At 64.7% G+C, this 53,401-nt stretch carries 63 protein-coding genes and 1 tRNA gene; 11 read left to right on the top strand and 53 right to left on the bottom strand.

Annotation, left to right across the window (positions count from 1 at the left end; translation table 11 throughout):
• Positions 1 to 89: 89 nt before the first annotated feature.
• Positions 90 to 1,574: an oxygen-independent coproporphyrinogen III oxidase gene (hemN, locus tag AC3WRI_RS16285; protein ID WP_492293586.1), complete on the top strand. Its 1,485-nt coding sequence runs from the start codon at positions 90 to 92 to the stop codon at positions 1,572 to 1,574.
• A gap of 73 nt (positions 1,575 to 1,647) precedes the next feature.
• Here the strand turns inward: hemN and AC3WRI_RS16280 are convergent, their stop codons facing one another.
• The gene (locus tag AC3WRI_RS16280; protein WP_010812162.1) at positions 1,648 to 2,538 is read right to left on the bottom strand and encodes a c-type cytochrome; all 891 of its coding nucleotides are present in this window, start codon (positions 2,536 to 2,538) and stop codon (positions 1,648 to 1,650) included.
• 461 nt (positions 2,539 to 2,999) lie between these two features.
• On the opposite strand from AC3WRI_RS16280, the gene AC3WRI_RS16275 reads away from it, so the two are divergent.
• Positions 3,000 to 3,075, top strand: a tRNA-Arg gene (locus AC3WRI_RS16275).
• Positions 3,076 to 3,129: 54 nt separating this feature from the next.
• On the opposite strand, the gene AC3WRI_RS16270 is transcribed toward AC3WRI_RS16275, so the two are convergent.
• From AC3WRI_RS16270 to AC3WRI_RS16200, 15 genes are all read right to left on the bottom strand, one after another.
• A complete protein-coding gene (locus AC3WRI_RS16270; RefSeq protein WP_492293595.1) occupies positions 3,130 to 4,161 on the bottom strand; it encodes a tyrosine-type recombinase/integrase in 1,032 nt (343 codons plus the stop codon).
• A complete protein-coding gene (locus AC3WRI_RS16265; protein ID WP_492293584.1) occupies positions 4,074 to 4,442 on the bottom strand; it encodes a helix-turn-helix domain-containing protein in 369 nt (122 codons plus the stop codon). The genes AC3WRI_RS16270 and AC3WRI_RS16265 overlap by 88 nt, the downstream gene beginning before the upstream one ends.
• Positions 4,439 to 5,449, bottom strand: coding sequence for a hypothetical protein (locus AC3WRI_RS16260; protein WP_492293582.1), 1,011 nt, complete (start codon positions 5,447 to 5,449; stop codon positions 4,439 to 4,441). Before AC3WRI_RS16260 ends, AC3WRI_RS16265 begins: the two co-directional genes overlap by 4 nt.
• Positions 5,446 to 5,763 (bottom strand): hypothetical protein, encoded by a 318-nt coding sequence (locus tag AC3WRI_RS16255; protein ID WP_492293580.1) that lies wholly within the window; start codon positions 5,761 to 5,763, stop codon positions 5,446 to 5,448. The genes AC3WRI_RS16260 and AC3WRI_RS16255 overlap by 4 nt, the downstream gene beginning before the upstream one ends.
• Positions 5,760 to 6,167, bottom strand: coding sequence for a hypothetical protein (locus AC3WRI_RS16250; protein WP_492293578.1), 408 nt, complete (start codon positions 6,165 to 6,167; stop codon positions 5,760 to 5,762). Before AC3WRI_RS16250 ends, AC3WRI_RS16255 begins: the two co-directional genes overlap by 4 nt.
• Positions 6,164 to 6,616: a hypothetical protein gene (locus AC3WRI_RS16245; protein WP_492293577.1), complete on the bottom strand. Its 453-nt coding sequence runs from the start codon at positions 6,614 to 6,616 to the stop codon at positions 6,164 to 6,166. The genes AC3WRI_RS16250 and AC3WRI_RS16245 overlap by 4 nt, the downstream gene beginning before the upstream one ends.
• 47 nt (positions 6,617 to 6,663) lie before the next feature.
• Positions 6,664 to 6,867: a hypothetical protein gene (locus AC3WRI_RS16240; protein WP_492293575.1), complete on the bottom strand. Its 204-nt coding sequence runs from the start codon at positions 6,865 to 6,867 to the stop codon at positions 6,664 to 6,666.
• Positions 6,860 to 7,102: a hypothetical protein gene (locus AC3WRI_RS16235; RefSeq protein ID WP_492293573.1), complete on the bottom strand. Its 243-nt coding sequence runs from the start codon at positions 7,100 to 7,102 to the stop codon at positions 6,860 to 6,862. Before AC3WRI_RS16235 ends, AC3WRI_RS16240 begins: the two co-directional genes overlap by 8 nt.
• On the bottom strand, positions 7,102 to 7,260 hold the full coding sequence (locus AC3WRI_RS16230; protein ID WP_492293571.1) for a hypothetical protein: 159 nt from the start codon (positions 7,258 to 7,260) through the stop codon (positions 7,102 to 7,104). Before AC3WRI_RS16230 ends, AC3WRI_RS16235 begins: the two co-directional genes overlap by 1 nt.
• Positions 7,257 to 7,502 carry a hypothetical protein gene (locus AC3WRI_RS16225; RefSeq protein WP_492293569.1) on the bottom strand — a complete coding sequence of 82 codons (246 nt, stop codon included), beginning with the start codon at positions 7,500 to 7,502 and terminating at the stop codon, positions 7,257 to 7,259. Before AC3WRI_RS16225 ends, AC3WRI_RS16230 begins: the two co-directional genes overlap by 4 nt.
• A 2-nt stretch (positions 7,503 to 7,504) precedes the next feature.
• The gene (locus tag AC3WRI_RS16220; RefSeq protein WP_492293567.1) at positions 7,505 to 10,234 is read right to left on the bottom strand and encodes a toprim domain-containing protein; all 2,730 of its coding nucleotides are present in this window, start codon (positions 10,232 to 10,234) and stop codon (positions 7,505 to 7,507) included.
• 86 nt (positions 10,235 to 10,320) lie between these two features.
• Complete coding sequence (locus tag AC3WRI_RS16215; protein WP_492293565.1) at positions 10,321 to 10,569, bottom strand: Ogr/Delta-like zinc finger protein; 249 nt, start codon at positions 10,567 to 10,569, stop codon at positions 10,321 to 10,323.
• Positions 10,566 to 10,760: a hypothetical protein gene (locus tag AC3WRI_RS16210; RefSeq protein WP_150981366.1), complete on the bottom strand. Its 195-nt coding sequence runs from the start codon at positions 10,758 to 10,760 to the stop codon at positions 10,566 to 10,568. The genes AC3WRI_RS16215 and AC3WRI_RS16210 overlap by 4 nt, the downstream gene beginning before the upstream one ends.
• A gap of 28 nt (positions 10,761 to 10,788) precedes the next feature.
• Positions 10,789 to 10,980 carry a hypothetical protein gene (locus AC3WRI_RS16205; protein ID WP_150981365.1) on the bottom strand — a complete coding sequence of 64 codons (192 nt, stop codon included), beginning with the start codon at positions 10,978 to 10,980 and terminating at the stop codon, positions 10,789 to 10,791.
• A gap of 35 nt (positions 10,981 to 11,015) precedes the next feature.
• Positions 11,016 to 11,210, bottom strand: coding sequence for a hypothetical protein (locus tag AC3WRI_RS16200; RefSeq protein WP_492293564.1), 195 nt, complete (start codon positions 11,208 to 11,210; stop codon positions 11,016 to 11,018).
• 76 nt (positions 11,211 to 11,286) lie between these two features.
• Between AC3WRI_RS16200 and AC3WRI_RS16195 the strand changes: the two genes are divergently transcribed.
• Together AC3WRI_RS16195 and AC3WRI_RS16190 are read left to right on the top strand one after the other, a co-directional pair.
• Positions 11,287 to 11,742, top strand: coding sequence for a helix-turn-helix domain-containing protein (locus tag AC3WRI_RS16195; RefSeq protein WP_492293562.1), 456 nt, complete (start codon positions 11,287 to 11,289; stop codon positions 11,740 to 11,742).
• Positions 11,743 to 11,891: 149 nt separating this feature from the next.
• A complete protein-coding gene (locus tag AC3WRI_RS16190) occupies positions 11,892 to 12,419 on the top strand; it encodes a hypothetical protein (protein WP_492293560.1) in 528 nt (175 codons plus the stop codon).
• Between the two features lie 152 nt (positions 12,420 to 12,571).
• On the opposite strand, the gene AC3WRI_RS16185 is transcribed toward AC3WRI_RS16190, so the two are convergent.
• The 30 genes from AC3WRI_RS16185 to AC3WRI_RS16040 all read right to left on the bottom strand — a co-directional run bounded on the left by AC3WRI_RS16185 (position 12,572) and on the right by AC3WRI_RS16040 (position 35,770).
• Complete coding sequence (locus AC3WRI_RS16185) at positions 12,572 to 13,423, bottom strand: DNA adenine methylase (RefSeq protein WP_477136910.1); 852 nt, start codon at positions 13,421 to 13,423, stop codon at positions 12,572 to 12,574.
• A 51-nt stretch (positions 13,424 to 13,474) separates the two neighbouring features.
• Positions 13,475 to 14,839 carry a hypothetical protein gene (locus tag AC3WRI_RS16180; protein ID WP_492293558.1) on the bottom strand — a complete coding sequence of 455 codons (1,365 nt, stop codon included), beginning with the start codon at positions 14,837 to 14,839 and terminating at the stop codon, positions 13,475 to 13,477.
• A 566-nt stretch (positions 14,840 to 15,405) separates the two neighbouring features.
• Positions 15,406 to 16,161, bottom strand: a complete 756-nt coding sequence (locus tag AC3WRI_RS16175) for a DNA-methyltransferase (protein WP_492293556.1) — start codon at positions 16,159 to 16,161, stop codon at positions 15,406 to 15,408.
• A complete protein-coding gene (locus AC3WRI_RS16170) occupies positions 16,079 to 16,279 on the bottom strand; it encodes a Com family DNA-binding transcriptional regulator (protein ID WP_477136940.1) in 201 nt (66 codons plus the stop codon). Before AC3WRI_RS16170 ends, AC3WRI_RS16175 begins: the two co-directional genes overlap by 83 nt.
• 363 nt (positions 16,280 to 16,642) lie before the next feature.
• Positions 16,643 to 17,278 carry a hypothetical protein gene (locus AC3WRI_RS16165; protein WP_492293554.1) on the bottom strand — a complete coding sequence of 212 codons (636 nt, stop codon included), beginning with the start codon at positions 17,276 to 17,278 and terminating at the stop codon, positions 16,643 to 16,645.
• A gap of 226 nt (positions 17,279 to 17,504) precedes the next feature.
• Entirely contained in the window at positions 17,505 to 18,641 is a 1,137-nt protein-coding gene (locus AC3WRI_RS16160) for a phage late control D family protein (protein WP_492293552.1), read from the bottom strand.
• Between the two features lie 5 nt (positions 18,642 to 18,646).
• Positions 18,647 to 19,090 carry a phage tail protein gene (locus tag AC3WRI_RS16155; RefSeq protein ID WP_492293551.1) on the bottom strand — a complete coding sequence of 148 codons (444 nt, stop codon included), beginning with the start codon at positions 19,088 to 19,090 and terminating at the stop codon, positions 18,647 to 18,649.
• 3 nt (positions 19,091 to 19,093) lie between these two features.
• Positions 19,094 to 21,694, bottom strand: coding sequence for a phage tail tape measure protein (locus tag AC3WRI_RS16150; protein ID WP_492293549.1), 2,601 nt, complete (start codon positions 21,692 to 21,694; stop codon positions 19,094 to 19,096).
• On the bottom strand, positions 21,691 to 21,756 hold the full coding sequence (locus AC3WRI_RS16145) for a GpE family phage tail protein (RefSeq protein WP_455154977.1): 66 nt from the start codon (positions 21,754 to 21,756) through the stop codon (positions 21,691 to 21,693). The genes AC3WRI_RS16150 and AC3WRI_RS16145 overlap by 4 nt, the downstream gene beginning before the upstream one ends.
• A 32-nt stretch (positions 21,757 to 21,788) precedes the next feature.
• Positions 21,789 to 22,118, bottom strand: coding sequence for a phage tail assembly protein (locus AC3WRI_RS16140; RefSeq protein WP_492293547.1), 330 nt, complete (start codon positions 22,116 to 22,118; stop codon positions 21,789 to 21,791).
• Positions 22,119 to 22,187: 69 nt separating this feature from the next.
• On the bottom strand, positions 22,188 to 22,697 hold the full coding sequence (locus tag AC3WRI_RS16135; RefSeq protein WP_477136902.1) for a phage major tail tube protein: 510 nt from the start codon (positions 22,695 to 22,697) through the stop codon (positions 22,188 to 22,190).
• 35 nt (positions 22,698 to 22,732) lie between these two features.
• Entirely contained in the window at positions 22,733 to 23,905 is a 1,173-nt protein-coding gene (locus tag AC3WRI_RS16130; protein ID WP_477136901.1) for a phage tail sheath protein, read from the bottom strand.
• A 107-nt stretch (positions 23,906 to 24,012) separates the two neighbouring features.
• The gene (locus AC3WRI_RS16125; RefSeq protein WP_492293545.1) at positions 24,013 to 24,474 is read right to left on the bottom strand and encodes a YiiX/YebB-like N1pC/P60 family cysteine hydrolase; all 462 of its coding nucleotides are present in this window, start codon (positions 24,472 to 24,474) and stop codon (positions 24,013 to 24,015) included.
• Between the two features lie 2 nt (positions 24,475 to 24,476).
• Positions 24,477 to 25,058, bottom strand: a complete 582-nt coding sequence (locus AC3WRI_RS16120) for a hypothetical protein (RefSeq protein WP_492293544.1) — start codon at positions 25,056 to 25,058, stop codon at positions 24,477 to 24,479.
• 15 nt (positions 25,059 to 25,073) lie between these two features.
• On the bottom strand, positions 25,074 to 26,831 hold the full coding sequence (locus AC3WRI_RS16115; RefSeq protein ID WP_492293543.1) for a phage tail protein: 1,758 nt from the start codon (positions 26,829 to 26,831) through the stop codon (positions 25,074 to 25,076).
• 3 nt (positions 26,832 to 26,834) lie between these two features.
• Entirely contained in the window at positions 26,835 to 27,449 is a 615-nt protein-coding gene (locus AC3WRI_RS16110) for a phage tail protein I (RefSeq protein ID WP_492293542.1), read from the bottom strand.
• Positions 27,442 to 28,356 (bottom strand): baseplate J/gp47 family protein, encoded by a 915-nt coding sequence (locus tag AC3WRI_RS16105; RefSeq protein WP_492293541.1) that lies wholly within the window; start codon positions 28,354 to 28,356, stop codon positions 27,442 to 27,444. Before AC3WRI_RS16105 ends, AC3WRI_RS16110 begins: the two co-directional genes overlap by 8 nt.
• Positions 28,353 to 28,715, bottom strand: coding sequence for a GPW/gp25 family protein (locus tag AC3WRI_RS16100; protein WP_492293540.1), 363 nt, complete (start codon positions 28,713 to 28,715; stop codon positions 28,353 to 28,355). Before AC3WRI_RS16100 ends, AC3WRI_RS16105 begins: the two co-directional genes overlap by 4 nt.
• Positions 28,712 to 29,365 (bottom strand): phage baseplate assembly protein V, encoded by a 654-nt coding sequence (locus tag AC3WRI_RS16095; RefSeq protein ID WP_492293539.1) that lies wholly within the window; start codon positions 29,363 to 29,365, stop codon positions 28,712 to 28,714. The genes AC3WRI_RS16100 and AC3WRI_RS16095 overlap by 4 nt, the downstream gene beginning before the upstream one ends.
• 61 nt (positions 29,366 to 29,426) lie before the next feature.
• Positions 29,427 to 29,873 (bottom strand): phage virion morphogenesis protein, encoded by a 447-nt coding sequence (locus AC3WRI_RS16090; protein WP_492293538.1) that lies wholly within the window; start codon positions 29,871 to 29,873, stop codon positions 29,427 to 29,429.
• Complete coding sequence (locus tag AC3WRI_RS16085) at positions 29,870 to 30,310, bottom strand: phage tail protein (RefSeq protein ID WP_492293537.1); 441 nt, start codon at positions 30,308 to 30,310, stop codon at positions 29,870 to 29,872. Before AC3WRI_RS16085 ends, AC3WRI_RS16090 begins: the two co-directional genes overlap by 4 nt.
• On the bottom strand, positions 30,307 to 30,816 hold the full coding sequence (locus tag AC3WRI_RS16080) for a hypothetical protein (RefSeq protein WP_492293536.1): 510 nt from the start codon (positions 30,814 to 30,816) through the stop codon (positions 30,307 to 30,309). The genes AC3WRI_RS16085 and AC3WRI_RS16080 overlap by 4 nt, the downstream gene beginning before the upstream one ends.
• Positions 30,813 to 31,619 carry an N-acetylmuramidase domain-containing protein gene (locus AC3WRI_RS16075; protein WP_492293535.1) on the bottom strand — a complete coding sequence of 269 codons (807 nt, stop codon included), beginning with the start codon at positions 31,617 to 31,619 and terminating at the stop codon, positions 30,813 to 30,815. Before AC3WRI_RS16075 ends, AC3WRI_RS16080 begins: the two co-directional genes overlap by 4 nt.
• Positions 31,597 to 31,944 (bottom strand): phage holin family protein, encoded by a 348-nt coding sequence (locus AC3WRI_RS16070; protein ID WP_492293534.1) that lies wholly within the window; start codon positions 31,942 to 31,944, stop codon positions 31,597 to 31,599. Before AC3WRI_RS16070 ends, AC3WRI_RS16075 begins: the two co-directional genes overlap by 23 nt.
• On the bottom strand, positions 31,941 to 32,330 hold the full coding sequence (locus AC3WRI_RS16065; RefSeq protein ID WP_492293533.1) for a putative holin: 390 nt from the start codon (positions 32,328 to 32,330) through the stop codon (positions 31,941 to 31,943). The genes AC3WRI_RS16070 and AC3WRI_RS16065 overlap by 4 nt, the downstream gene beginning before the upstream one ends.
• Positions 32,331 to 32,346: 16 nt before the next feature.
• Positions 32,347 to 32,550, bottom strand: coding sequence for a tail protein X (locus AC3WRI_RS16060; protein WP_492293532.1), 204 nt, complete (start codon positions 32,548 to 32,550; stop codon positions 32,347 to 32,349).
• On the bottom strand, positions 32,550 to 33,017 hold the full coding sequence (locus tag AC3WRI_RS16055; protein WP_492293531.1) for a head completion/stabilization protein: 468 nt from the start codon (positions 33,015 to 33,017) through the stop codon (positions 32,550 to 32,552). The genes AC3WRI_RS16060 and AC3WRI_RS16055 overlap by 1 nt, the downstream gene beginning before the upstream one ends.
• Before the next feature lie 111 nt (positions 33,018 to 33,128).
• On the bottom strand, positions 33,129 to 33,851 hold the full coding sequence (locus tag AC3WRI_RS16050) for a phage terminase small subunit (RefSeq protein WP_492293530.1): 723 nt from the start codon (positions 33,849 to 33,851) through the stop codon (positions 33,129 to 33,131).
• Positions 33,848 to 34,870 (bottom strand): phage major capsid protein, P2 family, encoded by a 1,023-nt coding sequence (locus tag AC3WRI_RS16045; RefSeq protein ID WP_492293529.1) that lies wholly within the window; start codon positions 34,868 to 34,870, stop codon positions 33,848 to 33,850. Before AC3WRI_RS16045 ends, AC3WRI_RS16050 begins: the two co-directional genes overlap by 4 nt.
• A gap of 48 nt (positions 34,871 to 34,918) precedes the next feature.
• Entirely contained in the window at positions 34,919 to 35,770 is an 852-nt protein-coding gene (locus AC3WRI_RS16040; protein WP_492293528.1) for a GPO family capsid scaffolding protein, read from the bottom strand.
• Positions 35,771 to 35,920: 150 nt separating this feature from the next.
• Between AC3WRI_RS16040 and AC3WRI_RS16035 the strand changes: the two genes are divergently transcribed.
• A complete protein-coding gene (locus AC3WRI_RS16035; RefSeq protein WP_492293527.1) occupies positions 35,921 to 37,702 on the top strand; it encodes a terminase ATPase subunit family protein in 1,782 nt (593 codons plus the stop codon).
• Complete coding sequence (locus tag AC3WRI_RS16030) at positions 37,699 to 38,766, top strand: phage portal protein (RefSeq protein ID WP_492293526.1); 1,068 nt, start codon at positions 37,699 to 37,701, stop codon at positions 38,764 to 38,766. The genes AC3WRI_RS16035 and AC3WRI_RS16030 overlap by 4 nt, the downstream gene beginning before the upstream one ends.
• Before the next feature lie 1,450 nt (positions 38,767 to 40,216).
• Here the strand turns inward: AC3WRI_RS16030 and AC3WRI_RS16025 are convergent.
• A complete protein-coding gene (locus AC3WRI_RS16025; RefSeq protein WP_492293525.1) occupies positions 40,217 to 41,770 on the bottom strand; it encodes an ATP-dependent nuclease in 1,554 nt (517 codons plus the stop codon).
• Positions 41,771 to 41,888: 118 nt separating this feature from the next.
• The gene (locus AC3WRI_RS16020; RefSeq protein WP_492293524.1) at positions 41,889 to 42,476 is read right to left on the bottom strand and encodes a diguanylate cyclase domain-containing protein; all 588 of its coding nucleotides are present in this window, start codon (positions 42,474 to 42,476) and stop codon (positions 41,889 to 41,891) included.
• 207 nt (positions 42,477 to 42,683) lie between these two features.
• Between AC3WRI_RS16020 and AC3WRI_RS16015 the strand changes: the two genes are divergently transcribed.
• Both AC3WRI_RS16015 and arfB read left to right on the top strand, forming a co-directional pair.
• Positions 42,684 to 43,541, top strand: coding sequence for a MipA/OmpV family protein (locus AC3WRI_RS16015; protein WP_011616215.1), 858 nt, complete (start codon positions 42,684 to 42,686; stop codon positions 43,539 to 43,541).
• Positions 43,538 to 43,942 (top strand): alternative ribosome rescue aminoacyl-tRNA hydrolase ArfB, encoded by a 405-nt coding sequence (arfB, locus tag AC3WRI_RS16010; RefSeq protein WP_010812161.1) that lies wholly within the window; start codon positions 43,538 to 43,540, stop codon positions 43,940 to 43,942. Before AC3WRI_RS16015 ends, arfB begins: the two co-directional genes overlap by 4 nt.
• An 18-nt stretch (positions 43,943 to 43,960) precedes the next feature.
• On the opposite strand, the gene AC3WRI_RS16005 is transcribed toward arfB, so the two are convergent.
• The 3 genes from AC3WRI_RS16005 to AC3WRI_RS15995 form a co-directional block, all read right to left on the bottom strand.
• The gene (locus AC3WRI_RS16005; RefSeq protein WP_231881366.1) at positions 43,961 to 45,046 is read right to left on the bottom strand and encodes a GNAT family N-acetyltransferase; all 1,086 of its coding nucleotides are present in this window, start codon (positions 45,044 to 45,046) and stop codon (positions 43,961 to 43,963) included.
• An 86-nt stretch (positions 45,047 to 45,132) separates the two neighbouring features.
• Positions 45,133 to 46,011, bottom strand: a complete 879-nt coding sequence (gene htpX / locus AC3WRI_RS16000) for a protease HtpX (RefSeq protein ID WP_010812159.1) — start codon at positions 46,009 to 46,011, stop codon at positions 45,133 to 45,135.
• Positions 46,012 to 46,134: 123 nt separating this feature from the next.
• Positions 46,135 to 46,458: a hypothetical protein gene (locus AC3WRI_RS15995; RefSeq protein WP_011616213.1), complete on the bottom strand. Its 324-nt coding sequence runs from the start codon at positions 46,456 to 46,458 to the stop codon at positions 46,135 to 46,137.
• Between the two features lie 234 nt (positions 46,459 to 46,692).
• Between AC3WRI_RS15995 and AC3WRI_RS15990 the strand changes: the two genes are divergently transcribed.
• The 3 genes from AC3WRI_RS15990 to AC3WRI_RS15980 all read left to right on the top strand — a co-directional run bounded on the left by AC3WRI_RS15990 (position 46,693) and on the right by AC3WRI_RS15980 (position 48,800).
• The gene (locus tag AC3WRI_RS15990) at positions 46,693 to 47,148 is read left to right on the top strand and encodes a Cd(II)/Pb(II)-responsive transcriptional regulator (protein ID WP_010812157.1); all 456 of its coding nucleotides are present in this window, start codon (positions 46,693 to 46,695) and stop codon (positions 47,146 to 47,148) included.
• A 537-nt stretch (positions 47,149 to 47,685) separates the two neighbouring features.
• Positions 47,686 to 48,105, top strand: coding sequence for a nucleoside diphosphate kinase regulator (gene rnk, locus AC3WRI_RS15985; RefSeq protein WP_011616212.1), 420 nt, complete (start codon positions 47,686 to 47,688; stop codon positions 48,103 to 48,105).
• A gap of 281 nt (positions 48,106 to 48,386) precedes the next feature.
• On the top strand, positions 48,387 to 48,800 hold the full coding sequence (locus tag AC3WRI_RS15980; protein WP_010812154.1) for a hypothetical protein: 414 nt from the start codon (positions 48,387 to 48,389) through the stop codon (positions 48,798 to 48,800).
• A 158-nt stretch (positions 48,801 to 48,958) separates the two neighbouring features.
• On the opposite strand, the gene AC3WRI_RS15975 is transcribed toward AC3WRI_RS15980, so the two are convergent.
• Together AC3WRI_RS15975 and ypfJ are read right to left on the bottom strand one after the other, a co-directional pair.
• Positions 48,959 to 52,102 carry a multidrug efflux RND transporter permease subunit gene (locus tag AC3WRI_RS15975; RefSeq protein ID WP_492293523.1) on the bottom strand — a complete coding sequence of 1,048 codons (3,144 nt, stop codon included), beginning with the start codon at positions 52,100 to 52,102 and terminating at the stop codon, positions 48,959 to 48,961.
• A 412-nt stretch (positions 52,103 to 52,514) separates the two neighbouring features.
• Positions 52,515 to 53,384 carry a KPN_02809 family neutral zinc metallopeptidase gene (gene ypfJ / locus AC3WRI_RS15970; RefSeq protein ID WP_010812152.1) on the bottom strand — a complete coding sequence of 290 codons (870 nt, stop codon included), beginning with the start codon at positions 53,382 to 53,384 and terminating at the stop codon, positions 52,515 to 52,517.
• Positions 53,385 to 53,401: the final 17 nt, after the last annotated feature.

Below are 53,401 nucleotides of genomic sequence, written 5' to 3'. Positions count from 1 at the left end.
GTCCAATGCCCGCGCTTGACGGCGGTCAACGCGCCGGCGGCGGTGCGGCCCTACGATGGGCCGTCATACACCCATACCCCCGCGCCCCCATGATCCCGTCTGCCATAACTTCCCCTGCGCCCGACCGCCGCGCGCTGTCCGACTTCCGTGCGCTGGCCGGCCGCATCGACGGCAACGGCCCGCGCTATACCTCGTACCCGACGGCCGACCGCTTCCGCAACGGCCCCGACCTGTCGCTGTACCACGACGCACTGGCCGCCTGCCGCGCCGACGCGCCGGCGCCGCTGTCGCTGTACCTGCATATCCCGTTCTGCGAGAACATCTGCTACTACTGCGGCTGCAACAAGATCATCACGCGCGACCATGGCCGCAGCGCCCGCTACGTCAACTACCTGGGCCGCGAAATGGCGCTGGTGGCAGACCGGCTCGGGCCGCGCCGCCAGGTGCTGCAGTCGCACTGGGGCGGGGGCACGCCGACCTTCCTCGACCCCGGCGAGATGCGCCGCGTGATGGCGCTGCTGCATGAGCATTTCGAGCTGGCGGCCGAGGGCGAGCATTCGATCGAGATCGATCCGCGCCGCGTCGACCACGCCCGCATGGCGCTGCTGGCCGAACTGGGCTTCAACCGCGTCAGCCTGGGCGTGCAGGATTTCGATCCCGAGGTCCAGCAGGCCATCCATCGCATCCAGCCCTTCGAAGAGACCCGCGCCGTGGTGGATGCCGCACGCACGCTGGGTTTCCGCTCGGTCAGCCTGGACCTGATCTACGGCCTGCCGCACCAGACCGCGGCGCGCTTTGGCCGCACCATCGATCAGGTGCTGGCGCTGCGCCCCGACCGGCTCTCGGTCTATAGCTACGCGCACCTGCCGCATGTGTTCAAGCCGCAACGCCGCATCGATGAAAACGCCTTGCCGCCCGCCGGCGAGAAGCTCGACATCCTGGTCTCCACCATCGAGCGGCTGAGCGCCGAGGGCTACGTCTACATAGGTATGGACCATTTCGCGCTGCCCGACGACGACCTCGCCGTGGCCCAGCGCGAAGGGCGGCTGCAGCGCAACTTCCAGGGTTACTCAACGCATGCCGGCTACGACCAGGTCGGGCTCGGCATTTCCGCGATCGGCGCGATCGCGGGGCGCTACGTGCAGAATGCGCGCACGCTGGACGAGTACTACGGCGCGCTCGACCACGGCCGCCTGCCGCTGGCGCGCGGCGTGGCGATGAGCGCCGACGACCACCTGCGGCGCGAGATCATCGGCGCCCTGATGTGCAATGGAGTGCTCGATATCCCGGCGCTGGAAGCGCGCCACGGCATCCGCTTCGGCACGGCCTTTGCGCCGGAACTGGCCGACCTCGCCGCGCTGGGCGCGGACGGACTGGTGCAATGCGCGCCGGACCGCATCACCGTGACGCCGCTGGGCCGGCTGCTGGTGCGGCGCGTGGCGATGGTGTTCGACCGCTACCTGCGCGAAGACGCCGCGCGGCCAGCGTCCACGGGTGCCCAGGCCGTTGCCGCCAACGATGGCGCGCAGCCGGTGCGCTTCGTGCCGCGGGCGCGGTACTCGCGCGTGGTGTAGCGGCCGCGCAAGCGGTACGGACGAAAAAAAGCCCGCGCAATGTGCGCGGGCTTTTTGTTTGCAGCAGGCGGACTTACTTGGCGGCGTTGGCCATGTAGTCCGAGGCGGCGATCACGTCGGCGTCCGGGCCGGCGTAGCCACCCTTGGGCGGCATCACGCCCTTGCCCTTGAGCGCAAAGTTGTGGACCGCGTCCATGCCTTCCTTCAGGCGCGGCGCCCAGGCGGCCTTGTCGCCGAACTTGGGCGCACCGGCCACGCCGGCGGCGTGGCAGGCGGCGCAGACCTGCTCGTAGACCTTCTTGCCCACGTCGGCCGAGGCGGCCGGCGCAGCAGCGGGTGCGGCGGCAGCAGCTGCCGGGGCCGCTGCCGAGGGAGCCGCCGGTGCAGGCGCGGCACCGGCGGCCGGAGCGGCGGCTTCAGGGGCTGCGGCAGTCGCCGGCGCGGCGGCAGCCGGGGCAGCCGGTTCCGGGAACTTGGCACCGCCGGCGTCGGCCATGTAGACCACGGCACGGGCCAGTTCGTAGTCGGCGTAGTCGTCCGGCGTGGTGCCGGCACGCGCGGCCATCGCGCCCTTGCCGTTTATCACCGACTTCATCAGGCCGTCAAAGCCCTGGCCGATGCGCGCGGTCCAGTCGCCGGCGTTGGCGTACTTGGGTGCGCCCGCTGCGCCGGTGGCGTGGCACGCGGCGCAGATTTCCTTGTAGACCTGCTCGCCCGTCTTGAAGACGCGCGGCGCGTTGGGATCCTTGATTTCGAGCGAGGCAACCGGCTTGATGCGGTCGTTGACGGCTTCCGCCGTGGTGGCGGCGCCGGCGCTTTCAGTCGAGCCGTGTCCGACAAAGTTGACCAGCAGAATGATCACGATGATCGGCACCAGGAAAGCCGCGATCACAACTGCGATCAGTTGCTTCGGGGTCTTGATGGGAGACTCGTGTTCGTCGTGTTCGTTGTGGACGTCGCTCATACAGAACTCTCAGTTTTGCAGGAAACCTTCTGGCCGCTTACGCTCGGCTTGCTTATTCTGGCCCGGTCTTGGTCACTCGCTGACCGCTGTCCGGCCCCATGCGGACCGCCCGTGCTGGCTGCGGCCCTTGCCTGACTTGGGTCTGTTGCTATTTGCGCGCTGCGGACTGTCTCCCGGACCGGACCTGATTGTCGCCGACAACAAGCCGCGCGGCCTTGACCCCGGTCGACTCATTGCATCGGCGGTGTGGCGGGCACGATTTGACGCAAATAGCTGGCGATTATAGCGCCAAAGGCCCCCCGCCAGTGCCAAAAAGCGGCGGTTGCGAGACGTTCCCTCAAGCCCCTGGCGGGCCCGCATGGACGGCACGGGGCAAACGCGGTATCCTATGCGACTTTCCTGCGGCGGCACTCGCCCGCCGCAACCGCTGTACCCACAAACCGGTTGCAAAACCGTCCTGTGCGCCCGTAGCTCAATGGATAGAGTACTGCCCTCCGAAGGCAGGGGTTGCTGGTTCGATCCCAGCCGGGCGCACCAATCCCCACAAGGGTTTCCAGCCGTTTTCCCCGTCCTGCCCCGCACCGACTGTAGCTAAACTGCAGCCAGCTTCGGCGCCGGCACCGTCGTCAGCGGCGCCACCCACTGCGCCAGGTGATCCGCCGACAGGTGCGCATACCGCTGCACCATCTCCATCGTCTCCCAGCCGCCCAACTCCTTGAGCACCTGCAACGGCGTGCCGCGCTGCACGTGCCAGCTCGCCCAGGTATGTCGCAGATCGTGCCAGCGGAAGTCGCGGATCCGCGCACGGCCCAGCGCCTTGCCCCACGCGGCCGTGCTCGTCTGGTACACCGGCTTGCCCCGGTAGACGAACACTGCCGCGACGTGCTCGGCCTCGCGCTTCTTCGGCAACTGCCGTCGCAGCACGGCCACCGCCGTGTCCGACAGCGGCACGGTGATGGCCTTGCGGGCCTTTGCCTGGTCGGGATGGATCCACGCCACCCGCCGCGCCAGATCCACCTGCGACCACTGCAGCCCGGTCACGTTGGCCCGCCGCAGCCCCGTTTCGAGGCTGAAGCGGGCCATGTCCGCCAGATGCTCGGGCAGCTCGGCGAGCAGGCGCTCCGCCTCGGCGGCGGTCAGCCAGCGGATCCGCTTGCTGGCCACCTTCGCGCGCTTGCGCTTGGGGGCGCTGTCGAGCCACCCCCATTCCACCGCAGCATTGAGTACCGCCGACAGCACGCCGATCACGCGGCGCACCGTGCCGGCGCTCACCGTGGCGTCCAGCTCCTTGACCCCCTGCCGCGTCCGCACCGTGCGGCGCTCCGCCCGCTTTGCTCGAGCAATCGCATCCACGCGGTCCCGGTCGATCTGGCCCAGCTCCACGCCCCCAAGGTGCGCATCGAGCCAGCGCAGGTGCGTCTTGCTGGTGTCCAGACTGGCCAGGCCAGCCCGGTCCTCAACGTAACGCACCACGGCATCGTTCCACGTGTAGCGGGGCCGCGCCCCCAGTTTGGCCTGATTCCACAGATCCACCTTCAGGCGGTCGTGGAGTTCCTGCGCCCGCTTCTGGTCGCCGGTGCCAGTGCTTCCTTGTACCGGCGGCCCCCCGCCCGGGGGGTACAGCTTGTAATACCAATTGTTGCTACCTTTGCGTTTGAAGAGCGACATGGCTCACCTTCCTTTGCCTGGTCGCCTTGCACAACTCGCGGGGTCCATTGTCCGGCGAGGTAACGTTCCAGAGCAATCGTTGAGAACATCCAGCGTTTGCCGACCTTGCGACCGGGCAACTCCCCGGCCTTGGCCTTGAGCCGCACCGTCTCCGGGTGCGCCCCGAGCAGCGCGGCCGCGTCCACCAGGCCGACCGAGCTGGGGGCCGCGACCGATGTGGCGGAATGCACCGTCATGCGGCACCTCCCGGCGCGTCCGGCGCGATCCCCGTCGCCAATAAGCGACGGCGGATAGTCATGGCGCGGGCCTGCGAGCACCCGACAAACTGGCGGATGGCCGCGACGGTCGGCTTGAGTTCGCCGCGCCGTACCGCCGCCGCCACCTGATCGTCGTCCGCAGGACTGGCGTCGCTACTGGCTTCGTTACTCGTCTCGCGCCGCGTAGTCACGGCCCCCGCCCGCAGCGGGCTGGCGGGTAACGCTGGCGCGCAGGTAGTGGCACGCAGTGACGCGACGCGCAGCCACAGCACGCACCCCACCAGTTCCAGGCAGATCACCGCGACCAGCTGGGTGACCAGCAGCACCGTTTCAGCGTGCGCACCGGTAGCGGCGGCAAACAGGCGCGCGGCCGGATCGAGTCGGGCCTGGTCGACGCGCGCCGCATGGCGCAGCGCAGCGGCACGGACGCTCTCGTCCTGCCGGATGGCCCGGCGCGCTTCCAGTTCCTCCACGTCGAGCGCCTCGGCCCGTTGCTGCAGCGCGGTGATCCGGGCCGCCCCGAGCGGGCAACTGCGGCAGTTGGCGGCCGCGGCCTGCAGCCGCGCGATATCGCCGCGCACCGTGGCCCGTTCGGCACTGACCACGGCGAGCGGCCGCGCTACCGCCCGCGCCTCCATCGGCATCGACGCGGCGGCCTCGATCTGGCGTTGTGCGCGGGCATCGCCGGCGTGGCCATTGGCCGCCGCGAAGAAGGCCAGATGGCCCCACACCACGGAGGCCAGGCATGCGCACCAGAGCGCCCAGCCGGCGACCGGCATGCGCCTGCCAGTGGCCAGCGCAGCGGGCAGCTGGTGCACCGCCAGCGTCAACAGGACGGCCACCGCAGCGGTCAGCGCCCGCTCGCTCAACGTGCCACCCCGATTCCAGGCGCCGGCCGCCGACAGCCACGCGGCAACCAGAGAACACGCTGCCGCCAATGCCGTCGTGCAGCCAAGCGCCACCCGCTGTTCGCGTTGTCCCATCATGCGCCCTCCGTGGTCGGTGTTCGCGGGGTCGGGATGCAGCCCAGCTCGCGCGGACCAGCGAGGCGGGCAGTGAATCGCGCACCTCGGGGCGGGCGGCTGATCAGATTGCGCTGCACGCACGCAATCGCTGTCTCTCCAGAGCGCGCGCGGGCATACCACGTCGCGCAGTAGGTCAGCTTCTTGATTGGGCCGGCCGTAATGTCCACGGCCCACGTCTTCCACTCCTTGTCGCGCCAGAAGGCCGCAGCCGCCGCTGCATCGCCGAGGGGGATATGCGGCGCCGTCACGCGGCCGTTGTACTCGCGCTGGGTCATGCCATCACCTTGCTGGGGTCGGCCCATTGCAGCGCATAGATCAGCATCGACAGCCGCGCGCGCCATGGCTTTTCGAGATGCGCGGCCTGGTGCGCCTCGACTTCGATAGGCGCGCCCGTCGACGTATCCAGCGGCTGGCCCACGAGTAGTTGCGCTGGCGCCAAATCGTCCAACACGGGCGAACTGGAGACCCACCAGGCGTATTCCAGCGCGGGGTGTTCCACACGCGGCCCTTCCACAAGAATGGCCTCGGCAATCGTGAGCAGGTTCTGACGCGTTGTGGCTGGGAAATCGGCAAGGATCGTTCCCTTGGCGGCTTCCTCCGGGTAGAGGCCGTTGCAGATGATCTGCGCCACGCGCTCGGCGTACGACGAAACGGGAAGAGAAACGGTGCTCGTGGTCATGCTTTTTGCTCGATATAGGCGATATCGCCGGTTTGAACCGGGCCGGCGGCGGTGGCGGTGTCATGCACCTGCAACGTGGCGACCAGCAGCTGGCGCCGCGTGCAGGCTTTCTGCATGTCGTCGGTCAGGTTGAGGCCCTGGCCGATGACACGGAATTCGTCGCCGGTCACGCCCATGCGGCCGCGAGCGCGGAAGCGTTTTCCTACGTCCGCGACGGCAATGACTGCGGCATCCATCGCGTCGCGCAGCTCACCGTTATCCGCGAAGTAGAGGGTGGCGACGGCCTGGCCGACGTTGATGCGGAACGCGAGGGTATGCCAGGCGGATTCCGTGGCCGTGCCGTCGAGGATCTTGCTCAGCTCGCTGTGGGGCAGGAGCTGGAGATCCGTCTCGGCCTTGCGGCTGAAGCGGAAGCAGGACGGCAGGCACTTCTCGCGCGGCTGATGCACGCGGCGATTCTTGCGATGTTTGCTTGCGGGCATGGTTGCACCGTATGTCATTCTTCGAAGTCGCCGGCGGCCCGGCGCTTCAGGTCAATCGAAGGGGTATGCGAGCGACACTGCTCGCGGGCCGCCATGGCGCGGGCTGCTGCCGCAACGGCGGTGCGCAACATGTCCGACATGGCCTCAAAGGGGGTGGCGATACGCAGGGCACGGTGCGTGTGCCGCAGCTGCGCATCCGTGACGATGGGCTTAGCCATGGCGTTTGCTCCGGCGAAAGAAGCCGTCCCACACGCCACGGCCATAGCACAGCGTGAAGAACACGCTCACCACAAACATGCCGGGTTCGCTGGTGGCCGTCGTCAGGTACAGCCACGCCGGCTGGCCCGACAGCCCGATCAGCGCGGCCCAGCGCGCACGGTGCGTGCCAGCATTGAACAGGTAGACCGACACCACGGCGGTAGCGATCATCCAGAGGTTGAGCAGGGCGTACATCAACCGGCCATCCCGATGGCGCGGGCGCAGCAGTAGCGCGGCGATTCGGCCAGGTGATCCAGTGCGTCGAGCTGGGCATCGAGCCGTGTGCGCGCCTGCGCCGTGTATTCAGAACGCACGCCGTCGTGCGAAACGATGCGTACAAGGAAAGTCATCATGACTTGCTCCCTTCCAGTTCTTCAGGGCTGGGCAGGCACACCACATCGCCTTCGGCAAGGCGCTTGCTGCCTTCTTCGAGATAGAGGCAAAGCTCGTACGTGACGCCGTTGTCTGCTTTCACGACAAGCCGCTGCACGGCCCACGTATATGAAGGACCATCGCCAGGCGTACTAAGCCGATAGCGCAGGGGCTTCACCTCAACCGAAACTGCCTTATGGATAAAGGTTTCGATGCTGGACATGCTCACGCTCCTTGGTTTCCCGAGCGATCCTCGAAGACCCAGCACTTAACGGTGTCGGGGCGCTTCGGGGCATGGGTGTGCTCGGTGTTGAATCGCGCATTGATGGCGCTGTTGACGACCCGGAGATCGAGGAACTTGCGTGCCCGCGAGGTTTTGAGCACGCGCTTCAGTTCGGTCAGCGGGGGAAGGTTCAGGCGGCGGTCATTGGCCACCTGTTCGAAATGGCGCAGGCTGATGGCGATGACGCCATCCGAGCGTGCGTGGTTGAGCACCGCGTGATCGTCTTCGGCGGACTCGATGTGGTCGTACAGCTCCCAGAATTCCTGCACGAGCGGGTGATCGGCGCCGATGGCCTGCTGGCGCTCCGCCGCCATGCGCACGAGCTGCGCTTGCGCGGCGTCGCGGTACGCGATGGGCAGCGGCATCACGCTGGGCAGGCAGTCGACCAGCGCCATGATCTGCGCGTGGTTCTTCACCAGGCGCTGGTGCTTCACCTCCGGGTGGGCGGCCAGCTTCTCCTGGTAGAGCGGCATACGCTCCGCGAACAGCCGCAGAATGTCCTTTTCCTTGAGAATCGCGGACAGTAGGAAGCCGGACACGTCTTCGACGGCCATCTGTTCCAGCGCCCTCGCAGCGGCAAAGGTGTCAGGACTCTGGCCAGAGCGGTCGAAGTACAGGTGGACGATCCGCTGCAGCACGGCCTCGCTTGCATTGACTTCGGCGTTCTGGCTGATAACCACGCTCCCACGGAAGGGCGGCTCGTACGTTTCATTGCCGGCGTTCTTGACGCCACGTGCCCGCGTGCTGCGGCCGTTGTAGGCCGTCTTCAGCTCGTTCCAGTCGAAGCCCTTCACCTTGGCGCCGTCTTCTCCACGGTCCCCCTCGATCAGGACCACGGGCAGGTTCGACACCTGGGCGAAGTTCCGCGCACGGGCCGCGAGCGACGACTTGGAGGGATCGAAGCCTTCATAGTCGCGACGGCCGCACAGCTTCCACAGGAACTCGATCAGCGTGGATTTGCCGGCGCCGGGCTCGCCCACCACTTCGAGAAAGGGGAAGCTCTTCTGCTTGATGCCTTCCCCTTCGCGGATCTGTTCGGCAAACAGGCTGCCCAGCCAGAACGCCAGTGCCACGATGGCCTTGGCGCCGAACGCACGCCACAGCAGCTCCAGCCAGTCGTGGTTCAGACTCTTCAGGTCCGTGTTGATGGACAGGCCGGCCGACCCGCCGATGGTCTTGATGGACAGGCGACCGACGTCGAAAAAGTCTTCATCGTTGAGCGAATAGAGCTTGCCGTCCTTGACCGCGACATCGGCATAGACGTAGCACCCGTGTTCCTTCGAGTAGCCCACGTAGTCGATGGTCTGCACGCTCTTGATGCGGTGCATCTGTTCCTTCAGATACGCATCGAGCTGGCCATTAGAGCCGGTGTAGAACGCACCAGGCGCGACCGCGAGCAGGCGCTTCTTGAACTCGCCGGCCGAGGCGATCTGCGAGCTGGTGAAGGTGTTCTTCGCAGGCTCGGAATCGTGGGGGAATGCCACGCGGAAGTAGTACCAGGCTTCGTCGGTGGCAGCGTTCGCCTGGTAGTACAGGACGCTGGGCAGGCACGTGGCAATGTTGGTGATGGTGCCCGCCTTGAGCATGGCTTCATCGCGGATGGCGCCTTCGTCCATGTCCGGGTGCGCATGCCGCACCGCGTCCATTTCCTTCGTCAGCGCGTCCAGATCCACCTTGAACCAGTACAGCTTGCTGTCGAAGTCGAAAGCGAACTGGCTCATGCTGGTGCGGCCATAGATCAGGCGCGCTTTCTCTGCGGGCGTCGGCGCCGCGATCAGGTCGCCGAGGTAGCGGTATTCGCCGAGGTCGTGGTCGGTCAGCTTGCCGAGCTGGTGCAGGTCGTTCCAGTCACGTTTCTTCGCGCCTACCTGCTTTGGCACCGCAAGCGATGCTTCCCAGCCTTCCTCGCGGCTACGCTTGAGCCATTGCTTGCCGTAGCGGATGCCGGCCTTGTCGCCATCGAGCGCCCACACCAGCTTCGGCCGCTCCTTGCCGTTGGCCATGCATTGCTCCGCGAGTCCGCGCAGCGCGCGGCCCGGATAGTTGTTGCAGGACATGGCCGACACTGCAGCGATGCCGTGGTGGTGGAGGGCGATGCTGTCGAAGATGCCTTCGACAACCCACAGCTCCGTGACATCGGTGAAGGTGCTGCCGGGCGGCTGCCACCACATGCCGCCATAGCTACCGTGGAAGGTGGCCTTGCGGTCGCCGAAGCGGTGCGCCTGGTCGATGATGCGCTCCCAATAGACGCCAGGCGCGAGCTGGAAGCGCACGGTGGCGCTGCCGATCTTCAGCTCGTGGCTGTAATAGCTCTCTTGCGTGTACCAGTCGCGCACCTTGGCGAGGTCGAAGCCTCGGGCGTCGCGCATGTACGCGTTCACGGACGCCTTCGGGTCTTCCGCTGTCGGCTGGAAGCGGTCTGACCAGCTTTCGAAGAGATCCGGATACAGATCCTTGATGTGCAGCTCGGCGCCGCAGTGGTTCAGACGGTTGCAGCGCACCACCCACGGTGCTTCGCCGTAGGCCCACAGCGTTTTCTTGCCGCAGGACGGGCATACGCCGTTCTCCAGCTTCTCGCCGCCACGCTTCGACTTGAAGCTGTAGTCACGGAGCAAGCGGGTGGCAGCCTCGCGCAGGATGGCATCCGTGTTGTCGCTACGGGTTGGGTTCATGAATCTTCAGGCAAAAGGAATCCCGCACGCCCCGCAAACGGGGCGCGTCGGTATGAATCAGCAGGGGTAAGGGGGAGAGACCTAGATCAGGCCTTCAGCAGGTCTAGCTGCCTGTCATCGACAGCAGCCGCACGCTGGCGGGCGACCGGCAGATATGCCTGCGGGTTCGGCTTCATGCTCGGCGCGATGGTGGTGATGACAGAAGTGATGGCCTTGCAGGTGTAGGCGCAGTCAACGCTGGGGCATTGCCAGTAGCTCTCCTTCGAGAGCAGCGACACCACGCGGCTGGTGCGGATCTTCATGCGCGATTCGCAATGTGGACAGGTCAGTTTCACAGCGATTTCCCCGGAGGTACAACCAATTTAAAAGCACGGCGTTTGCCCGTCATGCGCTCAGCGGCGCGCCGGATTCGAGCCTTGGCCAGCCATTCGGCGGCCTGTTCTATCGTTGCCAGGCCTTGCTGCTGGCGCACTTCTTCCAGCACTGCCTCTATTTGCTCGGTCAGTTGGATTTCGATGTCCGGCATCTTCTCGGCAGCTCAAAAGTGACTTTGTTCAGGCGCTACGCGTCTCTACATTCGAACCCAGCGCCAGAAGCTCTTCGGCTTCACGGAAGATCATCTGGCGCAGCAGAGTGGCGGGCTGCTCGCCCTGGTAGTTGGCCAGAGCGGTGATGAGGTCGAACTCGTAGTCGTTGAAGCGCAGCACCATGCGGTTGTCGCGCACTCGTTTCGGATCGGGATACATGCGGTCCTCGATTGAAATGTGAATGGTGACGACGCTCAGGACGAGCGGCTCTCGTAGACGGCAAGGCCCTCAAGCAACACCAGACGGGCCAGGCTCGACACGGAACGGTTCTCCTTGACGGCGAGCTGTTCCAGCTTCTTCCGCTCTGCTGGGAGCAAGCGGACGCATACCGGCTTGTCGCTGAGCACGCCGCGAGGGGAACGGGTCCGGGGCGTTTTGGCTTGTGTCATGGCGGATATACTTGTGTGAGTTAGCGTTGCACAAGTGAATTATCTGCACAAACGTGCAATTGGTCAAGGAATTTGCATGAATGTGGCTATTTTGGGAGTGGCAGGCCGCCTCGAAGAAGAGCGAGTGCGGCTGGGCCTGAAGAAAGGGGAAATGGCGCAGGCCGGGAACGTGTCCGCATCTGCCTACGGCAACTACCTGCGGGGCGAACGCATTCCGGACCTTGCAGCGCTTGCCGCGTGGGCAAGTGCCGGCGTTGACCCGCTCTATGTCGCCATCGGCAAGCGCATGCCGGCGCTGCTTTCCCCCGACGAGGAAATGATCCTCGGTGGCTATCGGCAGCTCGACGCACGCGGACGGGCCGGAGTCTTGGCGCTGATCGGTGGCATGCAGCCAGCGGCGGAGACGAAGCACCGCACGGAAATGGTCTTCAAAGGCGGGGTCGGTAGCGTCAACCAGGGCGACTATCACCAGAACGAAGCCCTCACGATCAAAGTCAGCGGCAAGGCGAAGCGCAAGGCCAAGGCGGACTGACCCGCGAAGCGGCTGCGCAATACCCCTCAGGTGGCACTTACAAGCGGCGCTCCCCTGCCGTTGAATACCGCTTCTACCGCAATAACCAGAAGGTGACGGTGGCGTAGAGGCACGCACAACCGATCCCGCGCGACCGTCTCACAACGAGAATGGACACGCGTTTTAAGTTCGACGGGGAAGTGGGTCAGGTCATCGGTGGGAGCGCCACCTTCACGGCGCCACAAACGTTTCACCAGGTCAACAACGTGACACTGAACACGCAAGTAGCGGAGCAGCAGCTGTCGATGCGCGAGCGCGCCTGCTTTGCCCGTCGGGTGGAAGACGTGGCCGCGGCCGAAGGCATTAAACCCGATGCCGTCTACCGCATCCTGTTGGAGGACTACGGCGGCGCAGGGACCGGCGGTATCCGAAAATGGCTCGCCGTCCCACGCCGATGGCTAATTCCCGCCTGTGCGGCCGTAGCGAGCCTTGTCATTGCGCTGGGCGCCGCCGCCATTCTGAATCAAGCGCCTCCTTTGCATTGCAGATGGGAAGGGAAGGACTTTTCAGTCGGCGCGGTAGCCACCATGGGAACGCAAAGCGTGTACGAGTGCATCCATGATCTGAATACACATGCGCATCCATATTGGGCTCCGGCGCGCGATCTTGGAGGGCAGGGCGACAGTCGGGAGAGTTAGCGTCGCGGTTGAAAGCGTGGAAGCATCAAGGACGCTCTCGTTGGCAGAGCGCTCGATCCGCTCTGCAACCGGTCATTATCACGGGCGCTTTTGCAAAGCAACGCCAGCCACAGTGGCGGGCTGGCGTGCGTCAGATTACTGCTTCGGACTCGTCAAACGTCGCATGCCACGAGGCCGGCAGGCGCGACGAGTTTTTTGGACAGGACCAATAGTTCGGAGGCTTTGCGCTTTACCTGTGCGTAATACGTCAAGCCTTTCCGATAGATGGGCATGCCGTTGTACAGCGCTTCGATTTCGGGCACATCGTCGTAGGTCAGCATCCATGGACACTTCAAGCCGCGCACAAGCTTCGCGAGCCTGGCATGATCCGTTGGCTCATAGAAGCTCAAGTACAGATCCTTCCCTTGCGCAAAGTACGGAGGATCAATGTTGAGCAGCGCTCGCTTAGGCAGGCGTTTGCTCCAATCTCTGAGGCATCGTTCCGCGTCGAACTGACTAAGGTGGATGACCTCTTTGTACGCATGAATGCGCTGAATCTTCTGGATCAATTCGGCCCTGTTAAATCGGCAGTCCAGCGCATAATTCCCCGTTTGACTCTTGCCACCGATCACGCCGCCTTTCAGTATTCCGGAGCGATTTGTTCGATTCAAAAACAGCGTGGCGAACGCGAGCGCCTGAACGTCGGCTGAGGAGTCGAAAAGGATGGCTCGCTGCTTATGCCATTCCGGGATTGTGATCGCAGTCTTGAGAATTTTCTCGCACAGCGTATCTGGCTCGTGTACGACGACATGCCAGAACGCAGAAATGGCAGGATCGATATCATTTAGCCAGACTTCTGTCATATCGCCATTGAGCAAGAGCCGCCATGCAATGCCGGCCCCACCGGCGAACGGTTCCGCATAGACGCCTCGCAAGACATCGTTGGCTTTTGCTAAATCAAGCACGAACGGGGCAAGCTGTGTCTTGCCCCCGGGATAGCGCAAAGGAGAGTCTGTTGTAGGCATAGTTCGACACCATATCAATTTTGTCAGCGGCTGGCCAGCGCCGTAGGCGGACTACATGGCATCGAGCATGTATGCGAGAGCCGGCTCCCAAGTATCGAAGGCTGCCACCAAGTGGCGACGTACTGGTATCGTTCCAAGGTGCACTGCAGTGCCCAGCGTGTGCACGCTATGAGGGATAGGCGGCTTCTTCGTGGCGTTCTGGTTTAGTACTTGCAGGACCTTGCGCGGCGCACCCTCTGCTTTAGCGTCAGCTGCACAGGCTTGAGCCATTTCAAAGTCGGTTAAGTCGGGACGCTTGGGATCATTCCGCCGGTAATAGAGAACCAATACCCGTTCCACGAATGCACGAAGCAGATAGTTCGCCGCAAACTCATGCTCTTCGATCGGCAAGCGCAACATCTCACTACGCAGGCGCAACAGCGTCTTGTCTTTCGACTTCACCGTGAAGCTCGATTGCATCAGCTTGTTGCGGTTTGCCGGATTGGCCGAGCTTCGCGATTTAGACGCGGATGCCTTCGGACCCGCAACGGGCGAAGGAGCGACAGCAGGTGTCGCCGGCTGTGCCAATGGGGTAGTGGGGACTCTCCCGCTGGCCGCTAAGCGCTGTACGTACGCGTCTCTTTCGGCGGCATCCGAACGCGAGTGCACAGGAGCTTGTTTTCTATCTGGCGCCGGAAGGCTATCAAGCACCATTTGAAGCAAGGCTTGATCCACCTCGGAAGAGGCGTGGGTGTAAATCAGGCGACCCTCTTCATCGACACCTTTAACGCCCAATATCGCCCGACGACTGGTGTTGTTGAGATAGCGTGAAAGCGTCGTAATGCTGACCATCGCGCGCTGCTCTGCATCCAGCAACCCGACGTCAACAAGGCGGTCCCGGACAGCAAGAGCCAGAACATCCGCCTTTGCTGTCGTTTTAGCAGCCGTACGCTTGGCGGCGCGGGCCTTGGAGTCGGAGTCCCATTCACGCGTGCCGACTCCCCCCTGTGCGCCGAGATGGCGTCGATCAATCCAGGGTTGCGCGGTCGCGCGGTCCGGAAACACAAAGATGCGCAGCTCGCGCGGAATGTTTCCTTCCTTGGCTAATCGTCGGAAGGTCTCCCGATACTCCGATGGTGCACGGCTCGGATCCGAGAGCAGCACAATCGCGCATGTGCGACGGTTGCCCTCAAGAGCGACATAGTGACCTGGCAGTCCCTCGGACTTGATGACACCAAGTATCTCCAACGGACTGAGGGAGCCGATCTTGGCGATGTCCGTCGCCAAGGCGACCAACTGGGAATCGCACAACTTCGCAATGATGTCGGGTTCGCGCTCGAGCGGATCGTGCCGTGGATTGTCCCCATCCAGATGCACAAACTTCGAGGAAACTGTGATGTAGTCCTCGTTAGAGGATGCCGCCTTCTTAGTTACCATGGCGACGTCCTCCCGCTGAACATTCAGCGAACGAAAAACTGCGAATTGATTGACGCGGAGACATTGAAGAGCATCTGTATTGGCCAATGGCACGCCACGTGGTCGGCAGTACTTTCGTTTTCCATGCACTCATGCTTCAACCCCTCAAGAAAGTCCCAGTAGGTCCTTCTTTTCATTTGGTTTTTTTGAATTGATGGCGGGTCACCGTGAACTCTGGCAGCCGTCTTTTCAGAAAGCGCGCCATCAGTTGGCTAGTTTTGCTTAGCAAGGCGAGATCCTACCTTGAATACGCTGTATTTTCCCCTAGGCAACGTCACGTTTTGAGTCGGCCATCACCCCCCATTCGGGTGGGATTCGACAAAAATGGGGTCAAACGGCTGGTATGACGATATTGATCGGCACACTATGAGTGGCAGTCCGATCCGCATCAGCGGAGAGCACGAAGGCTGAACGCAGCGAATTACTACTAATACATCGGCACGTTGCTTGCGAGCGCACCATCCCGACGGGATGCGGTTCGGACTGGGGGGGCGGATAGCTGGCGGTAGCCGATCAAATCCGCGCAACTAAGTCAGGCCGCCAAGGGGCGAGGCTGCTAGCAGGCGATTATTCGCGGTCTGGTGGTAACTCGGCTCCAGTTCGCAGCCAACCCACCGATGGCCGGCCTCTTTAGCTGCGACAAGGAAAGTGCCCGATCCGGCGAACGGGTCGCACACAACGCTTCCCGGCGGCACCAATCGGGCCACCTCGCGCGCCAGCCCCATCGGCTTCTCCGTCATATGGCGCTTCGGGCGCGGCAACCGTTCGGAGAACACGCCGGGCAGATGCACCTTGTGATCGGTCGGCACGGCCCCCTTCGTTGCCCACACCATGAATTCCGCCTGCTGGGAGAATCCACCCATACGAGGCCGCGCGCCGCCGGACATCTTGTCCCACACGGCAATGCTGCGCCAGATGAAACCCGCGCCCTGAATGGCATCGGTCAGGCTCGGGAGCTGGCGCCAGTCCACAAAGCAGACGAGCTGGCCGCTATCCTTCGCGGCCCGGAACGCTTCGCCCAGCCAGCTCATGCACCAGAACGTCCATGACCGCTGATCCTTGTTGTCGTGGTGGAACTCGGGATAGACGGTCTTCACGTCGCCACCGATGTATTTGCTGCCGGGCGACTGCGCGCGAGTACTCGCATGCAGACCGCCCGACGAGTAGGGCGGATCCGTGAAGAACAGGTCGACGGACTTGTCAGGCAGGCCGCGCAGCATGTCCAGTGCGTTGCTGCGATACAGGCAGTCGAGTTGAGCCGGCGCGTTGGCGGTCGGGTTCATGGATGGCATCTCCAGTACACGAAGCTCGCGGGCTTTCTGGTGCGGGGCGCTCGGCCCTCAGTTGATTCATCGTGCCGCATCGCGGGCACTTGATGGCCAGGCGAACGTACTCGCCCATGCCCAGCTTACGGTTGCAGCTACCGCAGCGAATTTCCTGCATTTCTTTGCTCTTCCAGCGATGTGCTAGGATGCCGGCGCCTCGCGAGGTGGCGCGGCCCTGGCCGAACTGGCAGGCTGCATCTGCTGGAACGGGGCGGGGCCGGTGCTCCAACACCGACCACGTCGCCGCGTCTTTTTCCCGGCGCCGGCTCTTATGCCGACGCACCTCTTGCGAGGCCCCTGTTCCCGCTTGCGCCAAGGAGCGCGTCACGAGTTGCAGAGCAGAGCAATGATGCGGCGCGCGCGCGATAGATGCACTTCAACGGTGTTGTGCAGACTGCACTTACAACACTTCGATTCGCGGCTGAGGTTTCGGCATTTCTCACGTTCCCTGCGTAGCAGCTTCAAATAGTGGCAGGTCGGCCGCACTCAATTTGGATAGCTCTTGGCTGGAGCGATCGAGGTCGTGCTGCAGCTCATCGCGTTCCGCCCCGGCAGGCATCGTCAACACATAAAGCCTGACGGCAAACATCCCAATTTCAGCGACGAACTTGGCTGTAGCCACGAGAACGGGACCCCAGCCATGGAGATAGTTCATCCCTATTCGCATGCCGCCATCATCGAACCGTTCCATTGCCATGTTGCCAAACACGCCTTGCTGGTTCGGGTGTGCTCCGCTGTCTATCGCTAATTGATATAAGTGACGCGCCCAGACCGGTGCTCCTTGGTCTTGTTGCTCCAACTGCTTGCAAATACCGCTTACCGAGAATTCGTTGTTCCAATCTCTGAGGGCCGCCCTGTCCTTACGATCTGGCTTGCTTTCCCACCTCTGGGCCGCCGAGGGATCTTGCAGGAAGTGCCAGCCGTAGCATGCTGCTTCGAGTGACGAACGTCCGCTCGGGTACGCTGCCAGGCAATGACCACTTATCGCTGATAGTGCTGCAGCGCGATACAGGCTATGCGCCTGATGAAAGAGAAGCCTCCCAACCGGCTCGGATGCATGAAGGATTCCGCCCATGGCTTTTCCGGTGCAAGCGCTCAGGGTGGCATCGATTGAACTCAGCAGGGCGTACCACCGCGAAGCGTGTACGAACGTAGCGAACTGGTTCTGGAAAGCCGCGGTGGAGTAGGCGGAGAGAGCATCTTTCCCCCAATGCGGGGGTGGAAAAATAGGAGGCATGACGGATCGGTGAGCCGGAAGGAAATCACATTGTGTCACGCTGTCCTCAGAGACATCGCCTTACCTAGTCCCGACTCTCGTCCAGCACCGTTGGTTTGATCTCAAGCTCCAACGTTGTCGTGTAACCATGGTCTGACAGGTTGTGCGTGACCCTGGTGATGATCCAGCGCGTGCTGTCGATCTGCGGCTTCCACCCGCGCACCACGGCGGGCAGCTCGGGAAACAACTCCGCCCGGCCGCGTGCGAGCGTCATGCGGAACGATGCCACACCGCGCTGGATGCGTTGCCACTCCGCGCGCGCCGCGCGCTCGGCGTTGGTCTTCGACGCGTAGGTGTGGCGCAACACCTTCACATTGTCCGGGTTGGGGTTGGCCATCACATCGGCCACCGTCTTCTTCGGCCCCTTCTTGCGCTTCTTCGTCGGCGCCGGCTTGGTGACCACCTTCACCGCGTTGGACGCATCGATCACCACCTCGCCCTTCACCGCGCGCCGCGCGTCCTGGTAGTACGCCTTCACGCCGTTGTAGTTCTCCCGGTCGGCGATCAGGAAGCTGTGGGTATCGCCACTGGCGCGCGTGATTTCCACCGTGGGCAGCTTGATCCCCGTGGCGCTCTGCGCACCGCCTGTCTTGATGAACAGCAGCCTCCCGGCCTTCACCGTAGCGATGGCATCGTGGTCCTTGGCCAGGCGAGTCAGGAAGTTGGCATCGGATTCGCCTGTCTGGTCGATGTGGTCGATCACCAGCCCCAGCAGCGAGGGGGACACCACATGAGTCAGCGCATTCTTGGCCGCAATGCCGCCCACGATGGCGCCGACGGTCTGGCCACGAAACGAGCGCTCCTTACGGGTGGACATGCCGCTGGCCAGGTCAACGCTGCGCGCACGGATGGTCAGCCGGTCGGGTGGCCCTGAATGCTCCAGCTCGTCCACCTTGTACTGGCCCTTGTCGACCACGCCCGTGTCCTGCCAGCCGATCCCAAGCGATAGCGTGGTGCCCTTGTCAGGTAGCGCAAGCATGCCGTCTGCATCATCCAGCTCGATATCAAGCTGGTCGGCCTCGAAGCCGCGGTTGTCGGTGAGCGTCAGCGAAATGAGGCGGCCTGCGAAGCGGTTGGTGATGTCCTTCGGGCCTTGCCGCAGCCGATACACGGGCACCGCGGCCTTGCTGACGATGGACTCCAATACGGTGGATAGTTCCATGGCGTTTAGAGGAGACTGGAAGCGACGCTGGAGGCCAGGTTCATGACCGCTTCGCCAATGATCTCTTCGAGCTTGCTGTCCACGCGCGTCAGCTTCAGCGAGAACTCGATCCGGCGCGCCTTTCCGTCCTTGAAGAAAAGGGTACGGGTCACCGCCAGAGAGTCGATTTCGAACATGCCGTAATAATGCCCTGAGCCCTCGATCAGCACGTAGGACAGACCGAGGTCGCCCATTACCCGCAGCACCTCGATGGTGTTGTCGCCGCCGCTGATTTCGGGCAGCAGCACGCCCGACAGCGTCACGGTCTCGTCGTCAGGGCCGGTGAACTGCCGCGAGGGCCGGCGGCCCACCCGGTTGTTCGACGGGTGCCGCCAGCCGATCTGCTGCTGGAATTCCTGATAGGGCGCCGTCTCCAGTGCGAAGACGAAGAGCCCGAGAGCCATCATCATGGGTCAATCCTTGTCGGTAAGCCGCGACCGGGAGCGAGCGCTCTTCTGTGCCTCCAGCCGCTCGATGCGCTCGGCCACCAGGCGGGCGATCAGCTGCTCGTCTGCCCCGGCGGGCGGGTGAATGTGGATGACGACAGGTGTTGTGGGCGCTGCAACTGGGGCGCCGCCGGTGCGGGAGGCTGCCGAGATCGGCGGCCGGCTGTCGATGCTGATGCCGGCGGCCGCCGAGCCAGTACCGATGGCAATGCCGGCGCCGATCCCGGCCATGGACGTGGCCACCTTCGAGACCACGTCAAGCGGGCCGCGCTGATTCTGCGCGAGGCCCTGCTCCAGCCCGCTCATGGTGTAGCCGCCCAGATCCGCAAAGACGCGGCTGGGAGAGTGGATACCAAGCTTCTCCTTGAACCAGCCCACCACGCTGTCGCCTACCGACACGATGGCCTCGCGCACGGCGCCCACGCGGTTCGTGATGCCGTTGACCAGCCCCTGCAGCAGGTTGGCCCCGAACTCGCTGAATTTCTCCGGCAGGTCGAAGCCGAACCAGCGGAGCACCGGCGCCACCACGTTGTATAGCGCGCCCATCAGCGACCAGTTGGCGATCAGGGAAACGATGCCGCCCAGCCCGCCTTGAAACGCCGTCGTCACCTGCGCCCACAAGCCGGTGAAGAAGTTGCGGATGGGATCCCAATACTTGATGAGTAGGAACGCGGCCACGCCGATGGCCGTCACGGCCAGCCCAATGGGATTCAGGAGGAACACCCGCCCCACGAAGCTGAAGACCGTCATCAGGAAGTTGAAGGCGCCAGCCAGCCGCGCGACGATGCCCACGCCGCCACCGAGCTGGATGCCGAGCATCGCCATGCCGTAGCGGGCAATCACCATCGGGCCGAGGACGGCCGCGAGCGCCAGCGTCAGGCCGCCCATCACCGTCAGCAGCACGCCCACCGCAGCAGCGCCCTTGATGAGCCAGCCGACAAGCTGCGGATGCGTCTCCGCGAACGCATTGAAGCGGTCCGTCAGGCGGCCCACGGTGTCCATCAGGCTGACAAGCGTTGACCGCAGGACTTCGCCGCCTGCGCTACTGGTGTTGAACATCTGGTTCTGCAGGCGCTGCCAGCGCGCCGAGATGGTCTCCTGACGCGCGGAAAACTCCCGCGACATCGAGCCTTCGGCCTTCGAGCCGTTGGCCAGCTTCAACTGGCGGTCGAACTCTTCGGGCTTGTCGACCAGCTTGGCCAGCGTGTCCGAGTGCTCCATGCCCACCAGCTCGACCATGACGCCAATGCGCTTGTCTGCCGGCAGTTTGCGCACCGCATCGATCACCTTGAACAGCGTGCCCGTGGCGTTCGTCGCCATGCCCTTCTGGATCTCGGTAGTGGTCAGCCCGATTTCGGACACCGCAGCGTGGAACTTCTTCGTGCCCTTCTCGGCAGCGGCGAACTTCTGGACGATGGCGTTGATGGCGGTACCGGCCGTCTCCGTGCGCTCGCCCAGCGTCAGCAGCGTGGAGGCCAGGGCGGCGGCATCCTTCGCCGGCATGGCCACACCCGACACGACGCCGGAGATGCGGTTCAGGACGTTGATGATGTCGTTGCCCTTGCTGATCGCGTTGTCGTCCAGATAGTTGATCGTGTCGGCCAGCCCCATGATGGCGTTGGTCGGGATCCGGAAGTTCTTGGCGACCTTGCCCATGCTCTCCGCGATCTCGTCCGGCACCGCGTCGAAAGCGGTGGCCATCATCGCCACTGTGCGGGTGTACTCGATCAGCTCGTTACGAGGCACCTCCATGCGGGCACCTGCCGTCACCATCTCGGCGATCTGTGCTGTGGGGATCGGCAGCTCCTTGCCGAGCTGTCGGATCTGTCGCGCCATGTCGTAGTAGATGTCGGTCAGCTTCCCGCTGGGATCCCGCGCGCCTTCGACCTGCCGTGCAATGCCGAGCATCGCATCTTCGAATGTGACGTAGTCCTTGACGGCCTTCGCGATGGGAGTCAGCACAATGCCGCCGGCCGCCGCAGTGGACGCGCCGGCGTTGAGCATGGCATTTCTGGCGGCCATGCCCTTCTGGTACTGGGACTGGGCGGCGGCCAATGCGCGGTGACGCTCTCCCACCGCCCTGAGCTGGGCCTGCTGCTGCGCCAGCGCCTGCGTGGTGGTGTCGATGCGGCCCCGCAGGTCGCGCTGCGCCTGGCCAAGGTTCGTCGTGCTGATGCCGGCGGCATCGAGCCGGCCCCGCACGGCAGCAAGGTTCTGCTGCAGCTCGCCACCGCGCTGCTTGAGCGCCTGTGCCTCCCGTACCGCCGCCTGGAAGGCCCGCGATATGGCCGCTGTGGGCTTGTCCGCCGCCGCGATCTCCTGCGCCAGTGCCTTCACGCGCGCCTGCGTGGCGCCCAACTGGTTCTCGGTGATCGCGGCGTCCTTGGACAGCTTGCGGAAACTGTCGATGTTCGCCTGTGCCCGATTCAGATCCTTGAGCTGGTCGCGTGTGGCCTTGACCGCCTTGGCCAGGTCAGAGCTGCTGCCCATGATGGCGCGGAATGGACGCGTCATGCGGTCGACGGCCTGCAGCACGACTTCCAGCCTGAGGTTACGGGGTGTGCTCATTCGTCAGATCCGCTTCGTTCGTAGGCGCGCTCGCGCCATTCCATCAGCTCTGCGACCCCCATGGCGTACATCACCTCTGGGGGCCAGTGAAAAATTACTGCAACGTCTGCGATGGCGTGTTCGACTCGGTCTGGAAGTTTTCCTCGCGGGCCGACTTCGGCAGCAAAAAACTGGTCACCGCCGTTCCCAGCTGGGTCAGGTCCGCCGGATCCAGCTTGCTCACGTCGTGCTGGGTGAGCGTCGGGGTAGTGATGCGCGGTAACACGGTGTGCAGAGCGGTCACATCCATACGCATCAGGTCGACCAGGCTGCAGCCGCGCAGCTCGCCCGAGCCGGGCTTGCGCACAGTGATGGCCGTAATGGTCTGCTCGCCGCGCTTGATCGGTTGGTCGAGGGTGATATCGGTAGTGGTCGGTTGGGTCATGGCGTCGGAATGGAAGAAGAGAGGTATGCAGGAATGGACCAGCCCGAAGGTCGGCCCACGTGTGGCCCGTTACAGGCCCATGGCGCGGCGCTGCCCGGCCAGGCGATCCACACCGAAGATCACTTCGATGAAGTTCTCGTGGTCGATCTCACACCAGACCTCGCCGTTGACGCTGAGCTTGTAGTAGCTGATCGAAGTCTTGACCTTGAACTGGCTGTTATCGCCAGCCTTGGCGTTGCCCATATCCAGTTCGGTGTGACGGCCACGAACGATGACCTCGACGGAGTCGGTGTCGCTATCGTCGTCACGCTGGAATGCGCCAGCGAAGCGCAACAGCACGCCCGAGATAGACGTGATGCCCCATTCCTTGAAGACCGCACGCATGAGGCCGCCGTAGGTGGCTTCCAGCTCCATCTTCTCGGCGCCCAGATCGATATCGACCGGACCGTTCATGCCGCCCGCCCGATACTCTTCGAGCTTGCGGGTCAGCTTCGGCAGCGTGATCTCTTCGCTTTCTCCCACAAAGCTCTCGCCGTTGTGGAAGACATTGAAGTTCTTGAGTTTGCGTGGCATTGCCATGGCAGTTCCTTTTCAGGTGTTGGCAGCTCGCACGCTTACGCGTTGACGGCTTCCGCGAATTGCATGAGATATCGGTCGGTGATGCGCTGGCGCAACGTCAGGTTTTCCAGCGGCGGTACCGGCGTGTAGTCGTAGTCGATGCCGAGCTGGCCATCCTTGAGCGAGTCCTTGGGGTTGAACTCCGGGTCGTACCAGGCCGACCCGCCGAGCAGGTATCCGTTGCGCGTCAGCGAGCGCATCTTCCCGTTGATACCCTCCACGATGTCGCGCACGAGCGACGGCGTCATCGGCAGATCCATGGCCCATGCGTGCGCCTCTGCCATCGTGTCGGCCAGTACCTGCGCCGTGCGCGTGTAGTTCTCGAACTGGAAGAGCGGATCGGAGCTGCAGGTGCGCGAGCCCCAGAAGCGGAAGCCCTGAAAATTGATCAGGGTGGTGACGTCGTTCTGGTTCAGGTAGCCCGCATCGGTGGCCGGATCCTGCAGATCCCAGAACACGTCCTTGGACAGGCCCGTCACCCCGTTGATGGCCACATTCGACAGCGTCTTGTGCCAGCCCACTTCGTTGTCGAGCTTCGCACGCAGGCCCAGAGCGCGCGCCGTGGCAAAGAGCGTGGTCTCGGCGTTGGAAACCGTGTCCCAGCCGATGAAGTCGGGCCAGATGGTCATCAGCTCGCGCTGGCCGAAGTTGTCGCGGTAGGCGACGGCTTCTTCCTTGGTCTCGCACCCGAACGCCGACACATAGGCGAAGGCGCGCAGCTTCTGCGCGATGCTGGCCAGCTCCGTGGCCACTGGCAGGCTGTCCATGCCCGGAATGCCGAGAATGCGCGGCGTGACGCCCAGGCTGTTCTTGGCCGACAGCAGCGCCTTCATGCCGGTGAAGCGGCCGTTGGCATCGGTGCCACCGATCAGGTTGCTGGTGGTCTCGGCGTCGGTCGCGCCCTTGGCCACGCGCACGACCACGGTCATCGGGTTCGCCTGGTCGGTGATGGCGTCGAGCGTCTTGGCAAGCGTGCCCGTGTCACCGGCTTTGCCGAGCGACGACATGGGGCTGGTCAGCAGTACCGGCCTGTTGAGGGGAAAGACCGTCGCGTCCGCGTCTTCAGCAGTACAGACGATGCCGGGCACGGCGGTCGCGATGGTACGAATGGGGCGGGTGCCTTCGTTGATTTCAACGACACGTACGCCGTGGTGGTAGTCAGATGGCATGCAGTCCTCCGGGAGTGATCCTGACGATGGTGGGATCGTCCCGGTAGGATGCTGCGCACGCGCGAGGCTGTCTCTCGAATGATGTTGTACGCCTGCGGCGCACAACATCAGGCGCGCAATGACATGGGCAACGATTCTGCGGGTGGCAGCATCCAGAGATGCTGGGGATAGACGCGGCGGCGGACCTCTGGCCGAACGAGCGGCTGGCCAGCCGAATCAAACGCCCACGCCACCAGTTCGGAACAGAACCACGCATCGTCGGACTGCCAGTCCCGACGCAGTGCGAGTCCTGCCAATGCCGAATAGTCGTAGGGCTTGCCGAGCTGGGACGCCGCAGCGTCGATCACGGCCCGTGGATCGCGCGCCGGAAGATCTGCTATCGCGAAGTCTGCACTCCGGGAAAGCGCATCGACCAGCGGCGCACGGCGCACGCCGTGAAGCGCCACGGCTTCAATCACACTGTCACCATCGACAACGGCCACATGCGACCAGCGCGACCACGTGAAGGCACGAATGGCCACCGACAAGGGCAGCCGGGTGGTGGAGAACAGGACACGCACGCTCGGCATGGTCAGTTCGCAGCGTTGCCGAGGTTCGCGACCTTGGCGTTGATGCCGTCGATTGCCGCGTTGGCAATTGCGGCGGCGGCATCGGCCGTCAGCGCATTGCGCACGCCTTCCTTCGCCTTTAGCCGCGCATCGCGGATTGCGTAGAGAGCGGAATTCCATGCAGCGGCCTCGGCGATGATGTTATCGGCCGCTTGCTTCGCGGTCCAGTTCTTCGCCTCGGCCCAACTTTTGACGCTAGGCGGACATTCGCCAGCGTAGCCGTCGGCCTGGTAGGCCTTCGCCTCGGCCTCGGCGATCTGGTATTCGGCCGCGCGCAGCGGATCGCCGGCGACAGCCACGCGGGCCGCGTCTGCTGCGGCGTCAATGGCCGCGCACAGCGCAAGGCGGATTTGGCCGAGAGAGGGCGGGGCGGGGTCTACTGCAATCGGCCGGCCGTTATGGTCCGACTCAATCGCGGCTCCGCGCGACCGCTGGGCCTGCATAAGCAGTTTGTGCTCGTCGTCGGACACCTCTACGGCATCGCTCGGAATCCCATCTCCGAAAATGTCGGGATGAAAGAATCGGGGGTGTTTGTAGAACCACATGTGGCGGATCTCTCCTTAGTAACCGAGCGCGCGCCAGTTGACCGTCATGCCAACGGGCGAACCATTCGAGTAGGAATAAACAGGGAAGCCCCACGGTTGCCATAGCCCCGTGCTGACAGTCGAGTCGCTTGCGGCGGCATTGGCCGTAACAAGCACGTCGAGAACCCCGTTGGGGAAGGACGTCGGGAACGTGACGGTGGCGCCGCCGGCGGCCGTCGAGACCGTTCCCCATTGCTCCACAACCCCGCTCGGCCGCTTCTCCCAGCCATTTCCAGCGAGGGACGCAGCGAACGTACTGGAATACCTGAGCGCCTCACGTCCGCCGACGATGTACCAATTCGCGCCATTGCTGACGAGTACCAGGTCGTTGAGGTAGGTCAGCGGAATCGAGGTCACCCCGCTTGCGGGCGTGCCATAGATCAGGTTTGTGCCGGAGCGAGACAGGGTTGCAGTCAGCGAGGTAACGCTCAGGAATTCGAGGCGCGTACCGGCCGGAACGGCGGCCGCATCGGGAAGGGTGAGCGCGACGGCCGACGACGCGGCGACAACAATAGTGCTACCGCAATACGCCAGCGGGATAGCGCCAGACGCCGCAACGACATTCCACGCGGAAGATTGCAGGCCGGCACGCTTCACGGCTTCCATCGTCGCGATCTTCTTCGTGACGTCAAACTGAGACGGCGTCGTTGAAGTGGGCGTGCCGGTGAAATCTGGCGATGCCAGCGGGGCCTTGAGCGCAAGGGCGGCTGTTACGGTTGCGGCGAAGTTCGCGTCGTTGCCGAGGGCGGCGGCGAGTTCGTTGAGGGTGTCGAGCTGGGCCGGCGACGCATTGACCAAGGCGGCAAGCGCGGCGGCGACGAACGCCGTGCTTGCGGCCTGGCGCGTAGCCGTTCCGAGGGGGGCGGTGTCGACCTTGGGAATGCCGGAAAAGTCCGGGGATTCGAGCGGCGCGAAGTACCCGGCCCCCACGCGTTTGAATGCGAGCGGCGTCGCGCCGACGATAATTGCGCCATCGGTGGTGAGCTGCCAGACGGAGTCACCATTCACGACGCCTTGTTCGATCGGCACGAGCATGCCGGCGGTCGCGTCCAGGCCGCTGTCCGCATCAGTCGCGCGCGACCAGGCGCCTGCGGCGGCGACATAGACCCCGTTGTCCTTCGCAGCGGCCTGGTCTTTGACCAGGACGCGAGCACCGGCGGTCAATACGATCGCGTCGATGGTTTGCAGGCCAGAGAGAGCGGCGAGAGGGCCTGTGGTGGCGACAAGCGCAGATTGCTTCGCGTCGCGCTTGTCCAGCTCGCTCGCGATCTGCGTGTCAACGTACGACCGGGTGGCAAGAACGATGGACGGATCCACCTTCAGCTCGACGGTCGCGCCGCTGGTGTTGAGGCAGACCAGGCGAATGACTTGGGTGCGCGCCGAGCCTTCGGCCAGCACGGGCTTGTAGGTCTCTGGGATGTTTGCGTAGTAGCACAGGGTGCCGTCTTCGGAATGGATGCCGGCCTCGCGAATCCACCAGCCGCCCTCAGTCTCGGGGATGACCTGCTCGGCGATGAATTGGCTCTGGTTCGCTGCGTCTTGCGTGATCGAGTTGATCGCGGCGCGACGGCGCTCATTGATGAGCGTCTTGCGGTCACGGGTGGGGATAGGCAGCGCGCCGTTGCCATCGCCAACGGACATCGCCGTGAATTTCAGGGCGACGCCGAGCGCCTGAGCATTGGCGAGCTTGGCCTCGCCTTCAGCGGTAGGGAGTAGGAAGTAGGTTTGCGCCATGGCTTACAGAGGGTTGACGGTAATCGTGTCGATAAGGTGCGCAGCGCCGGCATAGAACGACGCACCCGCGACCTCGACGGGTTCCGGGGAATAGGGGTAGACGGTAATGACGTCGCCGAGAAGCGGCGCGCCGGCGTAGCGCACGGCACCGCGCGTCTCGACGCTGATGGCTAAACCGGTCAGGTGTCGGGAAAGCGGCTTGGCGTCGTCAATCAGGCGCTCCAGTTCCGCATACATTTCTTCGGTGATGCCGGTATCCATCACGCCGACGTCGAGATGGAAGGTGCCGCGCGCCCCCTCTGGCGTCATGTCGTACCAGGGCACCACGCGGATCAGGTAACCAAGAGGCTCAATGGCACGGCGAATCGCCCCGACAGTGCCTTTGCGCTGATGCACGAAGAACGAAGCGTCGATCACCGCCCGCTTCGTCCCTTCTGGCCAGTTCGGATCCCAGCGATCCACCGAGCGCTCCCAGGCAAGGAAGGGGAGGACACTAGCCGGACACTTCGTGGCGTCGCCCAGATCCCGAATGGGCACCGGGATGCGCTCGATAGCTGCGCCGGCCGTGGCGATGTTCCGCTCCACTGGCGTGGCGTTGGGAGGCAGGAGCTTAGTCACGGGCGCCCCCATCTATGACGTTCACCCCTGTGCAATAGGCCGCCTGCGTCTCGTCCAGCACTACATCTTCTGCAGGCAGCCGAATCTCGACGCGCGAGACGCCCTCGGCGAACAGCGCGCTGTTGATGGCCGAGCGGTCGATGTCGCGTCCCAGCCGGCGGCTGTCCTTCCGGTAGGTGTCCAGCCGCTTCGCGGCCTCGGCCAATACAGGCTCCCGCTCCGGGCCGTTGGTCTTTGTGAAGACGGTGGCGTCGATCTGGTAGTGCGTGATCTGGGCAGACTGGATCGTCAGGCGGTCCGCCAAGGGCCTGACGTCTTCATCGGATAGCGCAACCGCGACGTTGTCGAGCACGTCCTGCCCAACGCTGCCGTCGCCATCGATACCGAGCACCGTAATGACCACTTCGCACGGCGCCGGACTGATTGCACTGACGTCGGCGATACGTCCGTCCGCGCTGCGCGCATGAAATTTGTAGCCTTCGCGCGGCCCAGCCGTGGACAGCCCTTCAAATGCGAGCTGCGTGCGTTCGGTCAGCGAATCGTCCTCTTCCATCACCGCCGCAGTGGGCGGCTCGGTGGCGTCGTCTTCGGGCGTCACCACCAGGCGTTCCACGTTGTAGTTGGCGGCAACGTGTTCGAGATCACTGCCCTTCGCATAGGCTAGCATGCGGGCGCGCGATGCGTCATTGACGCGCTGGCGCAGAACGGTCTCGCGGTAGGCGTTCTCTTCAATCAGCTTCACCACCGGCTCGGATTCGAGTTCCAGCGTCTTGGCAACGTCGGCTTGCTGGTCGGCAGGGTAGAGGCTGATGTAGTACGCCTTGCGTTCCGCAACGATGGTCTCGTAGTCGATGTTCTCGACCACGTCCGGCACCGGCAGGCGTGAGAGGTCGATGGGCGTTGTCATGGCTTGGCCTCGCGCAAGGGAATGGAAAGCGTGCCGAGCGGTGTGCCACGGGCGCCGTCGACGCGATCAGCATCCAGATCCACTGTCATGGCGCCTTCTCCGTCGATCACGAACGATGCGGAGTTGACTTGCACCCGAGGTTCCCATTTCACAATGGCTGCAACCGCAGCAGACATGACGCGCAGCCGCGTGACATCGTTCAGGGGCTGGTCGATCAGCATCGGCACTTGGGAGCCGTAGGTGCGCCGCATGACACGGGTGCCTTCCTGCGTGGTCAGAATGTCGCGGATGGACTGCCAGATATGCGCCAGATCGCTGATGGCGCGGCCGGTTGCACTGTTCAGGCCGAGGTAGGTCATCGCGTGCCCTCAGTCCAGGCGCCACCGGGCTGCACGTTGCCGTGGTCGTGGTCATCGAGCACCACGCCGTTCGACGACAGCTTGCCATCCTGGTGGTTGAAGTCCCCCGTGATGACGTTGCCGTTCGCGCCGCCCGTGCCCGCAATGCCGTTCTGGTAGGAGAGGAGGCCCTTCACCGTGAGATTGCCGTCGATGATGTTGTCGGGGCAGCGCTGAATGATCTGGGTGCTGGCTTCCACCAGAACCGTTGTGACACCCTTCACGCGCAACATGCCGGCGGCATGGTCGTAGATAACGGTGGCGCCGTCCGGATATTCGGTGACCGTCTCGGTCGGGCTGTGGCTCGGGGTGTCGTTAGCGTCGGAGGGGATGCCGCACAGCACGATGCCGTTGCGCGGCTCGCCGCTGGGGCAGAAGAGCAGTACCTGCTCGCCGACGGTCGGTGGACTCCACGTGCGCGTGCCGCCCGCGCGGCGCTCAACCCAGGGTAGCCAGTCGGTGTCGAGGCCGCCTGATTTGATGCGAACGCGCGGCGGCTTGCCATGCTGGATCTCGGCAACGGTGCCGGTGCGCAGCAGGTTCTCGATCAGTCGGAGGATTTCAGCGGTGTCCATACCCGCCAGCGTGCCGTGCGCGCGCGTGGCGGTCACTCGAATGGTGTTGTGCGAGGGGGCGCGACAACAAGCGGCACGCGTGCCGCCTGCAATGACCTCAGGACGCCACGTGGGCTAGCACCATGTCGGCCAGGCGGTCCACATCGTTCTCTTCGAAACCGAGCAGCTCGCGCTTAGCGTACTGGACTTCGAGGCCGCCCTTGTTCACACGGTCGCGCAGGCCGAACTGGTGGACTGCTGCGATACGCTCGGCACGGCCAATGAAGCTCACTACGGCGCTATTTGGGTCGGACTGCGCCTTCATGAAGCGCGAGGTACGCAGGCGCATGAACATCGCGCGGCGGACGCGGCCGGCGCGTTGCCTGAGGCGGGGCTTGCGCGGCTCGTAGGCTGAACCATCGGGATCGCGCTGCTCCGCAATCCGAACCGTCTGCCGGCGCCGCAGCTCATTGGCCACGGCACGCAGGAGGGTGCGGCGCTCGCCGGCATCGAGCTTGTGCAGCAGGGCGCCCGCCCAGGCGGTCAGGTCTTCGAGGCTGTTCACGGTACAGGCAGCCTCCAGCCGGACGGGTCGTCGTACTCGTTCACGGGTTCCGGGGCATGCGTCACTTCGTAGCGCCCATCGACCACCTTGACGATCACCCGTTCGGTCAGCGGGATCCGCATGAGCAGGTCGACGCAGTCATGATTCAGGATGTCGGTCTCGAACTTGAAGCCATCGGGCCGCCTGTCCGGGTTCGTGAACAGTTCCGGCTGGTGCTCGCGCAGCCAGGCCATCACCGGCACCGTGATCTTGTCCGCGCTCTCGGCAAAATCCGTCACAAGCAGCGTCAGCGTGTACTGATATTCGAACGAGATCGTCTTCGCGCCAGTGGCCACCACGCGGCCTTCCTCCACGAACAGGTGCAGCTTGTGGGGGTTGCGCTTCAGATCCGCCACGGCGGCGGTGATCGCCGCGCGCAGCTCTACGGGCTTTCTCATTGAGCTGGCTCCCCAATGATCGTCACGCCTTGAACGCGCAGGGTGTCCTGCAGCGCTGTCAGCCGAGCGGCGTTGACGTGGCCGGTGGTGTAGTTGTCGGCGATGGTGCCGGCGACGGCAGAGAGTGGAACCCCTGAGGGGGCCGCATCAGCAGCTCCGGGATCCGAATCGAGCACGCTACCGGTGGCGGCGGCGTCGTGCAGGCGGACAAAGCCACCAGGCACAGTACAAGCGGCATCAGCTTCGACGGTGACATAACGGGGAATCTCCTTGACGATGGTGTCGCCCTTCACGCGGATGGTCTGCACACGGTCGACGTACTTGGTAACTTCGACAACAGCGGCATCGGTGCTGTCGAGCTGGGCGCGCAGTGACGCCACCAAGGTTTCCGATGCCTTGGCACGGCGCACGGCTTCCCAGTACCGGTCGGTGAACCAGGCACCGGCACCGGCCGCCGCTAGCAGTGTGACGACGGTGCCCAGGGCGATAGCAAGAGGCCGGTTCATGCGGGCACCTGTTCCTCGGCCTCGTAGCGCGTGAAGGCGCGAGCCAGTTTCACGTCATAGAGGTTGTCCTTGTACGCCGGGCCATTGAACAGGCTGGCAAAGGTCGCCCACTTCAGACCCTTCAGCGCCTTATGCAGGGACGGGTCGGTTTGGATGAAGCGCACGAACGCATCGAGCTGCTCGGCCTCGCCACGCCGCATGCTGTCTGTGAAGTCCTGCGCGCTGGGATAGCCAAGGCGCTCCCAGTGGTAGCCCATGATCTGGAACAGACCCCAGCTCGCCGAGGCGAGCGCGCATGCCTGGTCAAGCCCGGCCGCCTGCGCCAGCCGCATATGTTCCGCGGCCTTGCCCATGTATCCGCCGCGTGCCGGGTTGACGATGTTCGGATACTGGCGGGCAAGTTGGTCCGCGTCGTGGCCTGCAGCGCGCAGTTGCCGGTACATGATGTGGCGCTCGAAGAGAATCACCGGCCGGCCGTCAGGCAGGAATCCCGATCCTTGGCTCTCCACCTCATTGACCGCACGTACGGCGGCCAGCTTCACGTCCAGCGTTGCCGCCGCCCGGCGCAGATCCTCGGCACCGAGGTGGCCGGGGCTGCGCCCGTCGAGCTGCAGGGCCAGCAGCGTCTTGTTGCCGACAATCCCATCTACGACAAGGCCGTAGCGAGCCTGGGCCACCACGACGGCCGCCGCAGTCGCGTCATCGAATGCACCGGTCAGTTCGATGCGGGCGCCACGCACGCGCAGCAGGCGCTGCAGCTCGCGCACCTCGGCGCCTACGTCACCGCGTCGCAGTAGCGTCATGGCTGGATCTCCGAAGCAGGCGCAACAGCAGGGACTCGCCATCACCATCCGGATCGAGGCCGGTAATGCGGAACAGCTCGACCACATTGCCGCGCACGGCATAGATGGCAATGCAGAGGACGGCGGTGATGCCGATGAGCGCCAGCAGCGCCCATTCATAGCGTTCGAACGTGACGCCGATGACGACGGCGCCGGCCATCACGATCAGGGCGTAGGCCAGCCGCGCGGCCCACGGTCGATGGGCGGCGCCATTGCGACGGAAGAACAGCAGCCGGATGGCGATCAGGGCGCACAGCAGCGCCTGAAACACGTAGAGCGTCTTCACTTGGCACCTCCATCGCTGTTGCCCCTGAAGAGCGCCACCAGGCGGTCGCTGTTGTCGGCAAGCCGGATCAGCGCCAGCAGCAGCTTCACGAGCACGGCCGATGCGACCAGCGCGCCCACGCCGTGGCTGACTTCGGTGTCGGCCGGCAGGATCCGGGCGATCAGCGATGCGGCCAGTGGTGCGGCAAGCCAGCCCATCACGATGGACAGCATGAGGAAGGCAATCTTCTTGCCAGTGGTCAGTTCGTCCGAATTCAGGGCGAAGACTGCGGCGCCCGCGAACGCGCCCAGCACTGTGGCAGCGTCGACGCCTGGCACCAGCGTGATCGCGCCGATGCCCGTCACGGCGAGGGCGGCGGTCGAGCTGGCGGAGATGGGTTCAGCCATGATTCATTCCTTGGGGTCAGTCCCAGAGCTGGACTCGCTGCACGTCAGCCTGCTGGGGTAGGTCGGGCAGGTCTACGACCGTGCCGTGGGGAAGAACCGGGCCGAGATCGGCCAGGCCCCTGTTTGCTTCGAGAACCGCCTCGGTGATGCCGGCGGTCTGGCCATAGATGCGATGACAGATCTCGTCCACGGTGTCGCCCTGCATGGTCATCACGCGCATCAGATCAGCTCCACCGTGCTGCGCGGCCGGCCCACGATGTCGCTTGTGGCCCAGCGCGCGTCGCGCCGCAGATCCTCGACCGCCTGCATCAGCGCCTCCGCCTTGCGGTCGCCGGCCGCCGTGGCGTCGTAGTCCCGGTACCGCTCGATCAGACCCGCGCGTGCCTCGCAGTACACCGCCCGCAGGTAGCGATGCAGGTGCGCGGACTTGCCGTCGATCCGCGCCGCTGGCACCGCCTCGAGCGTCGCGTAGCCGGCCGCCTGCTGCACGGCCCGCCACATGGCCAGATCCGCGTTCACGGACAGCGCCGCTTCGACCAGGGCGCCCCGCAGGCGCTCGGCCGTCACCGTGCCGTCCTGCCGCATGGCCTCGGTAGCCGTGTCGACATCTATGTCGGGGAAAAACCCATCGTTGGCAATCTGGTTCTGACCGGATTCGGCCGGCGCGGAAGCAAAGAATGAGGACATGGGTACGCAGTCGCTATGTGGAGGCGGTGGACGGGGTGACCGTTCGGGTTGGCCTTGCGGCGCGCCCATGGGGCACCCCGTGCCGCCTGATGCGCGGGGTCACGCTCGGTGTCAGCCCGTGCCTTCCTCCTGAGAGGCGGCGGGGCCGGCATTCTTGATGTCACGCTCCAGGCGCTCGATATCCTTTTTCACGCCCACCTTGTCGTGGAGCTGTAGGGCACGTTGCAGCTGGTCGAGTGCGAAGCGCCGGCACGACTGCTGCTGCGCCGCCGACTGCAGGCCGTCGACCTGAGCCAGCGCCACATAGCCCCGCGCCTTGTGGAGCTTGGCGCGCACTTCGTCAGGCATGTCTTGGCCTTCCACGAGCTGCGTCACCTCGGCCAGCGCTTCGGCGTCGACCGGCTGGCCGGCCTCGGCCGCCTTGATGGCCATCGCGGCGTATTCCTCCGCGATCAGGCACGCCGTAGTGCGCTGGTACTGGTCGGGCATGACCATGCCGTGGCGGATGCCGTAGCGCGCGAGGGGCAGGGCGCCGGCAAAATCGCCGACATCGATGTGCCAGACCATGATGGTCATGAACACTTCATCCTGCAAGCCCGTATCCGCGTCCAGCGTGCCCTGCACCCAATCGGAGTACTCGGGCAGCATCTTGCGCTTCGCATCGGCCTTGCGTTCGATGGACTGGATCTGTTTCAGGGCGCGCTTGTGCTCGGCGAGCTGCGCGAGCATCAGCTCGTGGCCCGTGGCATGACGCAGCGGATTGGCTGCGGCCGAAGCCGCCGCCACCGAGGCCGCCGTCGCGCGCAGGAAATGCTTGCGGGCGGGGCTCGTCATTCCTGCACCACGATGTTTTCGGCCATGGCCGCGCAGGCAAGGTCTTCGATCACGTACGCATCGTTACTCGACTCGTAGTTCTCGATGCGGTCACGCTTGGCGTTGTCGAGGATGGTGCGACGGCGCGCGCCCTCCTGCCAGTAGATGGACAGGTTGTCCAGGCGCGTGACCATCAGCGCATTGGGCGGGAAGTACGGCACCCGGACGGCCGGCAGGTTGCCGATGCGCTTCTGGCTGATGATCATGTCCGCAGCGATCTTCTGGGTGGGATCGCGGTCCTTGTTCAGCAGCGGGAAATACTTGTCGGCGAGCAACTGGCGGCCGCAGATCACCACGAGATCCGGATCTTCCGCGTACCACGGGGCGATGAGGTGGTTGACCACATCGAACACCAAGGCGTCGAGGCTCGCATAGTCACGGGTGGCGTCGGTGTCGCTGCCACCGACCACGATCTTGTCGGCGGCCTTTCCTTCAGCCATCACGCGCTCTGCGGCTTCTTCGCGCAAATGTTGCAGCCAGCCCTTGTTGACGTCCTGCAGCATCGGGTTGGCTGCACGGTCGGACGTCGCGGCGCGGGCGATGCCGTTGAAGCCGATCATGATGCGGTCCAGCGCTTGGCGGCGCAGGATGGCGTCACGAATGCGCGTCTGGAAGTCGGCGAACTTCGCCCACGCGTCCAGGCGCTGGTAGGTGATATGCGTGTCCGAGTTGGTCTGCTCGCAACGATACTTGCGACCGTCCAGCGTCGCGATATCGCTGGTCTGCCGGTCCTTGACCGTCGTGTCAGTGGTGCCAGCCACCGGGCCGGACACGCCGAGGCCGATCTTCTCGCCCTCCTGTTCGACCACGCCGTGAACATTGATTTGCTGAAGGAATTCGCTGGATTCCTGCACCTTGGTTTCCAGTCGCTGCTGGACGCTCGGCTGCACGCTGAACTTTCGGTCAACGCGCTCAACGCCGTTCAGTTGAGCGATTTCGCCTTCGTACGCCGTGTACAGACGGCGGGTATCGTTTCGCATAGAGTTGGCTCCGGGTATGGGTTATGGAGTCGCTGTCCGGGTGCCGGCTCAGCAGTCGGTCTTGATTGCGGCGTCGCCGCTGCCGCCGGTGGCCGGCGGTCGCCTCGTGAACGTCTCGGTCTTCTCCAGCTCGCCCTTGAGCGTGGAGAATTCCTTGCTCGCGGTGGTCTGGTTCTCCTGCAGCGTGTCCACCTGCCCGGCCATGGTCTCAACGACCGTCAGCAACTTGCTGAAGTTGTCGACGATGCCCTTCACCTCAGCGGCCAACGCCGTCACCGCTTCGTTGGTATCGGCGTGCTTCGCTTCATTGGTGGCGTCGCTCTTGTCCTGACGCGAGAAGATGCGCTTGATGGATGCCGACAGGCTGGACGAATCCTTGCCCTTTTCGGTGGGCTTCTCTTCGCTGAAGTCGAGTGTGACTTCCACGGCTTCGGTGAACAGGTTCTGCGGATCCTGTTTGCGCTCGGCCAGCGGATTGACCTTGGCTTTGGCGCTGAAGGCCAGCATCTCGCAGCCCAAGCTTGCCGGGTTGTCGGTCACCGCCAGACCGGTCAGATATGCCTCGCCAGTGTCGGCAAAGTCCGGGTTCACCTCCATCGAGCAGAACACCTTCTGCCGTGCCTTGTTGAAGGCCACCAGCTCGGCGGTGGGATCGAGCTGCGCGAGCAGGCGCATCTTGCCGTCCTGTTCTTCGGCCTTGAGCGCGATCACGTCGCCGTATGCCTTGAACAGGCCGGTGGGGTCGTACCCGCGAATGTGTTCCATGTTGATGCGCGCGCCATACGTCGCAGGGTCGTAACTGGCTGCCATCTGCACGATCATCTGACGGTCGATCACGCGCCCGTCGCTGGTCGCGCCTTCGGTGGCAATGCGGAAAAACTTCGTGTTCTTGCCGGCCATGAATTCCTCTTCGGTGGTGGTTCGGTGTGGTGTGTTCGTGCTGCCATGTTCGGCGGGGCGCCGCGCGCGGGCAACGCAATCGTGTTGTGCATGCAGCAGTGACAACACGCACGACGTGGCACGCGCGCGCGCGGACGGTAGCGTTGCGGCATGACTACGCTTCCGCCCATCACCTCGCTTTCGCTGGACCCCGAGATGGAGCCGCGTCGCATTGCGCGCGCGCTCTACTGGCAGGGCTATCGCGTGGCGCGCATCGCCGAGATGCTCGGCAAGAAGTCGTCCACGATCCACAGCTGGAAGCAGCGCGAGCAGTGGGACCGTGCCGACGCCGTGACGCGCGTGGGTTCGAATCTCGAAACACGCATGGCGCAACTGATTGCGAAGGAGAACAAGGAGGGGAAGGACTTCAAGGAGATCGATCTGCTCGGGCGCCAGATCGAACGCCTGGCACGTGTGCGCCGCTATGAGTACAGCGGCAACGAAGCGGACCTGAACCCCAAGGTCGCCAATCGGAACAAGGGGCCACGCCGCGCCCCCGAGCGCAACGCGATCAGCGAAGAGGAACAGGAACAACTGGTCGACGCCTTCATGGATTCGATGTTCGACTACCAGCGCGTCTGGTACGAAACCGGCCTGACCGAGCGGATCCGCAACATCCTCAAGAGCCGGCAGATCGGTGCTACATGGTACTTCGCGCGCGAAGCCTTCATTGACGCGCTGACCACGGGGCGCAATCAGATCTTCCTGTCGGCCAGCAAGGCGCAGGCCCACGTCTTCAAGCAGTACATCATCCAGTTCGCGAAGGACGCAGCCGGTGTGGAGCTGAAGGGCGACCCGATGGTGTTACCGAACGGGGCCACGCTGTATTTCCTCGGCACGAACGCACGTACCGCGCAGAGCTATCACGGCAACCTGTATCTGGACGAGTACTTCTGGATCCAGCGCTTCCAAGAGCTGCGCAAGGTGGCCTCCGGGATGGCCATCCACTCGAAATGGCGGCAGACGTATTTCTCGACACCTTCCAGCCTCGCCCACGAGGCATACCCGTTCTGGTCGGGGGCGCTGTTCAATCGCGGTCGGAAGAAGGAAGACCACATCCGCGTGGACGTGAGCCACGCGAACCTGCAGGGTGGCCGGCGGTGCGCGGACGGTCAGTGGAAACAGATCGTCACGGTGGAAGACGCCATCGCCGGTGGCTGCAACCTGTTCGACCTCGACCAGTTGCGGCTGGAGTACAGCGACGCTGACTTCGAGAACCTGCTGATGTGCGGCTTCATCGATGACACGGCGTCGGTCTTCCCGCTGTCCATGCTTATGCGCGGCATGGTCGATAGCTGGGAGGTGTGGGAAGACTTCCGGCACTGGTCGCCTCGTCCCTTCGGCAATCGCGAGGTGTGGGTCGGGTACGACCCGAACGGCGGCGGTGGCGACAGTGCGGCGCTGGTAGTCGTGGCGCCACCGCTTGTACCAGGCGGCAAGTTTCGCGTGCTGGAGAAACACCAGTTCCGCGGCATCGACTACGAAGAGCAGGCGACCGCCATCAAGCGCGTGACCGAGCGCTACAACGTCGCATACATCGGCATCGACCGTACCGGCATCGGCGATGCCGTCTACCAGCTCGTGACCAAGTTCCGGCCCGATGCGGAAGGCTTCACCTACTCAGTCGACGTGAAGACCAGCCTAGTGCTAAAGGCGCACGACGTGATCAGCAAGGGGCGGCTGGAGTTTGACGCAGGGTGGACCGACTTCGCCGCTTCGTTCATGTCGATCCGGAAGACCACCACCGCAGCTGGCGGCCGTGTCACGTACCAGGCCGGCCGATCCGAAGAAACAAGCCACGCGGACCTCGCGTGGGCATGCATGCACGCCATCGCACACGAACCACTCGAAGGCGTCACCACCACTAATACCAGCATCATGGAGCTGTCATGACCCGGAAGAAACGAGGCCGCGCGCCGAATGTGAACCACCACACGGCGCAGCCCAGCGAGCCGCCCGCTACCGCGCCGGCCTCGGCTGCTATGGAGGCATTCAGCTTCGGTGATCCCGTTGCCGTGCTCGACCGTCGCGAGCTGCTCGACTACATCGAGTGTCAGCGCGTCGGCGAATGGTTCGAGCCGCCGATGCCGTGGGACGGGCTGGCGCGCACGTTTCGCGCGGCCGTGCATAACAGCTCGCCCATCTATGTGAAGCGCAACATCCTCGTCTCGACATTCATCCCGCACAAGCTGCTGTCGCGCACTGCGTTCGCGCGCTGGGTGCAGGACTTCCTCGTGTTCGGGAACGGGTATCTGGAGCGCCGCGACAATGCGCTAGGCCGGACTATGGCATTGGAGCCAGCGCTCGCGAAGTACATGCGGCGCGGCACGGACCTCGCACGGTATTTCTTCGTGCAGAACTGGCAGGACAAGCACGAATTCAAACTGGGCAGCATCTTTCACCTGATGGAGCCGGACATCAACCAGGAGGTGTACGGCCTGCCCGAGTACCTGTCGGCGTTGAATGCGACCTGGCTAAATGAGTCGGCCACGCTGTTCCGCAGGCGCTACTACAAGAACGGCAGTCACGCCGGATTCATCCTCTACATGACCGATGCCGCGCAGAAACAGGAAGACGTGGACAACCTGCGCGAGGCCCTCAAGAACAGCAAGGGGCCGGGCAATTTCCGCAACCTGTTCATGTACGCACCCAACGGCAAGAAGGAAGGCATCCAGTTGATCCCGGTGTCGGAAGTCGCGGCCAAGGACGAGTTCTGGAACATCAAGAACGTGACCCGCGATGACCAGCTCGCCGCGCACCGCGTGCCGCCGCAACTGATGGGCATCATTCCCCATAACACGGGCGGGTTCGGTGACGCAGGCAAGGCCGCGCTGGTGTTCGCACGCAACGAGGTGAAGCCGCTGCAGGATCGGCTGATGGAAGTCAACGAATGGCTGGGGCAGCAGGTGGTGCGGTTCGAGCCGTACACACTGGGGGCGGAGGTCGGTCTCAGCTAGCGCGCCGCCGGGGCGACCAGTCCCATCCCACTTCTCAATTTAGCTGGCGCCGGTTGATGGTGCCGGCATCCCCATAGAGGTGCTCACGGCGCCTCTATTCGTTTCCGCCTTTTACGCCACCTCCTGCATTGCCGCGCGCGCCTGCGGGGCGCCACGGCCGCCTCGCGCCTGCCAGCGGCATCGGCGCCGGGGGCCGCACGCCGATTTTTCCGGCCCCCCCCGACCTTCGACCCTCAGCGCGCGGTTGAGACCCCGCCTCACCCGCTCGCTTCATCGAGTGGTTTTTATGCAGCGCCGAGAGAGGGCGCCGGCCGCCCCAGCACTGGCGCCGTGGGCGATCTGCACCGTGCATTGCCTTACGCAGATCTACGCACCTGCCGCAGTGTTCTGCACGAGGTGCTCCTTCCGCTGACCAGACCTCGCCCAACAGCGACGAAATCTGTGGACCGGGGGCGGGTCAGGAAAAAGGTAACCTCGGTAATCCGCCCCAAAAAGCAACGCTAACTCATTGATTTATAAAGGCGCCGAGGGTTACCTACAAAAGGTAATCTGAGGTAACCCAAAAGGTAACCTGTCAGTAAGTCATTGATTTTATTAGGAATTATGAACCATAAAAGTTACTAAGACTAAAGGTAATCTGGTTACCCTAGAGTTACCCCAATGTTACCTTTGCACTGAAACCCTCAAAGCCTTATCTGGCAGTGCTTTCCAGTCGATCCCTGTTCACGGGTTACCAAAGTTACCTTTTTCCCGACCCCCCGGCGCCTTTAATCGGACCCTTGATTCACACTGTACATATATACAGTAGTAGGCTGAAACGCGAATGTGCAACCGGAAGCACGCACGCCACGCCGTCACCTGGATACGCGATGGCTGATTACCTTGCTGGCCAGCGGGACGACCCGCGCTATCCCGCGCCGTTGTCGGCCATCGAGCTGCGAGCGCTGTATCGGCGCAACCGCTCGCCTGAGGTGCACGCTCTGCTCTGGGGAAATTGCGCGATTGCACACCGGCGCGCAGATCAGCTGCTGTCGTGCTTCCCCGCGTCCGCGGGCACATCGACGGCCATGTCGCTGGAGATTGTGATTGACGCGCTGCGCCGCGAATTGGAGAGGAGCCGTGCTTGGCGGAAGAGCGCCGCCGCGAGGATAAATGGTGACCAGGCTGGCCATGCAGGATCCGTGGGCGCTCAAGCGCGAGGCCAGGCGCCGCCGCAGCGGCTAACGACAGGAGACGAGCATGTGTACGAACTACCGGCCCACGCAGCGGCAGCTGCTGCGCGACGTGTTTGGCGTCGCGCCGCCGCCGGACGCACGGGAACGCAAATACGCGCCGGGGCAGCCCTTCCCTTCGAATCTGACCTCGCAAGTTTGGACAAGGTGAGTATGTGCCAAGCGACCACCGATGCTGAAGCTGCCGTTGCACCGAACCGCCTCGGCGAACCAATCGCTTACGGACCGACTCCAGCACCTGCGATGTTGGCGTTTTGCGCAGCAGCACCGGCACCTGCGGCCCCGTTATCCGGCGGTAGCATGGCGGCGAAACTGTCTAGCAGTGCATTACGCTCGTCAGGATATGCGTCGTTCCATGTAGCAAAAAACGCCTCTCGGACGACCTCAACTGGCATGAACCCAAGCCGCTCCGCGATTTGGATGAATAGCAGGTGAGGATCACGATTCGCCATCCGCACTCCCTGCAGTAGGCGAAGCACCTCCTGCGCGTTGGCGAAGGGCTGATTGAGCCGAACGACGAGCCGCCCAAGTTCAGCATCTGCTTCTAAGCAACGATCAAAGACATACGCCTCTGGCTGGGCGCCAGGCAGCCGGAAGACATGCTGGGCAACATTAACCTGCTGCCTAGAATCGCCGTCGAGGATACAGACTGACGGAAAGCGCCGTGCGGGACTTTGATTGTGGTACCGATTCACGCTTACAGCAGTTCCATCGCCGGCCATCGGGTGCACCTCGATGGCGTCGACAGCGATGCCCCTTCGACTGCGGAGCATTGCCCGAATCCATGCAGCCGCAAAGTCATCTTCACAGAAAATCGCTAAGCCGGCGTCGATCTGTCCCGTGATCGCTCGAAGTGATCCGACGTCAAGCTTTCCTTGAAAAATGCGCCCATTGATCGAGGCCCAAATCGCCTCGGCGGGCAATGGAAGCAGTGCGTCGTTCGAGTGCGTTGTGAAGATTGCCTGGATGCTCTTCCGCTCCGCTGCCTCGATCAGATATTCGACAAGGCGTATGGTCGCGACTGGATGTAAGCCGTTCTCGATTTCTTCGATAAGCACGAGACTATTCGCCTCCATCGCTTCAATCTGCATAACCATACGAATGATGCTCGACTCCCCCGCGCCGAAGTGAAATTCGGAGTAGCCAACGCCACCGTCTGTCTGGCCAGTCAAAAGAGATATCCGTCCGGCCATATCGACGCGGATGTGGGAGTAGCCAGCAATGTTTTTGCCGAGAATCTTTTCCACTGCCGTAGCAACGGGGCGCTGGATGGCGTCCACGAGCTCCGCGTTTGGGGCGAACGACCCCGATGCGCAACGCTGCATTTCCTTGCGCTCGTTCGCCGGAACGGTGCGCGACACGCCAAGAGTGATGGTCGGCCGATCAACCGCCCCTCGAGACCATTTGCTCGCGTGAAAGGCTGAAGTACGTCTGAACGTGTCGTCGCGATTCACGTCGCGGTCGATCAACTCATACTCCATCTTCCAGTTGGCCATGCTGTCATCAAATCGACCGCTCTTCGTAAAGAACTGGCGCGGCTTGATTGATGAATAGGCCGTAGCAGCAGCTCCCAGTATCGTAGTCTTTCCTCCCCCGTTAGGTCCGATGAGCGCGGAAACGGGAAAATCGAAATTGATCGTCTGATCGCGCAATCCCCGCACGTGGATCAGCTTGATCTTCAAGAGGTACTTGCCATAGCTCTTCCGAGCGACCTTCTGGCGAAGCGCGTCGATAGTGCCTTGTCGGATTTGACTTTTGTAGGTCGTCGCCATGTCGTTCCTTGTTAGATGCACAAGGATAACGAAAACGGCCGGCCTCGGGCGAGAGAGGGTGTTTACAAGATCGGTCCTCTAACCGACTGGCACTGGCGCTTTGGCGGGACGACTGTAGCTAAATTTCACCTAGAGTGGGCTGGGCTGGCCTTGATTGAGCTTGTTTAGCCTTGGTTTTGCAAGTTGCGAGTTGCGCAAGGCATTGATTTATATAGAGTTGTTGTGCGTCACCAAAACTCCGAAGGCAGGGGTTGCTGGTTCGATCCCAGCCGGGCGCGCCAAAATTCCTCCCGAAGTTTAGTGCGATGACACTGGCCAGCTTCCGCAGCCCGCGTTCGCCGCTGGCGTGGCCCCAGTTGTCGTTGATGCGCTTGAAGCGGTCGATAGCGATCATCAGCATCGACATCGGCGTCTTGTCGCGCAGGCAGTGCTCGTACTCGATGCCGAAGCGCGCCTCGAACTCGCGGCGGTTGGTCAGGCCCGTCAGCGCGTCGGTCTCGGGCAGCGCGCGCAGCGCTTCGCCGCGCGCCAGGCAGTGCGAGAACAGCTTGCCAATGCCCTGCAAGGTGACCCACATCAGCAACGCCAGCGCCAGCGCGCTGGCGGCCAGCACGGCGCTCAGGTGCAACGCAGTGCGCAGCAGCAGGTCGGCGGCGGAGAAGTAGTCGACCAGCGCCAGGGTGCTGTTGCCGATGCGCTGGAACATGATGCGGCTGCCGTCGGCTGCGCGCAGCGTGCCCGAACCGCGCCGGAACATTTCACATCAGCGGGTCAGCACAGCGGGCGCGGCTTTAAATCGCGCCCTGAAAACTCTCAGCACGCACCTCGCCGTGCCGCGCGCCAGTGCTGATAGATTCACTCGATCCACGCAATCTCGCGCGGCGGGCCGTGTGCCGCGCTCCCGGAAACCACCATGGCAATTTCGACAACGCCCCTGCGCAAGCTGGGCGGCGTGCTGGCAGCACTGTTGCTCGCCGGCGCAGCAACCTCGGTGTCCGCTGCGCCGCTGAGCCTGCCGGGTTCGCTCCCCAATATGGCCGGGCTTGGCATTGGCTCTACCACCGAGTTTGCCGGCGGCAAGGACCGCATGATCGGCGTGGTGCCGGGCCTGCGTTATGTCACGCCGGGCGGCCGGCTGCTGGAATGGTATGGCCCGTATGCGCAGTTCAACTTTGGCGGGCTAACCGGTTTCCAGTGGGGACCGGCAGTGGGGTTGCGCCTTGGACGCAACGACGTTGACGATCCGGTGGTCTCGCGCCTGCACGAGATCGACACCACGTTCGAGGCCGGCGGCTACGTCGGCTATGAATACCTGAACCAGGGCCGTGTCCCCTGGCGCTTGCGCGGCGGCGTCAACGTGATGACCAATGCCGGCATCATCTACGGCGGCACGCATATCGCTGCAACGGGTTCGCTGTGGGTGCCGCAGCACCCGCGGGTCTATGCGGGAGCCGGCCTGGGCGCGACGTGGGTCAGCGGCAGTTTCAACCGCACCTATTTCGGCGTCACCCCGTCGGATTCGGCGGCCAGCGGCCTGCCTGTCTATAGCCGGGCGGGGGCCTGGAACAGTTCACCGGCTGGCTGGCGTTGCTCTACCAGTTCGACAAGCACTGGTATGGGGGGCGATGGTGTACGGCCAGCGCCTGACCGGCGATGCCGCCGACAGCCCCATCGTGACCCAGCGCGGCACGCGCAACCAGGTCACTTACGGGGTTGGCATCGGCTATGCGTGGCGGTAGTGCCACCAGCGCTTGCTATGATCCCACCATGACCGACGATCTCGTCATCCCCCATCACGAATACCTGATCACGGCGATCCGGGCGCAGGGTGCGGGCGGCCAGAACATCAACAAGGTGTCCAATGCCGTGCACCTGCGCTACGACGTGCATGCATCCTCGCTCGCGCCCGACCACAAGGAACGCCTGCTGGCGCTGCACGACCACCGCATCACGCGCGACGGCGTGGTGGTGATCAAGGCGCAGCAGTTCCGCAGCCTCGACCAGAACCGCGACGAAGCGGTGCGGCGGCTGCACGAACTGGTGCGCAGCGTGGCCACGCCGCCGCGCGTGCGCCGTGCCACGCGGCCCACGCTGGCATCACGCCGGCGCCGGCTGGAATCCAAGAGCCAGCGCAGTCAGGTCAAGGTGCTGCGGGGCCGGGTGGTCGACTAGCGCCGCAGCAGTCCGGCTTCAGGTCCCGGTCTTGAATGCCGCGAGCGCCGGCACGTTGTCGCCGGCATCCGCCTGCGGCGGCCCGAAGCGCGCGCCCGGGCGCCGGTAAGCCGGAAAGAAGCCACCCAGGTCATACAGCGTGGCTTTGTCACCGCCGGACAGCGCCACGTACCGGTCGGGGTTCACCACAAGGCGCTGGGTCCGGTACACATGCGTATCGTGCGAAAAGCCGCGCTTGAACTCATACAGCGAGTCTTTGACCGAACCCAGCCCGCCGCCCAGGTGCAGGTAGCGCAGGCCGTTGGTGCGGCCCCATTCGCGCGCGGCATGGATCACGGTCTTGGTCGGCTGGAGGTGGCGGTACGCCCAGTCCCAGGCGGACAGGTGATATTGCATGATGCCCGTCCCCCGGGCCACGGTGAACAGCGCCGCGCCGAGCATGCAGCCGTCTTCCTCAGCCACGAACAGCAGCAGGTCGTCGCCCAGCGCGCGCACCAGGGTGCGGTAGTACTGCGTGTCGAAGAAGTAGTAGGGCAACGCGCCCAGGCGCGCCATGGTCGCGTTGTACAGCGCGATAAAGCGCGGCAGCCTGGCGAAATCACGGTCCAGGCGTGCGCTCACGCCGGCACGCCGGGCGCGGTTGATGCCCTGCCTGTGGCGCGCCTGCGTTTCGTGCCATAGCTGCTCGGCACTCTTGGTCAGGTCGACGGATACCGTCTCGCCCTGATCCACCACCAGCCCGAGGCGGCTGTCCCAGTCGGCATTGAGCAGTGGGTGCAGGCGGATAAACCACGACACGCAGCCGCACTCGCGCAGCAGCGCGAGCGCCGCGCCCAGTGCCTCCTCGGCAAAGCCGGCCGGGACATCGGTGCTCAACACCGGGCCGCCGTAGCCATAGGCCGAGGTGGCATCCCAGCTGCCGCAGCCAATGGGCCGGCGCACCAGCGGAACCAGCAATTCGTGGGCGCCGTCACGCACCAGCACCGCGGCGGCGCTGCCGTGGTCGCTACGCTCAGCGGCAGTATGCCAGCCAGGCGTGTGGTAGCAATCATGGCGACATCGCGCCAGCGTGTCGCGCCACGCGGGGCTTGTCGGTTCCAGCACGCTCGATCGCATCGAAAACTCCCTGTCAGGTAGCCGGCGCCGCGCCAGAGTCAGGCCGCGGCGCCGGGCATTGCTTGCCCCGGGCTTCAGCGCGCGGATTGCAGCGCGGCAATGCGCTGCTCAATGGGCGGATGGCTCGAGAACAGCGCCATCCACGACTTGCCGCCGGCGATGCCCATCGCCTGCATGTTCTGCGGCAGGCCATCCGGCTCCAGGCCGCCCAGGCGGCGCAGCGCCGCCACCATCGGCGTGGGCGTGCCCATCATGCCGGCCGCGCCCGCATCGGCACGGAACTCGCGGCGGCGCGAGAACCACGCCACGATGATGCTGGCCAGGATGCCGAACACGATCTCGCAGACGATCACCGTGACCATGTAGCCGATGCCAGGGCCGCTCGATTCCTCATCGTTCTTGCGCAGCATCGAATCGACGAAGTAGCCGACCACGCGCGCCAGGAAGATCACGAAGGTGTTGACCACGCCCTGGATCAGCGTCAGCGTGACCATGTCGCCGTTGGCCACGTGCGCGACCTCGTGCGCCAGCACGGCTTCCACTTCTTCATGGGACATCGATTGCAGGAGGCCGGTGGACACCGCTACCAGCGAGCTGTTCCTGGTCGCGCCGGTGGCGAAGGCATTGGGTTCGCCATCGTAGATGGCAACTTCCGGCATCGGCAGGCCGGCGCGCTGCGCCAGCTTTTCGACGGTCTGCACCAGCCACAGCTCGGTGCTGGTGCTGGGATGGGTGATGACCTGCGCGCCGGTCGACCATTTGGCGATGGTCTTGGACATCAGCAGCGAGATAAAGGCGCCACCGAAGCCCATCAGGGCGGCGAACGCTAGCAGCGTGCCCAGGTTCAGGCCATTGGCGGTCAGGAAGCGGTTCACCCCCAGTACGCTGGCGGTGATGCTGAGGACAAGCATGACGGCGAGGTTGGTCGCCAGGAAAAGCAATACGCGTTTCATGTGTATGGAGCAGTGGTGTGTAGGGCGGTACAGCCAGGATGCGGACGGGCCGCAGACGCGCGCCGCACGCTCAGGCGCGGCACGCAGGAACAGGCGGGCGCGGCCAGGCCGCGCCGGTGGGACTCAGGCGCTCGGCGGACGCGGCAGCCGCGGCAGGTCGGGTTCGGGCAGCGGGGCGCCGGCATAGCGCGGCGGCCCGGCGCGGCCGCCCCAGGCGGCCAGGCACAACGGAGATGCCGGCAGCAGTTGCTCGGCAAGGTCGGCGCCGGGCTGCCACCGCGGCTCGGCGGCTTCGGAGGCGGGCGACGGCTCGCCCGTTGCGGCAACGCCGGCAGCGTCGTCGTTGCCGATGTTGGCCGCTGGCGCGGCCGACATTTCGCCGGTGGCCACCTCGGCGTGCGCGAACGCCGCCGCCCAGCCCGGCAGGGGCAGGAAGGCCAGCATCATGACCAGCAGAAGTAGCCGGAGGGAGCGCACGAAGGGGGACGGCTTATCGGTAGATGTAGGAGGAATTCTACAGGATGCGGCAAGGCACAGGCGCCGCCCTGCAGGGTCCGTCGCACGTCGGCGTCACTCGCTCAATATGTGCCGTATCAGTAACTCCTGCAAGACCTGCCAGACTGGCCTACACTGTCGCCTACCCTGTAGTAGTTACAGGGTAGAAAACGAGGGCCAGGCACCATGCGCATCGGCGAACTCTCCCGTACCAGCGGCTGCGATGTCGAGACCATCCGCTATTACGAACGCGAAGGCCTGCTCGACGCGCCCCGGCGCGAGGCCAACGGCTATCGCCGCTATGACGACGGCCACCTGGTCCAGCTGAATTTCGTGCGCCACTGCCGCTCGCTCGGCATGGGCCTGTCGGATGTGCGGCGGCTGCGCGAGTTCGAGCGCAATCCGTCGCAGGACTGCGACGACATCAATACGCTGCTGGACCGCCAGATCGCGCAGATCCATGCGCAGCGGGTGGCGCTGGAGGCGCTGGAAGGGCAGTTGCGCGCGCTGCGCGAGACCTGCCACCACCACCAGCCCGCCAGTGAATGCGGCATCCTGCAGAACCTGCAGCAGGCCGCCGCCGGTGCGGCCTGCGAATGCCATGCGGGCGCGCACGAGGCCGGGCCTGCTGCCAACGGGTGAGGCGCGCAGGCACGTCGCTGTGCTACGATGGCTGTTCCCGTGATCGCACCGCTGCGGTGCACGGGCCCGGCGGCAGCGCAGCCAGTGAGCGATGTAGTGAGCAACGACTTACACGGCTCGCCTGTTCAGAGAACCATCCGCTGCCCCTTATCCACCCTTCTGCATGACCATGACTGATCGCCTTACGCCGATGCCCGATGCGCCTGTCCGCCTGATGCGGACCGGCCGCGCGCACGCGTGCGCGATCGCCACGGCCAACATCCTGCCCCAGCGCGCCGCGAGCGCGGTCTCTCCCCGCCGGATCAGCACACCGCCTGATTCCGCCCGGTTCCCAGCCTGATTCGTCTCCATAGCGGGGCCCGGGCCGAACCGGGCCCGAGCCAGCGTTTTCAGTTTTCCGGCCGCTGCCGCAAGGCCCGCGCCGGATTCGTTGATGTCCGCGCTGCTGCGCAAACGCCAGACCTGCAAGACCTGACCGCCGCCGCCTGCCATGCTGGCCGGGCCGCGCCAAACCACCTGACTGCCGGAGGACCCGCCATGACGGCCACCAAAACGAATACCGCCACCCTGTACCTGACCGAACTCGACGTGACCCGCCTGGAGCGCATCGCCAGCCGCGCCGACTCGGCGCAGCTTGAGGACATGCTCGACAGCCTGCTGGCGCGCGCCACCATCGTCGCGCCAGAAGAGATCCCGACCGACGTGGTCACCATGAACACGCGCCTGGTCTGCAACCTGCCGGGCGAGCAGGCCCCGCGCAACTGGACGCTGGTGTACCCCGACGCGGCCGACTTTGATGCCGGCCGGCTGTCGGTGCTGTCGCCGGTGGGCCAGGCGCTGCTGGGCGCGCGCGCCGGCCAGACCGTCAGCTACCGGCTGCCCGACGGCCGCGAGCAGCAGGTGAGTGTCGCCGGGATCGCGTTCCAGCCGGAAGCCAGCGGCCAGTACACGCTTTGAGCCGCATCCTGAGCCAAATCCCAGCCGCCTGAGGCGTGCTGCCGGGGCCACGCAGGCGCGTCCTGCGCCGCGTGTGCCCGGCAATCCATCGACACCATTCATCGGCAAGCCAGACGTTTCACGACTCGCAACGCACCATTCGTCGCAGCGGTATTTCTGCTTGCGCGGACTGTGACTAATCTTCAGTCCGTGCTCGCATCGCAACATAGATTGCAGGGCGGCCGGAGTCTCATCCCGGTCCATACAAGAAAGAACGACGAAATCAGTTGAAGGAGTCCCAAATGATCGCCAGACGTATCCTTGGCGGCGCGCTTGTGTTCGCGGCGGTCGCCGCGTCCGCTGTGGCGTTGGCTGCCCCCGCTGCCAGCAAGGTTGGCAAGTTTGATGTGTACGCCGATGCGCTGAAGGCCGGCAAGTACGATGTGTATACGGACGGCGCCAAGCAAGGCAAGTTCGATACATACACGGACGGAGCCCGCACCGGCCGCTTCGACCCGTACTCGGAAGGCTCGCGCCGCGACGGCAAGTTCGACAGCTTCACCGAAGGCTCGCATAGCTTCAGCGGCGAGATCTCGAAGAAGGACAAGTTCGATACCTTCAGCGAAGGTGCGCACACCTTCACCGGTGATATTGCCGATCGTGCGCTCGACAATTCCCGCACGGGTGACGGCTCGCTGTACGGCTATCGCGTCTGATCCTCGCAGGTCTTCCCAAAGACCTCGTGCGGCCACTGCGGTGGCCGCAAGTTTTCTCTCCCGCCTGCCCGGCTGACCTCCTCCTCCTTCTCTCTTCACCAGGCAGGCGCTTTTCTCTTCCCTCGGCTCGTGACCGCGTTAGCGCGCAGGCATGCTCCTCATGCCGAAGGCGGCTGCGTGGCGGTCGAGTCGTGTCCGGGCTCCGGCTGCGCGCGCGGCAACCTGCGCGCGATCGCGGCATAGAGCAGCGGCACCGCCAGCGTACCCAGCACCGTCGCACCCAGCATGCCGCCCAGTACGCCGGTGCCGACCGCCTGTTGCGCACCCGCGCCCGGGCCGGTGCTGATTGCCAGCGGCACCACGCCCAGCACAAAGGCCAGCGAGGTCATCACCACCGGCCGCAGCCGCTGGCGCGCCGCGCGCGTGGCGGCCTCCACCGCGCCCATGCCCGCGCCGCTGCGCCGCAACTGCTCGGCATATTCGACGATCAGGATCGCGTTCTTGGCCGCCAGCCCCATGATCACCACCACACCCACCTTGAAGTAGACATCGTTGGGCATGCCGCGCAGCCAGATCGCCGCGGCCGCGCCCATCAGGCCGGTCGGCACGATCGCGATCACCGCCAGCGGCAGGGTCCAGCTTTCATACAGCGCCACCAGGCACAGGAAGATAAACAGCAGCGACAGCGCGAACAGCCACGGCGCCTGCGTGCCGGTCTGCTCCTGCTCGAAGGCGCGCCCGGTCCAGCGCACGTCGTATTCCGGCCCCAGCTCGCGCACCAGTTCGGCCAGCCGCGTCATGGCCGCGCCGGTGGTGTGGCCCGGCGCGACCTCGGCATTGATGCGCACCGAGCTGAAGCCGTCGAAGCGCTCCAGCGTGACCTCGCCGCGCCCCCATTCCAGCGAGGCGAACGCGGCCAGCGACACCATCGCGCCCTGTGCGTTGCGCACGTGCACGCGCGCGAGCTGGTCCGGCTGCATGCGGAACGGCGCGTCGGCCTGCAGGATCACGCGGCGCACGCGGCCCTCGCGCGCGACTTCGTCGATATAGCGCGAGCCCAGCGTGGCCGACAGCGTGTGGTGCACGGTATCGGCATCGACGCCGAAGGCCTCGGCCTTGCGGTAGTCGATTTTCAGGTCCAGCGCCGGCACCGGCTGGCCGGTGGTGGCGCGCACCTCGCCCAGCACCGGGTCCTGCCTGGCGCGCTCAAGCAGTTTGTCGCGCGCGGCGAAGAGCGCCTCGCGCCCCACCGGCTGGCGCGCCACCAGGCGCATGTCCAGGCCGCCGATGCTGCCCAGTTCCGGCAGCGCCGAGCTGTTGTACGCAAACAGCTGCGCCGCGCCGCGGCCTGCCCAGGTTTCCAGCCCGGCCGACAGCCGCTCCAGCACGGCCTGGGCCGTGTGCTTGCGTCCGCGCGCTTTCCAGTCGGTCAGGCCGATAAACAGGCTGGCGCGCTGCTCGCCGCTGCCGCCGCTGGACCAGCCCAGCACGGCAAAGCTCGAATGCACCGGGTAGTGCTGGTCGCGCATCCACTGTTCCAGCCCGGCCACCAGCCGGCGCGTGTCGGCCTGCGTGCTGCCGGCGGGCAGCTCGACATCGACCACGATCTCGCCGGTATCCTCTTCTGGCAGGAAGCCGCTGGGCATCTTCCACAAGGCGTAGCCGCATGCCAGCGTCAACGCCAGGTAGACCGCCAGCCAGCGCAGCCGCCTGCGCTGCAGCGCCTGCACCCAGCCGGCATAGCGCCCGGTGAAGGCGGCAAAGCGCGCATCGAACCAGGCCAGCGGCCCGCGCGCCGGCGCCGCGCTGTGGCGCAGCAGGCTGGCGCACATGGCCGGCGCCAGCGTCAGCGCAAAGAACAGCGAGAATGCGATCGATACCGCCAGCGTCACCGCGAAGTGCCGGTAGATCACGCCCACCGCGCTGCCGAAGAACGCCATCGGCACGAACACCGCGCACAGCACCAGCGTCACCGCCACCAGCGCGCCCGAGACCTCGCGCATCGAGCGCGCCGCGGCCTGCATCGCGCCCACGCCGTCGGTGCGCATGATGCGCTCGACGTTCTCGACCACCACGATGGCGTCGTCCACCAGGATGCCGATCGCCAGCACCACGCCGAACAGCGTGATCACGTTCAGCGACAGCCCCAGCGCATACAGGCACGCGACCGTGCCCAGCAGCGATACCGGCACCACGATGCACGGGATCAGCGTGGCGCGCAGGTTGCCCAGGAACAGGTACAGGATCAGGAATACCAGCACCGTGGCTTCGACCAGCGTCAGCACCACGCGCGAGATCGACGCCTGCACGAAGGTGGCGCCGTCGTAAGAGATTTCATAGCGTACGTCGCCGGGGAAGCCCTTGCTGGCGGCATCGAGCGCGGCGCGCACGGTGCGCGAGGTCTGCAGCACGTTGGCGCCGTCGGCCAGCTTCAGCCCGATCGACGCGGCGTTGCGCGTGTTCAGCGTGGAGCCGTAGCGGTAGTCGCTGGCGGCCAGCTCCACCCGTGCCACGTCGCGCAGCAGCACGGCCGAGCCGTCGGTGGCCGCGCGCACCACGATGCGCCCGAACGCCTGCGCATCGCTCATCGGCGCGGGCGGACGCACGATCGCCTGGAACGGCTGGCCCGGCAGCGCCGGCGCGGCGCCCAGCTGGCCGGGGGTCACGTTGCCGTTGCGCGCGCGGATGGCGGCCTCGACCTCGGCCGTGGTCAGGTTGAAGGCGTGCAGCTTGTCGGGATCGAACCAGATCCGGAGCGCGTACTCGGCGCCGTATGGCTCGGCCTTGCCGATGCCGGACAGGCGGCGCAGCAGCGGCAGCACCGAGCCCGCGGCAAAGTCGCCCAGCGCGGTCTCGTCCAGTTGCCCGCTGTCGGACACCAGCGACACGTACATGAAGGCGCTGCTGCTGGCCTGGTCGACATAGACGCCGCCGCGGCGCACCGCCTCGGGCAGCAAGGGCTCGGCCTGCGCCACGCGGTTGCGCACGTTGACCTGCGCCAGCTGCGGGTCGGTGCCCTGGCGGAAGCCCAGCGTCACCGTGGCGGTGCCGCCCTCGCTGCTGGAATCCAGGTAGAGCAGGCCGGGGATGCCGTGCATCTGCTGCTCCAGCACCGCGGTGACGCGGTCCTCCACCGTGCGCGCTGACGCACCCGGGTAATCGGCATAGACGATCACCGTGGGCGGCGCCACCGCCGGGTACTGGGCGATGGGGATGCGGTTCAGGGCCACCAGGCCCGCTACCACGGTCAGGATGGCCAGCACCCAGGCAAACGCCGGGCGCTTCAGGAAAAACGACGCCATGTCAGGTCAGGGCTGGCACGGGCGCACGGCAAGTGAAGATCGGCCGTGGCTCCGGTGCGGTTGGAACGGAACGGCTTGGGTGTGGAGACGCCGCAAGGCTTAGCGGCAAGAGGCGTCGAGTCGCGGCAAAGCCGGGCCGATGTTGCTGATGGTGCAGATCTGGCCGCGTGTCGGGTCGCCTGTCGGTCAGGGGGCGCGTGGCCCGCAGACCGGGGCCGGCGTGCACCGCGGCGCTTGCAGGGGTCCTGAGGGGAGAACCCGGCGCTGCGGCAGGAAGGATCGGTGAGGATCGACGCCGGCGACTGGCCGTCGCAATGCGGCCTTGCCGGCGATTATAGACAGGGAACAAAGTCCGGGCAACGCAAACATCACATTGTCGGCACCCTTCCCACGTCGGGGGTGGAGCCTGCGCTTACAGGTCGCGCGAGGCGAAGGTATCGCACTTGCGGATATCGCCGGACTCGATGCCGCGGCGCAGCCAGCGCACGCGCTGCTCGCTGGAGCCGTGGGTAAAGGCCTCCGGCACGACATAGCCCTGCGACTGGCGCTGCAGCCGGTCGTCGCCGATCGCGGCGGCGGCCTTCAGGCCTTCTTCGATATCGCCGGGCTCCAGCAATTGCTGGTTGGCGCGCTGCGCGGTGGCGGCCCAGACACCTGCCAGGCAGTCGGCCTGCAGTTCCATGCGCACCGAGAGCTGGTTGGCCTGCGCCTCGCCCATGCGGCGGCGCGCGCTGTCGACCTTGTCCGATACGCCCAGCAGGTTCTGCACATGGTGGCCGATCTCGTGCGCGATCACATAGGCCTGGGCAAAGTCGCCGCTGGCGCCGAAGCGCTGGCGCAGCTCGTCATAGAAGGCCAGGTCGATATAGACCTTCTGGTCGCCGGGGCAGTAGAACGGACCCATCGCCGACTGGCCGGTGCCGCATGCCGTGGGTGTGGCGCCCGAGAACAGCACCAGCGTGGGGGGCGCATAGCGGCGGTTCAGCTGGGCTTCAAAGATGTGTTGCCAGGTGCGCTCGGTATTGCCCAGCACCTTGCGCGTGAACACCGTCATCTGATCCGTCGCCGGCGGGCGGTTCGCCTGCTGCTGTTGCTGCTGCGGGCCGGAGCCCTGCAGCACCGAGGCGCCCTGCATGATCAGCATCGGGTCGATGCCGAAGAAATAGGACGCCGCCAGCGCGACGATGACCGTGCCGATGCCGATGGTCTTGCCGCCGACACCGCCGAATCCGCCGCGGCGGTCTTCAACGTGCTGGCTTTCGGCTTCGTCATCTAGGCGCATGGGGGACTCCGGGGGGG

Source organism: Cupriavidus sp. FW305-27 (assembly GCF_058787995.1).
Note: the sequence above shows the minus strand (reverse complement) of the source record. Positions and strands in the feature narration are given on the sequence as shown.

Bases quoted from the DNA above. Each gene is read 5' to 3' on its own strand.
- hemN (WP_492293586.1), top strand. From the start codon at position 90: ATGATCCCGTCTGCCATAACTTCCCCTGCGCCCGACCGCCGCGCGCTG.
- AC3WRI_RS16280 (WP_010812162.1), bottom strand. From the start codon at position 2,538: ATGAGCGACGTCCACAACGAACACGACGAACACGAGTCTCCCATCAAG.
- AC3WRI_RS16265 (WP_492293584.1), bottom strand. From the start codon at position 4,442: ATGACGGTGCATTCCGCCACATCGGTCGCGGCCCCCAGCTCGGTCGGC.
- AC3WRI_RS16260 (WP_492293582.1), bottom strand. From the start codon at position 5,449: ATGATGGGACAACGCGAACAGCGGGTGGCGCTTGGCTGCACGACGGCA.
- AC3WRI_RS16255 (WP_492293580.1), bottom strand. From the start codon at position 5,763: ATGACCCAGCGCGAGTACAACGGCCGCGTGACGGCGCCGCATATCCCC.
- AC3WRI_RS16250 (WP_492293578.1), bottom strand. From the start codon at position 6,167: ATGACCACGAGCACCGTTTCTCTTCCCGTTTCGTCGTACGCCGAGCGC.
- AC3WRI_RS16240 (WP_492293575.1), bottom strand. From the start codon at position 6,867: ATGGCTAAGCCCATCGTCACGGATGCGCAGCTGCGGCACACGCACCGT.
- AC3WRI_RS16235 (WP_492293573.1), bottom strand. From the start codon at position 7,102: ATGTACGCCCTGCTCAACCTCTGGATGATCGCTACCGCCGTGGTGTCG.
- AC3WRI_RS16230 (WP_492293571.1), bottom strand. From the start codon at position 7,260: ATGATGACTTTCCTTGTACGCATCGTTTCGCACGACGGCGTGCGTTCT.
- AC3WRI_RS16225 (WP_492293569.1), bottom strand. From the start codon at position 7,502: ATGTCCAGCATCGAAACCTTTATCCATAAGGCAGTTTCGGTTGAGGTG.
- AC3WRI_RS16220 (WP_492293567.1), bottom strand. From the start codon at position 10,234: ATGAACCCAACCCGTAGCGACAACACGGATGCCATCCTGCGCGAGGCT.
- AC3WRI_RS16210 (WP_150981366.1), bottom strand. From the start codon at position 10,760: ATGCCGGACATCGAAATCCAACTGACCGAGCAAATAGAGGCAGTGCTG.
- AC3WRI_RS16205 (WP_150981365.1), bottom strand. From the start codon at position 10,980: ATGTATCCCGATCCGAAACGAGTGCGCGACAACCGCATGGTGCTGCGC.
- AC3WRI_RS16200 (WP_492293564.1), bottom strand. From the start codon at position 11,210: ATGACACAAGCCAAAACGCCCCGGACCCGTTCCCCTCGCGGCGTGCTC.
- AC3WRI_RS16195 (WP_492293562.1), top strand. From the start codon at position 11,287: ATGAATGTGGCTATTTTGGGAGTGGCAGGCCGCCTCGAAGAAGAGCGA.
- AC3WRI_RS16190 (WP_492293560.1), top strand. From the start codon at position 11,892: ATGGACACGCGTTTTAAGTTCGACGGGGAAGTGGGTCAGGTCATCGGT.
- AC3WRI_RS16185 (WP_477136910.1), bottom strand. From the start codon at position 13,423: ATGCCTACAACAGACTCTCCTTTGCGCTATCCCGGGGGCAAGACACAG.
- AC3WRI_RS16180 (WP_492293558.1), bottom strand. From the start codon at position 14,839: ATGGTAACTAAGAAGGCGGCATCCTCTAACGAGGACTACATCACAGTT.
- AC3WRI_RS16175 (WP_492293556.1), bottom strand. From the start codon at position 16,161: ATGAACCCGACCGCCAACGCGCCGGCTCAACTCGACTGCCTGTATCGC.
- AC3WRI_RS16170 (WP_477136940.1), bottom strand. From the start codon at position 16,279: ATGGGCGAGTACGTTCGCCTGGCCATCAAGTGCCCGCGATGCGGCACG.
- AC3WRI_RS16165 (WP_492293554.1), bottom strand. From the start codon at position 17,278: ATGGGCGGAATCCTTCATGCATCCGAGCCGGTTGGGAGGCTTCTCTTT.
- AC3WRI_RS16160 (WP_492293552.1), bottom strand. From the start codon at position 18,641: ATGGAACTATCCACCGTATTGGAGTCCATCGTCAGCAAGGCCGCGGTG.
- AC3WRI_RS16155 (WP_492293551.1), bottom strand. From the start codon at position 19,090: ATGATGATGGCTCTCGGGCTCTTCGTCTTCGCACTGGAGACGGCGCCC.
- AC3WRI_RS16150 (WP_492293549.1), bottom strand. From the start codon at position 21,694: ATGAGCACACCCCGTAACCTCAGGCTGGAAGTCGTGCTGCAGGCCGTC.
- AC3WRI_RS16140 (WP_492293547.1), bottom strand. From the start codon at position 22,118: ATGACCCAACCGACCACTACCGATATCACCCTCGACCAACCGATCAAG.
- AC3WRI_RS16135 (WP_477136902.1), bottom strand. From the start codon at position 22,697: ATGGCAATGCCACGCAAACTCAAGAACTTCAATGTCTTCCACAACGGC.
- AC3WRI_RS16130 (WP_477136901.1), bottom strand. From the start codon at position 23,905: ATGCCATCTGACTACCACCACGGCGTACGTGTCGTTGAAATCAACGAA.
- AC3WRI_RS16125 (WP_492293545.1), bottom strand. From the start codon at position 24,474: ATGCCGAGCGTGCGTGTCCTGTTCTCCACCACCCGGCTGCCCTTGTCG.
- AC3WRI_RS16120 (WP_492293544.1), bottom strand. From the start codon at position 25,058: ATGTGGTTCTACAAACACCCCCGATTCTTTCATCCCGACATTTTCGGA.
- AC3WRI_RS16115 (WP_492293543.1), bottom strand. From the start codon at position 26,831: ATGGCGCAAACCTACTTCCTACTCCCTACCGCTGAAGGCGAGGCCAAG.
- AC3WRI_RS16105 (WP_492293541.1), bottom strand. From the start codon at position 28,356: ATGACAACGCCCATCGACCTCTCACGCCTGCCGGTGCCGGACGTGGTC.
- AC3WRI_RS16100 (WP_492293540.1), bottom strand. From the start codon at position 28,715: ATGACCTACCTCGGCCTGAACAGTGCAACCGGCCGCGCCATCAGCGAT.
- AC3WRI_RS16085 (WP_492293537.1), bottom strand. From the start codon at position 30,310: ATGAGAAAGCCCGTAGAGCTGCGCGCGGCGATCACCGCCGCCGTGGCG.
- AC3WRI_RS16080 (WP_492293536.1), bottom strand. From the start codon at position 30,816: ATGAACCGGCCTCTTGCTATCGCCCTGGGCACCGTCGTCACACTGCTA.
- AC3WRI_RS16075 (WP_492293535.1), bottom strand. From the start codon at position 31,619: ATGACGCTACTGCGACGCGGTGACGTAGGCGCCGAGGTGCGCGAGCTG.
- AC3WRI_RS16065 (WP_492293533.1), bottom strand. From the start codon at position 32,330: ATGGCTGAACCCATCTCCGCCAGCTCGACCGCCGCCCTCGCCGTGACG.
- AC3WRI_RS16060 (WP_492293532.1), bottom strand. From the start codon at position 32,550: ATGCGCGTGATGACCATGCAGGGCGACACCGTGGACGAGATCTGTCAT.
- AC3WRI_RS16055 (WP_492293531.1), bottom strand. From the start codon at position 33,017: ATGTCCTCATTCTTTGCTTCCGCGCCGGCCGAATCCGGTCAGAACCAG.
- AC3WRI_RS16050 (WP_492293530.1), bottom strand. From the start codon at position 33,851: ATGACGAGCCCCGCCCGCAAGCATTTCCTGCGCGCGACGGCGGCCTCG.
- AC3WRI_RS16045 (WP_492293529.1), bottom strand. From the start codon at position 34,870: ATGCGAAACGATACCCGCCGTCTGTACACGGCGTACGAAGGCGAAATC.
- AC3WRI_RS16040 (WP_492293528.1), bottom strand. From the start codon at position 35,770: ATGGCCGGCAAGAACACGAAGTTTTTCCGCATTGCCACCGAAGGCGCG.
- AC3WRI_RS16035 (WP_492293527.1), top strand. From the start codon at position 35,921: ATGACTACGCTTCCGCCCATCACCTCGCTTTCGCTGGACCCCGAGATG.
- AC3WRI_RS16030 (WP_492293526.1), top strand. From the start codon at position 37,699: ATGACCCGGAAGAAACGAGGCCGCGCGCCGAATGTGAACCACCACACG.
- AC3WRI_RS16025 (WP_492293525.1), bottom strand. From the start codon at position 41,770: ATGGCGACGACCTACAAAAGTCAAATCCGACAAGGCACTATCGACGCG.
- AC3WRI_RS16020 (WP_492293524.1), bottom strand. From the start codon at position 42,476: ATGTTCCAGCGCATCGGCAACAGCACCCTGGCGCTGGTCGACTACTTC.
- AC3WRI_RS16015 (WP_011616215.1), top strand. From the start codon at position 42,684: ATGGCAATTTCGACAACGCCCCTGCGCAAGCTGGGCGGCGTGCTGGCA.
- arfB (WP_010812161.1), top strand. From the start codon at position 43,538: ATGACCGACGATCTCGTCATCCCCCATCACGAATACCTGATCACGGCG.
- htpX (WP_010812159.1), bottom strand. From the start codon at position 46,011: ATGAAACGCGTATTGCTTTTCCTGGCGACCAACCTCGCCGTCATGCTT.
- AC3WRI_RS15995 (WP_011616213.1), bottom strand. From the start codon at position 46,458: ATGATGCTGGCCTTCCTGCCCCTGCCGGGCTGGGCGGCGGCGTTCGCG.
- AC3WRI_RS15990 (WP_010812157.1), top strand. From the start codon at position 46,693: ATGCGCATCGGCGAACTCTCCCGTACCAGCGGCTGCGATGTCGAGACC.
- rnk (WP_011616212.1), top strand. From the start codon at position 47,686: ATGACGGCCACCAAAACGAATACCGCCACCCTGTACCTGACCGAACTC.
- AC3WRI_RS15980 (WP_010812154.1), top strand. From the start codon at position 48,387: ATGATCGCCAGACGTATCCTTGGCGGCGCGCTTGTGTTCGCGGCGGTC.
- AC3WRI_RS15975 (WP_492293523.1), bottom strand. From the start codon at position 52,102: ATGGCGTCGTTTTTCCTGAAGCGCCCGGCGTTTGCCTGGGTGCTGGCC.
- ypfJ (WP_010812152.1), bottom strand. From the start codon at position 53,384: ATGCGCCTAGATGACGAAGCCGAAAGCCAGCACGTTGAAGACCGCCGC.